This is a genomic window from Vibrio nigripulchritudo ATCC 27043 (assembly GCF_000222685.1).
GTDB classification, from domain to species: domain Bacteria; phylum Pseudomonadota; class Gammaproteobacteria; order Enterobacterales; family Vibrionaceae; genus Vibrio; species Vibrio nigripulchritudo.
Genome location: NZ_AFWJ01000135.1, coordinates 1 through 57671 on the forward strand (window position 1 = coordinate 1; position 57671 = coordinate 57671).

A 57671-nucleotide genomic window follows, 5' to 3' on the forward strand; every position below is an offset into this window, starting at 1 on the left:
GAGCATCTTCTTTTACACCTCGCTTTCCTTATCAGTGTTTTGATTTTGTATGCACTCCCTGGGAAAGCATTCTTCATTCAGGGAATGAAACACCTCAAAATCTTGTGGCCAGTGGTGTTGATCATGGCTATTTGGCATGGCTTCACACAAGAGTATCAATTGGGGGCAATGGTCACAATTCGAATGATATCCGCCGTTGCCCTTGCCAACCTTGTTACTATGACCACTCGCCTCGCCGATATGATGGATGTCGCCCATTTTGTGGCACAACCTCTAAGACGATTTGGGCTAAGTAGCAGAGCGCTGGAGCTTTCAATCGCTTTGGTGATTAGAATGACACCCGTTTTAATGTCTAAAGGACAAACACTTTCTCTCGCATGGCGAGCACGAACAACAAAACGTGCTGGCTGGCGAATTATTATCCCTTTTACTGTTATTGCACTGGACGATGCTGACCACGTAGCCGAGGCGCTAAAAGCGCGCGGCAGTACACACATTTTGGAGAAAAAATAAATGGAAAAGAACATTGCATACATTGCCTTGTTTGCAGCACTGATTGTCGGACTTGGCATCATCCCTCCTTTTACTTTAGGTTTCGGCGTGCCAATCACGGCGCAGAGCCTTGGCATTATGCTTTGTGGCACGATTTTAGGCGCTAAGCGAGGCACTCTGGCGGTGCTGTTGTTGCTTCTGCTGGTTGCTATCGGGCTCCCTGTATTGTCTGGTGGACGCGGCGGAATTGCGCTATTTGTAGGTGCTACAGGTGGGTTCCTTATTGGCTGGCCAGTCGCTGCCTTTGTTACCGGTCTTATTGTAGAAAAATGGCGCAGCGCAAACCTGACTTTGGTTGCGACAGTAGCAGCCATCGTCGGTGGTATTATCGTGATGTATATTTTTGGAATCGTTGGAATGTCTATCGTACTAAACAAGACATTGCTTGAAGCAAGTGCTCTGGTCACTGCCTTCATTCCTGGCGATATCGCCAAGGCAGTAGTCACGGGGTTGATTACCTCAGCGATTGCGAAAGCCAGACCAGCAAGCTTGCTGTCCCGTGCAGCCTAGTTAATCTGAATTCGAGATAATTTACTTTTTGCCGCGGGATCAAAACGACTGTGACAACTCTAATTTATAGCGACAACGTTTCTAACAACCATATCCTTTATTATGCGTTGGGAAGATTGCGCGGCAAAAGTAACGTGTTTTTTGTTAATGCCAATGAAATACTGGCTGGAGCTCTCGGCCAAAACGTTGATCTATTCGTGATGCCAGGTGGAGCCAGCCGCTACAAATCTGACAAACTCAATGGCGAAGGCTACCAACGCATTTCTGAATATGTTGCAAATGGAGGCAAATATTTAGGGATTTGCGGCGGTGCCTATCTGGCTTGTGAGTACACAGAATGGGCAAAAGGCACGCCATTTGAAATCATTACCCCCAATCAACTGGCTTTTTTCAGCGGAACTGCCAAAGGTCCTATCGAACAATTCGCACTGGCGGACAATTACAATGCCACCGAAGCTCGAATTGTTCAGCTCGAAACCGAGAATCAGGTATTTGAGTCTATGTATCTTGGAGGCTGCTTTTTTGAAGCGAACAATGAAACCAAAGGCAACTATGAAGTCGTCGCTCGTTTTTCAGAACTGCCAGATAAACCTGCAGGGATAGTTAAGGGTGAATTTGGCGACGGTAGATACGTTTTGTGTTCTACGCATCCAGAGTACGATGCTGAGGCCACACAACTGATGCAGTTTGATGTTATTGGTAACGACTACCAAGACTTTAACACTCTGAAAAACACAGATACCTTAACGCTGGAACTACTCAATACCTTGCTTTCTGGTGGATAACCAAATTCTCGTTCACAATCAGGGAAGACCAAATCAAGTTCAGCCCTCCCTGATACGCATCTCGCAATTCTATTTGCAGGACACTTTAGGCAAATAACCGTTACTAGGCTCGGTCACCAAAAGCGATAAAGCTAAATGCACTGTCTTTTGGTGTTCCACCAGTTCCTTCATCAGCATCACCTGTCAAAATCTTCGCTACATTCGATGTGATATCGTACGTAATTACAGCGTGAACAGACAGGTCCTTGTGTTCGTTGTGTAGCGTTGCGACGACTGCTGGCTGTTCGGCAAACGGATGCTTAAATGTGACAATATACTCACCGGTGTTGTCTTGAGTTACTGTAAAGCCTTCACCTGATACTTTCTCACCGTTTGCACTTACGATACCCGCAATATGTTGATGATTTTCAGCCATCTTTTTTATTCCTTTTTTCGTCGTATTTAGATTAAAGAGTGCGCAGCAAGATAAACACTCTCGATTTTTGAAAGACTGTACACCAAAGACTTAAAGCGCCTTTCAGTCACCTTTCTTACAAGGCCTTATAAAGGTAAATGAGAATTATTATCATTGCAACGTATTGCATATTAATTTTTAAAAGACATGATCGAGATATGGAATAGTTATCGAGTTCATTAGTGAATATTTGGCTCACGAAAAACTACGCAACATTTGAAATGTTTATTCCAAATAAAGTAACCTCGAAACAATTGGGAGATGAGCCTCTTTATTTATGGGATAAGCATGAAACCAGCAACGACACTTTCTGAGCTTCAAGAAGACATTCGAAAAGAATACGGCAACCTGAGTAAGCGGCTTCAGCAGGTGGGTCAGTACCTGTTAGATAACCCTGAAAATGTGGCATTTGATACGGTTGCGGTTATTGCCAGTAATGCTGATGTTCCCCCTTCTACCCTGATTCGTTTCGCTAATGCGTTAGGCTTTAATGGCTTCAACGACATGAAACAGCTGTATCGTCAGAACATGGTTGAAGAAACGAGCAACTATTCAGAGCGAGTTAAGCTGTTTAAAGCCATGTCTCCTGATGACTCACAAGCCAGCACGCCGATTTCTCAGCTCCACAATTTCGCCAACGCCAACGCACACGCGCTTGAGCAACTGGCAAATAAGATTGAAGAGAGCGACCTGAATAATGCTATCACCCTGCTTAAAAACGCTGAATGTCTGTATGTGATTGGTCTCCGCCGATCTTTTAGTATTGCATCGTACATGGTGTATGCGTTGCGCCATTTGGGTAAGCGAGTGGTACTGATCGACGGTTTGGGCGGAATGTATGATGAACAGCTTTCGATGGTAACAGGCAAAGATGCCGTTGTTTCCATTAGCTTCTCTCCTTATGCGGAAGAAACTCATAACTGGGTGAAAGCGGCGAGAGATAAAGGAGCAAAGCAGGTAACCCTGACCGACAGCCAGGTTAGCCCCATTGCGGAGCTGTCTGACGTAAATTTTGTGGTCAACGAAGCCAACGTTGGCGGGTTTAGAGGGCAGTCTGCTTCGCTTTGTCTGGCTCAGACCCTCGCCGTTTCACTGGCCAGTGAGTGACAATTTAGAGTTGATACTAAGCTTCACTTCAAAGCTAAAATAGGGTCATTGTGTCATCCGTAATCTGATTCATTCATATATCCTGCGACAAAAAAGAAAATAACAGTCACGATCAGTGGGAAGCCGTACCACCAATAGGTAAACCCAGACCATCCTTTTAGGTATCCAAAGATCACGATCAATGCGCTTACAAGGCATGTTAAAGGCGTTATGTACATTGCCAATGTGAGCACTTTGGGGTGTCCTGCACCAGTACCAAAAATAAAAAACATAATAGAGAATGGAGCCAACCCAAACTGAAATATGGATCCTAAAATCACCCATAAAAGAGACACTTAAACTCCTACTTACTGCGGTCAATAGATTGCGTAAGAGGATAATCTTCATAGAAGAAAATCTCAGTGAATCGGCAGAACAATGCGACGCAGAACTATTTATTTCTCATGCTAATAAAACAAAAAATGCTGACAAATATGTCAGCATTTCAAGTCTTTAGAATGTGCATTAGCTAATTTTAACTGGCTGACCCGTTCTTAGAGATTCCGTTGCGGCTTCAGCGATAACCAGCGCCATTTCACCATCGTACCCACCGCATAATGGAGCGGATTTTCTTTCGAGTACGTCAACAAAGTGTTGCCATTCAACCTGATAAGCTTTTTCGTACCTTTCAAGGAAAAAGAGCTGTGGTTTGGCTGCCTGAAAACCCGATTCATCCCACTGCTGAACCTGATTTTCCCGAACATTTTCTGCCGTCAAAACACCTTCGCTGCCATGCAGCTCGACGCGTTGGTCGTAGCTGTAGCCTGAACGTCGGCTATTAATGATGGTTGCCGTAGTGCCAGACGGAAAAGTTAATACGGTAACGGCGGTGTCGATGTCGCCCGCTTTACCTATATTTTCGTCGACCAGACAATGACCGTGCGCCATAACGGAAACCGGATCTTCCCCCAGAATAAAACGCGCCATATCGAAATCATGAATGGTCATATCGCGGAACATTCCTCCGGATACTTTCACGTATTCCACAGGCGGTGGCGCTGGGTCACGTGAGGTGATCACCAAGGTTTCTGCTTTGCCTATCGACCCCATGGCGTATCGCTGCTGTACTGCGGAGAAATTGGGATCGTAACGTCGGTTGAATCCGACAAGAAACGGAACCTGATGTTCAGCGACGGTCGCCAGACACTCTCTTACACGCTCCAAACTCAGGTCAATCGGCTTTTCACAGAATATGGCTTTGTTGGCTTTTGCAGCCAGCTCAATCAAGTTGGCGTGGGTATCGGTAGCAGAGCCAATGCATACACCGTGAATCCCCGGGTTGTTCATGGCTTCTTCAATCGACATGACTTCGCCGCCATATTTTTCTGCTAACATTTTCGCCCCCTCCAGATAGGGGTCAACCACAGCAGCGAGTTGCGTTTTTGGATTAGCAGCTATATTTGCGGCGTGAACCTGACCGATACGACCAGCGCCAAATAAAGCGATATTAAACATGTTCTTATTCCCTTTAGAATCGCTAACGATAAGATTCGGTATTTACCCATTGGTGATCTTCTTCCCAGCTAAACAACCACTTCCGTACTGGTCCAGCCATCACATTTAAGTAATAGCTGTTATAACCAGCAACCGTTGCCACTGGGTGATATCCTCTGGGTACCTGAACTACATCACCGTCATACACGGCCATGGATTCATCTAATGTTCTGTCATCGGTATATACCCTTTGAAAACAGAAACCTTGGGGCGGATTCAGTCGATGGTAGTAGGTCTCTTCCAGTTGGGTTTCATTGGGTGGATCATTCTGATCGTGCTTGTGGCTTGGATAGGAGCTGGTACATCCCTCATCGGTATACACTTCTACCACCAGCAGACTGTCGGCGGGCTCATCGTCCGGCAGAATATTATGTACCTGTCTCTGGTTTCTGCCTTTTCCGCGATGCTCTGCCCCTATCTCTTGTGGTGTGATCAATCGAGATGGATAACTCCCTTTTCCCGGCGCCCGGCATACCGCCAGCTCAACTTCCGTTGTCGCGGTTAAAGAGCACTTATCATTCAGCGTTAGGTAGACAGCGTAAGGTTTTGTCTTCTCAAAAGGCGACATCCTTTGCCCAATTTCACCCTGCAAGCTTCCATTTAGGTCTAGCGATGCTTTTCCTAAAACCAGAACAATACATAGTTCTTGCCCGTTGTCTGCAATCCATTCTAGATCTTCGCCTTCTTTCAGCTTGACCACATCAAACCCAATATAAGTCCAGCCTGCGGATTCAGGTGTAATGTGCTGAGTCCGTTTCGATTCGTCTCTAGGTTGCATTTTTGACAGCAAATCCAACATTTTCTGCCCCACACGATCTTTAGATGTTTAACCAATAGAAATGAAGATTTCACATAAAATTATAATGAAACAGTTAATTCAAAAAGCAAAATTAAAAAGTGTGATGACTGGCTAGAAAAGCATCAACTCACAGTCAGGTGCTCCTAACAAAACTTAAGGTAAGTTAAAAGGCGTCACGATATTAATGCGACTGGTGGTGTACGAGAAAGTCGGCATAAGACCATAGGGTGACAGCAGGTTTGAAAATGCCACTCTAGCGTCGTCATCGAGATTGTGATCGATAACCGCGTGCAGCTGTCTGGATCGCAGTAAATGCCGATTGTCATCATCCAGATCGTGACCAATAAAGGCTTGAATAGGTCGGTTCATTTCCTGAAAAGCATCCAGAATGGCTCGGTTTCCCCCACCAATGCTGTATACCGCGCTAATGTTCTCTTTCTTGCCGAGTACATCTTTCACCTGCTTTTTAGTACTGAGATTTAACCCATGCCCTTCACTAACCGTAGTGACTTCTATGTGAGGATGATGACTAAGAAATTGAGAAAAGCCTTCTGCGCGTGCTTCTTCGCCATGAAACAAGTGACTGCTCTGAACGAGAAGAATGCCGTTTGGATTGGAACCCAACCATTGAGTCATCAGGAAAGCGGCGGTTTCTCCAGCCGAAATATTATCAATCCCTATGTAATTCAACCTTTTGGAACCAGGTAAATCCGTCACCAATGTGACAGTAGGAATGCCATTATGGTGTAGCCGATTCACAGCCTCATTGATCTCGGGGTGATCAGGGGCTTTTAGCAATACCCCATGGCTGCCACGATCTTCCGCTTCGTGAATCACCTCAGACAGGGATTCAATATCGATATCCTGATAAAGAAAATACCGCAGCCGAATTCGAAACGGAGCCATTTGCACAGAGATGCGGTTCAGGCTTTCACGGACAAGATGACTGAACCGCGCAGGCGTGTACATGATGACGTCGATGTAAAAAGTCCGACCTTGCAGGGCGTCTAGCTTATATTGTTCTCGAAGCTCAGAGATGGCTTGCTCCACGCGTTGCCGTGTCTGGTCATGCACGCCATTTCTTCCATGTAACGCTCTGTCCACCGTCGCGGTACTGAACCCAGCCTGAGCCGCTATCTGCTTCACTGTGAATTTGCTCATCAGGGAGTTCTCCGCTTCATGATGGACTTTTGATGGACATTTGCCTCACCCAAAAGATTACAAATGATTAACATTTTTGTCACCAATTAAGGAGATTTCTATGGACAGACCAATCCCAACGTTTGCTGGCAAAGAACAATTGAATATCGACTCGTTTATTCACAGTTGCAAACCCAAAGGTAATCAAAATTACCCCAACGCCAAGCAGTGCTACAAAGGCATTATGATTTATGATGCGAAAACAATAACACCTGAGAAATGGCACATACTTAGAAGCGAATTTGCCGATATTTTTTTGAACGGCAGCGGCATTGTTGTGATTAAGAATTTTTTCGCCAAGACAGACATCATTGACCGAATGAACCGCATTTTCGACGACATTCTCGACTCAGAGCTTGGGTTTGGTGAAGGGGATCATTTCGCCCAAGCGGGCGCTATGTCAAATGGTCGAATTTGGAATGCGTTTCAGAAAAGTGCGGTTCTCGATCCTCAAAGCTTCATCGACTACTACAAAAACCCGCTACTCAAATTGGTCTCCGAAGCCTGGCTAGGGTCGAATTATCAGGTAACGGCTCAGGTCAACATAGTGCGACCGGGTGGTCGCGCGCAGCAATCGCACCGAGACTATCATCTGGGTTTTCAGCATGCTGATACGCTCAAGGACTATCCCGTTCACGCGCAGAAGATGTCTGCCATGCTGACTTTGCAAGGTGCTGTGGCTCATTCAGACATGCCACTGGAATCGGGACCAACTAAGCTGTTACCCTATTCCCAGCACTATCCGCTCGGATACGTTTCCTGCCGCGAAGAGAAGTTTCAGCGGTACTTTGAAGACAATTACGTTCAGTTACCTTTGCAAAAAGGAGATGCTGTATTTTTTAACCCAGCCATCATTCATGCCGCAGGGCAAAACGACACTGATGATGTGCACAGAAGCGCAAATCTACTTCAGATCTCTTCAGCGTTTGGAAAGCCGATGGAAACCGTCGATCTAGCAAAAATCTCAACCACACTCTTCGAATACTTAGCACAGCATTGGTCAGGTAACTCTCTGACCAAAGAGGAAAAGGACGCAATACTCACGGCATCCGCTGATGGATATTCATTTCCGACAAACCTTGATACAGATTCGCCGATTGGAGAACTTGCCCCGCAAACCATGAAACAACTTCTTCAAGAAGCGTTAGATCAAGGTTGGACAAAGGCAAGGTATCAGGAAGCGCTGAATAATCAGATAGAGAGACATCAGGCAGAAGCGGCTCCGTAATGTATCAAAACCCCAGAAATAATAGCGTTGGCTTCATAGTGAATAAAACGTATGATTTGCAAACACAATTTTTATTCACCACTTTTATGAACGCTCAACACCACAACCCACTGCAGGGAGCGTCCTGGATGCTCACTGCGGGCTTGGCTTTCGCTATTGTGAACAGCCTTGCTCAAGTCGCCAGTATCAATTTTGGCGTACCTTCGACTACTGTCGCTCTGATTCAGTACGGCATCGCATTGATTGTGATATTGCCTTACCTGCGAACACTAGGTATTCGCCAGTCACTCAGAACTGAGCATTTTGGCTGGCATGCCACCCGTGTTTTTCTGTCTGTTATCGGCATTCAACTCTGGCTTTGGGCGTTAGCCTACCCCGTGCCAATTTGGCAGGGCATTGCACTGCTGATGACCTCACCGCTGTTTGCCACTGTCGGTTCAGGTTTATTCCTGAAAGAAAAAGTCGGCGTCGCCCGTTGGTTTGCCACTCTCACTGGCTTTGCAGGTGCGATGATCATTCTTGAACCGTGGGCAGATGATTTCAGTTGGGCAACCTTACTGCCTGTGGGCGCGGCCTTCTTTTGGGCATGTTATTCACTTATGGTCAAAAAATTATCAGTAAACGATCCACCGTCTACCATGGTGGTTTATCTGCTGGTTCTGATTACCCCTTTTAATATTCTGTTGGCACTGCCTGATTTCACCATGCCTGAAAGCTTCAATATCTGGGGTGTGTTGTTTGCTGCGGGTCTGTTTACAGCACTTGCACAATGGGCAATCGTAAAGGCATATGCGGTGGCTGATGCCTCATTTGTTCAGCCTTTTGATCACGCTAAACTGCCGTTAAACGTTCTGGCGGGTTGGATGGTATTTGGTTGGGTACCTCCGGGCAGATTGTGGCTGGGTGCCGCTATCATCATTGCTTCCGTCGCTTTCATCACCCATTGGGAAAGCAAAAAATCCAAATAACCTGACTTTGGGTTAATTCCCCTCAGGACAAAAGAAATGCTAGCAAAAGCATCAATTGTGATGCTTTTGTGAGTTTTCTGTGAGCCATTCTCTTCATACACCTGCGTATAGTCGTACTAACCTGTTCCACTCGCGAATTGCAATCAATAACGACCTGCGAGGTTTTCGTATGAAAAACGCAACTAAAACGCTCATTTCTTTCGCCTTGTTAAGCCTGTCTCCTTCGCTGCTGGCAAGCTCTTATTACTATCATGAACGCGTGTATGAAGTAACGGTGACCAACCTGACCAAAGGTATCGCCTTTACTCCTGTTCTTGGTGCTACCCATTTACCCAGAAACCAACTTTTCCGCTTGGGAGAACCTGTCACAGACAACGTAGAACGTGTCGCCGAAGGGGGTGATATTGGACCTCTGAGAGCAGAGCTTGATGCATCAAGCCAATACTCAGCTACGGCGGCATCCGAAGGCTTACTGACTAACGGGCAAAGTGTCACTTTTGAAATCACGTCTCAGCGCCCGCATAGCCGTATCAGTTTGATTTCTATGCTGTTGCCGACCAACGACACCATGGTTTCACTGCGAGGAAAACGCCTGCCAAGATACATTGGCACATCAGTAACCTACCAAATGCACGCCTACGATGCAGGTACGGAAGCCAATGATGAATTGTGCGCCAATATCCCTGGTCCGCTTTGTGGCGGTCAGCCTTTCTCGGCAGATGCTGCAACGGATGAAGGCTACGTTTACCCTAGCCCGGGAATACATGGTGAAGGCGATCTTGCTCAGTCTGCTTACGACTGGCAGGGAGCTGTCGCCAAAGTAAGAATCAAACGTATTCAATAAGTTGAAGCTTGGCGGGGTATTTGCCCTGCCGTATTCTGATTCATGATTGTTCGCTCTGAGTGGGGAATTGGAGGAACCGTCAATCAACCCATAACAGAGGAACAACCCAATGAAAAAAACCATCGCAACGGGCGTGATTTCATGCCTGCTCTCTTATTCAGCTTTTGCCGCTGACAATGGTCTTATCACAGTAAAAAGTCTTCACAGTGTCGAGCAAACTGCTGAGAAATTAATCAATGTACTTGAAAGCAAAGGCATGACTGTTTTCACTCAGATCAAACACGACGAAGGAGCGAAAAAAGTCGGAATGGAATTGCGCCCTACCCGACTTGTTATTTTCGGGAACCCCAAGGTAGGTACACCACTAATGAAGTGCAGTCAGACCACTGCTATCGACCTACCACAAAAAATGCTGATTTGGCAGGACGCCTTTGGTGAAAACTGGCTTTCTTACAACAGCCCGGATTATCTCAATGAGCGACACGGTTTAGAAGGCTGCGCTAAAGTCATCGGAAAAGTGAAACAAGCACTGGGTAACTTTGCCAAGGCAGCCACACAGTGAAGCCACTAATCGACAGATAACAAACTAAGTCCGGAAACGTAGAATTTTATTGGCAGGCGTTTCCGGAATTACACAACAAATATCGGGCTATTTCCCTTCCCGAATCTCTTCAAACTTCTTAATTTGAGAGCCAAACCCTTCAAAAACTCTCTAATATGACTTTCAAAAAGAAAATTAGCCAATACTAATATTTTATACCTCTTATTTTTCAATAGTTTAAAAACGGCATATTGTTTGCTTAGTGAATTCAGATCTCACTGGATAGAGTCATTATAATGAAACCAATATTCCGATACTTTCTGTACTCATTTGTTCCATTTTCCCTACTCGCATGTGGTGGTGGCAGTAGTGATAGTCCTTCATCCTCCCCTTCTTCTGATTCAGGGTCCTCATACACGTTTAAAGACATTACGATCCCGAGTGGATTCACCTGGAAGAGCAGCGAAAGCAAAGAAATTACCTTTCGCGTTGTCAGTAACTTTTCTACGCAAAACGGTGTGGGCGTAAATGTAAACGGACGCCATATTCTCAAAATGTACAGCGTCTCGTCCTCAGGAGTAGACAGCCAACCCTTCTACACAGGTCGTACAGATCAGACAGGAAAGCTGACCAGAGAACTCCAGCTTTCTTCTAATTGGGAACAGATAAAAATTGTGGCTTCTGTCGATGGCACTACCTGCACCCAACAAGCTTCTATCAGCACCATGACGTCCGAAATGCTAATTGGGTGCGACGTTACAATTGGTTCCGACTAAGGAGAGCAAGATGAACTTACTATCAAAGATGATAAAGCTGCCACTTGCTCTGTATTTCATACTTAGCTTTCACGCATTAGCGGCTCCAACAGAAGAGCAGTCTGTCGACAATGGAGATGGCTCTACTACATTTACTCAGAAAATAGATGCCTCTAGTACATCGCCACACTATGTCGCGCCAAACGGTTATGGTTTTAATCTTTACAGTGGTAAAAATAGCGACTTTTCCTGGCAACACAGTATTACGCTTCCAGCAGGCGCTCAGGTCACTTCAGCGACTCTGATGATCCGCGCATACGACGTCGACTCAGAGCCATTTCATGGGGCAAATGGCGAATATGACGGAGTATCTGTCGACGGCGCTCAGCTCAACCCCGGTTTTCTTCAGGGCACTAATGGCACATGGTCAAATACAGAGTTTGATTTACCTCTTTCATCCCTAGATGACGGGGTCGTGGACGTAGACTTAGATATTGACATGGCAAACCTGTCTTGGCTTACCACAGTAAGCTACAGCCAGATGACTGTTACCTACATCATCATACCCAACGACCCTCCTTACACACCGACACTTAGCCGGAGTTCAGGTATTGCCGAAGGAGACGATTTGGTCGTTACGATTACCGGACCATCTCCCGCTGATCCAGATGGCGATTCTGTTACCTACAGCTACCGATGGTTTGTGGATGTCGGGCAAGGCTTCTATGTGGATGATGAGTTCGCCAGCAAATCCAATACAACGGGTGCAACCGTACCATCCAGTCAAACAGCCATTGGAGAACGATGGAAAGTTCAGGTTTTCGCCACCGATTCCAATGGCTTGATCAGTGAGATCGCAGAGATCAGCTGGCCAGAAATAGGAGATGCAGATGGAGACGGAGTGGGTGACGCTTCAGACTACGCCCCAAATGATCCTAACATCGCCTTTTATAGCCGAACACCCACCAGCGGTTGGTACACTCTGGCGTTTGAGGATCGTTGGCCAGCCGAAGGTGATTATGACTTAAATGACTTTGTGACACGCTATGCCTATGAGATCTACACGAATGCGGATAACGAAATGACACGCTTTGATTTCATCGGTCAGGCGGTGGCGAGAGGCGCAACCCGAGCAAACGCATTTGGCATTTCACTCAATGGTGTGGAACCCGGTCACGCATCGTCGATCACCAAAACGTACGAAGGGTCGGATTCTCTTATCAGCGCGGAAAGTGGGCATTCAGGTGAACTGGTTTTTGTGGTCTTCAGTAATCTGAGCGATACGCTACCAGCGAATGGCACCTATTCCTTCTATAACACCAATGCAGGTGACGACAGAGACGCTAAAGATTACCGCGTTTCGGTAGTACTAAACACGCCATTGGTAAGCTTTACCAGTCAGACTCTTAACCCATTCATTTACAACACCTACAACCGGAACAAAGAAGTCCATCTGGTCAATTACCCAAATACCGATTTGGCAGACACCAGCTTGTTTGGCACCGATTCTGATGATTCGGATATTAGCGCATCTCGGTATTACCAGACTTCGACAGGGCTTCCATGGGCGTTAGATGTTCAGTCGCAGTGGTCTCACCCACACGAAACGGTTGACGTTACCGAAGCTTATCCAGACATCCGATCTTGGGCGGAATCTGGCGGTGTCGATAAAATGGATTGGTATGACAATAAGTCTTCAGGCAAGTGCTGGAAGTGCCAGTAGTAAGTTAACCGTGCTGTAACCTGCCACACGTTCCCCTACGGATGCTGTTTGAACCGTAGGGGTTCGCTTTATTAGTGTTCACCGTTATTTCAGGCAATCGCTGCCAGAAGTCATCAGGCGCTTTAGCTCTCGATAATTGGTGAAATTTATGCCGCTTTCTTTGATGGCATCATTAAGCGAACCATCGGTCCAGACTCGAAATTCATCAAAGCGGAACTCCGCATCTCTGAACTGCTGTTTTGCACTCTCCGTTCGGTAAGCAGGGTGAATGGCGACATGGTGCAATGCAGGTTTTGCGTCTTTGAACATGTTCTGATATTGCGAACGACTTAAGTTTTCATCCATCAATCTGTCTGTTGGGTTGTAATACATCCAGAATACGTCAGCAGTGAAAAAGTCTTTCCATTGGAGCGTGGACGTTCGGCTACGCTGTTCTCTTTGAGTCATCCAGTGATGCTGAATCACAATCGGCATTTTGTAATGTTTCGCGATGCTTAAGGTGACGTCCCAGAAATCTTCTCGATACGCCCAGTAAAGCATGTGAAAATCCAGATGCGTAACCTCAAGCCCCATCTCTAGAGCTTTATCTATCTGCGCTTCGAGCTCTTTGCGCACCTCTTTAATATCAGCATACTCGGCAAGCTCCTCTCCAGTTGGCCACATATAACCTTTTTCGTTGTACAAGGAAGGAACTTCTTCCTTACTTAGTAGAGGTGTCCAGCTATTGGCTTCCTGCCATTCGTTGGTGAGGGTGAGATGCAGCCCGACAGGCACTTTGTTGTTGATCGCATAGCGCGCAGAAAAGTTAAAATTTGGTGTAGGCACCATAAGTGAGAAGGTCTGGACTATTTCTTTTTCATACATATCGAACACCGCATTATCCATGTCGGGATGCATACCTATATCATCAGCATTGATAACAAAGACAGTGTCATCTTTACTAAAACCAATGCATTGGCTGACTTTGCTTGAATCTGTACAACCAACAACAAAGATCAGAGCCAATACACACATCCATACCTTAGCCATTTATGCACCTGTTCGTTTTAACAACAGGGCGTAATATGACATATATGGAATAAGCAGAACTTGACTTATGTTTTGATTTTGCTGGTTTTTCAGTTGGCTCGAACAGAAAGTCCGAGCCGTAAAACATTACCAGTTGGAGTACTTAGAGAATTATTGCGAGGAAGTTTGATTCACGAAGATCAGCTCGTCGGTGTTGAAACCACGTTCTTTAGACATAGCAACGAACTTGTCCTTGATGGACTGGTCTACCTCTGGAGTACGGGAAAGTAGCCATAGATAGGAATTGTCCGGTCCGGAAACAAACGCATAGTCGTAGTTATTTTGTTCCAGTTCAAACACCACGTAAGAACCATAGAAAGGACCAAAGAAAGACACCTTCAGATAACCCTGATTATCGCCTTCAACAAAATACGCTTTACCTTCGGCTTGATCCCACTCCTGTTCCTCAATGGAGTAACCACGGTTGATGACTCGTATGCCACCATCATCTCGCCAGGAATATTCAGCCGTTACCTGCTCTAAACCTCGCTCAAACGAGTGGTCCAGCCGCGCTATTTCGTACCATTTCCCAAGGTATCTTTCACCTTCAAACCCTTGTACTGGCTTAACCTGATCTGGCATACCCAGACAACCTGACAACACAATTGAAGCAAGCAGCGCAGTTAACATTCGCATATCGGATCCTCAATAATTCTTTTGATTTTGCACGCTTTTACGTATGCAAGTACCCGTTGGTTCTGTCGGTTCTAAATTATTTCAGGAAGATCACTTCCCTCTGCGGACAGAGAACTCTATATCGAATTCCAGGTTAGCCTTTGCAGGAAGAATAACAACCCGAGTGCATATTGCTATGAATCGCTTGAGATTTCTATTGCGGTTTTAACAGAGTTTGCGATAAAGCAATTTTTATGGGCTAGCTTGTGCAGTTTTTGAACTTGTTCTGATGAAGGGATCTTGTCACCCGAAAACTGAACGTCTGGACAAAGGCAGACTTTGCTTACCCAGAGTTTTCCATTTTCGTTTTTGCTGAGAACACCTTGCGCTGTGTCCCGATATTGCTCGACGATGTACTTTCGCTTCGCGGCTATTGCCAGAAACGCCATCATATGACAGCTCGAAAGCGTTGCTATGTAGGCTTCTTCAGGATCTACCGCGGATTCATCAGATAGAGGAGGAGGCAGGATCTCGGGTGATGGAGAAGCAGGAATAGAAACTCCCCCATCAAATTCCCAGGTATGTACCCGACTGAACTGGCTGTCGGTAAAAGGTTGTTCAGGCAGCTTTTGCCAACGAACAGTTGCGCGGTGAGTCGTCATCCGTTACATCACGTTGGAAATTGGTGACGAGTATTCTAATCGTTTTCGTAAATAATGCATTCACCGTAACTTCGTTTCGCGCATTCATTTCGCTTTTCGTTTTGAACCTTGTCTTCAATGTTCATGATTTCCCACTCGTTATCGTCTGGATTTCGACCCCGGTCAACAAAAGTAATAAGGGGTTCATCGGAATCATCGCTTTCCCATATGGAGCCTTCATATTCAAAGTCATTATTAACTTTGGATTCGTCTTCGCAGTTCACACTGGTCGACGCATGAGAATTACGCTCACATGAATCGTAAAGAATAGAATTAGCTTGGGCGGTTGAAATAATTGAGATGGTGGCAGCAAGCAAAGATGTGCCTAAAAGAATTCGGTTCATTAATGTTTTGTTTATTAGTACAACTCAGGTCATTCATTTTATAAATAACCATTTTTTTATCAATGTTTTTTGAGTTTCTTGTCAGTTCGGTTCCAAACTTAACCTTAAGACAAAAGAAATGCTGGGATTTAAGGAACTATTGAGCGAGGTGATTTTAAAAGCGCGATGGTGTTTCGCGCTATCAATACGGCCATAAAGTTAACTTTGAGGCTGGTAATCTAGCACCACAATGTCTTCAAGGATCGGATGGAACTTGGCTTTTAGATCCTCATGCTCAGGATGTTCCAGATAGTTTTGACGACCCGCTTCATCAGCGAAGGTCATAAAAATACAATGCGTATATTGTTTGTTCTTTCCTTCCGGGCTGTCATTTTCTCCCCATTCAACCGCAGACACTCCGTCCACTTTTTGAGGTATTTCCACAAACAGCCCCAGCAAAGTCTGAATGTCGGATTCCTGTGCTGACGCTTTAAACTGAACCAGTAATAAATGCCTTATCATTTCCCTCTCCTTTATTTTATAAAATAAACATCATCATACGGGACGAATTAGAAACATGGTGTTTTCGCTAAGCTTTCTGCGATGTGTATTCCAGCCAGCCATTTTGCTATCTGGCAAGGTATCCCTTTGACTATCATTACTTTTAGGTGTCTATTTCTTAGCCTGAGACACAGAACAACGTCTGCTTATGCCTTTTGCACTAGAGTAAAATATAACCATAAAGGAGAGTAAACATGGAAAAAGTTGCGTTGGTCACAGGTGGTGCCAGTGGTATTGGGTTCGCCATTGCGAAATCACTGCGAGATAACGGAATACAGGTCGCGATAGCCGATCTCAATCAAGAGGATGGTGAAGCCGCTGCACAGCAGCTAAACGCTGAGTTTTTTCAGTGCGACTTATCGGTTCAGGAAAACAATCTTTCACTTGTCAAAGCGGTCGCCAATCACTTTGGACATATCGATATTCTGGTAAACAACGCTGGCTTTCAATACATATCCCCCATCGAGTCCTTTCCAGAAAACACGTTCAATACCATGCTTTCGGTTATGCTCACTTCCCCTTTTCTTCTCACCAAATACTGCTGGCCGTATATGAAGAAAAACAATTGGGGCAGAGTCATCAATATTGCTTCCATTCATGGAAAAATTGCCTCTCCTTATAAATCCGCTTATGTCACGGCAAAGCATGGGCTAATGGGATTGACCAAGTCTTCTGCTTTAGAAGGGGGAGAGTTCGGCATTACCGCTAATACCATTTGCCCTGCTTACGTTAAAACACCTCTGGTTGAAAAACAGATTGCTGATCAGGCGAGCAATCACAACATCGATCGCGATCAGGTGATTAAGGAAATCATGCTAAAAAAAGCGGCAATCAAGAAGATGATCGAACCTGAAGAAATTGGTGCCATGGTGAACTATCTGATCAGCGATGCCGGTCGTTCCATTACTGGCACAAGCTTATCGATAGATTTAGGCTGGACGGCGCAGTAAATCAGAGCGATTTTCCTAAGCAGATGGAGATTTCTCTGCCAACGTATTTCCCATAGGGTGGGATTTCCACGTATCCGTTTTTCAGATAAAAATTGACCGCCTGAGTATTGACGCGCCGAGTAGAAAGTATGGCGCGTTGATACCCTTTTCTTCGGGCAAAATCTTCCAGAGCAACTAGCAACGCGCTTCCGCTGCCCGGCTTAGCAGAGAACATTCGCTTTACTTCGCAAATGCCTTGCTGATGGAAACGAAAACTTCCACAAGCAACAGCCTCATCTTGGTCATACCCGACCAATGCCCCATCCCGCTGCGGAGAAAATTCCTCAGCCTGAAACGAGCTTTCCCCGCTATCCTGAGTTATCTGAGTAAGAGAACGGTTGAGCTGACTGATAAGCACCTGAAAATCTGAAGAGTCAGGTGAAGATGCTCTGAATTGAAGTGAACTCATAGGCTTTCTTTTTGAGCAGAAGCGCGAGCCTCAGCAAGAGAAACGCGATAGTGATATGCCAGACGCGCCCAATAAAGTGTGGCGAGGGGACCAGCAATCATGATGGTGTTGGTCATCACCCTTGCAAAATAATCCGCACCAATAGACTGAAAGTACAGAATAAGAGCTGTTGCACTCACGAAGATTATGGCAGGAGCCAACAAAAAGGTGGAAATTGCCAGCCACTTACTGCCATTGCATCGGAGCAATCCCAGCTTCTCAACTAAAACAATGACGGCAATATAATATAAACCAACAATAACGTTGGCGTACGCTGCATCCATGACTTTTCAATCCTTTGACTCACATGGTTTTCTGAACAAACCATAACAAAAGCGGCGCACTACATCCAATTTCGCACACCGCCTCCTAACACTGTTCACACTATTTTATAAAAACACTAAGTTATAGAGAATACCCGCACTTATTGCCATGGTCAGAATGACCGCGACAAATGACACTATCATGGTGTTTTTGAACATGGATTTAAGCAGGATAACCTCTGTCAGGCTGGCACCAGCACTCCCGATAATGAGTGCCATGACTGCACCTAACCCCATGCCTTTTGCTGCCAGTGCTGCGCTGAGAGGAATGACCGCTTCAGCCCGAATGTAGAGCGGGATGCCAATTACAGCCGCGACAGGTATCGCCAACGGATTATCTTCACTCGCAACAGAAGCGATGAACTCGGTAGGCATAAACCCGTAGATCACTGACCCTAATGCAATCCCCCCTATGAGGTAAGGCAACACCTTTTTAAAGTCACTCCAGGTACTGTTCCAGACTTTTAGCCACTTATTCTCGGGTTTGGATTTCGCACCACAAGAAGATGCCGGGCAGCCAGAGGATGCCGGAACCTCATACACTTCTGGTTTAATGTATTTCTCAAACCCTAGCTTCTCAAGCAGATACCCTGCAACAATCGATACGCTCATTGCCACAGTGAAATAGAGCATCGTCACTTTTAGCCCAAAGGTAACCGCAAACAGCCCGATAATAATCGGGTTAAGCAGCGGGCTTGCGAATAAAAAGACCATCATGGTCCCAAACCCTGCCTTTGCTCTTAGCAGACCTTTTTAAGAATGGAATGGTTGAACAAGAGCAAAATGGCGTAATTGCCCCCAAAAACGCAGCGATGATGTAACCACTGCCATTTTTGCTGCTCAAAATTCGCTGGATTTTCGAAGGTGGGATGTACATTTGTACTACGCCAACCAGATAGCTAATAAGCAAAAACAGCAACGTCAGCTCGACTGCTAAGAAGGCAAACATATTCAGCGTTTCTTGTAAGGCAAGAGAATCAATAGTCATTATTTTACTCACATCTATATTTCTAGAATATTCGAAATATAAGATCATCCATTGTATCGATCAAGATATTTCTAGTATTATCGAAATAAATTTTTTACGGGGTCTGAAATGGACATTGATATTGTTGCAAAATCACTAAAAGAACTTGGGCACCCCACGCGGCTGACTATTTACAAATCTGTGGTCAAAGCAGGATTTAAAGGTATTGCTGTAGGTGGCTTACAAGAAAAACTGAACATTCCCGGGTCAACGCTCTCGCACCATATTTCTGGGTTGGTTTCAGCCGGCCTGCTGACACAGCGGAGAGAAGGACGCACGCTGTTTTGCGTTGCTGAATACGAAAAACTGCAGTATGTGATTAGCTTTCTTTTAGATGAATGTTGCGCCGACGAAGAAGAGTCATGACCCTCATATATGCAACTCTTTACGCTAATAGGAGGTCCGTAATCTCTTCTTCGAGAATATTGTGCATTCCTCAACCATGAGACTTTAATCTAAACTATCCTAGGAAACATAAGACCACACAAAAATTATGGTGATAACATGCATCATTTCGTTTTGTTTTCCTTGTTTACGCTACTAGTAAACTTGTTCGTGGTTCTTTCCGTTCATGCCAGTAATACCGAAATGCCTATTCGGGTTTGCGGCAAACCTTGGGCGCCTTACTTTTATCTAGACCCTAATCCCTCTGTTGGTGAACGCCCCAAAGTTCAAGGGATAAATATCGAGCTGTTTAACGCCATCAACCAAGACACTGATCTGGATTTCTTGTCTGAAGTGATTCCATGGAAGCGTTGCCTTCATAACACAGAAAAGTTCAGTTCACTCAGAAAACATGAAGTTGCCACAGACGCCACCTATAACGCCAGTCGTGGTGAGAAATATCACTTCGTCGGTCCGATTTATTCGGCACCTATTGCTATCTTCTACTCGCGAAGAGCATTTCCAAACGGAGTGATCAACCCTGAAACCAAGAAAGCAGTGACCAAAGTGAAAGAGCTAAAACACTTTGAGATTTGTGGGATGGCAGGCTGGAACTATGAGATTTACACCAGTAAATATGGTATTCCTCAGGAGAACATTATCACCACCGTTCATGGTGGGCTGACAAGCGTAATGAAGATGCTGCAACAAGAGCGATGCCAGATTTTGGAAACTCAGGTATCCATAGTGGCAGGCAGTATCTCAACAGGAAAACTGTCACTTCCCAAAGACATCAGATGCCAGCGCCTGATTGAAAAGCCTGTCGATTTTTATCTGATGATCTCGCGCCAGTCTCCTCGTGCTAAAGAACTGGTTACGAAGATCAATGCGTCTTTAGTGAAGTTAAAAACCAATGGTGACCACCAGACGATTTTTGATACTTATATGAAATCCGTGATCGGAGATGACCCAAATTCTCTGCTCGATTGTCTGTGACCCAATCTCTTTTCATTAGATAGCCCGCAAGCTGTCAGCTTGCAGGCTTTTTCCAGACTAAGTACAAAACAAACACACCACCTAACGCCGCAGTTACGATACCCACCGGGAGTTCCTGTGGCGAAAGAATGGTTCGGCTAACAATATCACCCAGCGTCAGCATCACGGCTCCCCACAAGGCTACCAGTGGCAGCGCAAGCTTGTGAGTCATTCCTGAAAATGGGCGTACGAGATGAGGAACCATCAACCCGATAAAACCAACCACTCCAGTCAAGGCAACAATGGATGCGGTGCAAAACGCACAACATAAGAAGACTTCACTTCGAAGTCGATGCACATTAACACCAAGAGAATGCGTGGTTTGCTCACTCACCAGTAAAGTATCAAGCTCGCGATAGCGGAATAAGATCAGCACCACGACGCACAATACGCCGATCGCTGCAAAAATCAGATTCTCCCAACGAGCCAGTCCCAGCCCTCCCATGGTCCAGAACAAAATGGAACTGGCGGCGCGCTGATCACCCGAATAGATGAGAAAACTGGTCACTGCTCCAAACAGAAACGAGATCGCCAGACCACACAACACCAGGTTGTTATTGCCTCGCTTTTTCTGCATCGAGAATAAGATCAGCACTGCAGAGGCAGACACAATCCCCCCGGCAAAAGCTGCCAAAGGAAGCGACCACAACCCTAGCGCATCGCCTAGTTTAGTTATGACCAGTACAGCACCAGCAGACGCTCCGGAAGACAAACCAAACAAGAACGGATCGGCCAGATCATTTCGCGTCGTTGTCTGAAGCAGAGCACCGACCATTGCGAGCCCTGCACCGGCAATGATGGCGAGAAGAACTCTTGGAAGACGCAAGTCTATGAGGATCCGGCTGGTCATGCTCATCTCTTCTTCATTGAAAGCTCGTAGCCCTGCCAGTACTTCATCAAGTGACAGTGACACCGAACCGAATTTTAAGCTGAACACAAACGAAACAAGCATGGCGCTTCCTCCAAGCCACCATGCCATCTGGTATTTAGACAATTTCATTAAGCGTTACTTTGCCTTCACTTATTGAGGAAAGAACGCATTAGAGAGCTTTTCTATCGCTTCAATGTTGGCAGGACCAGGAGTGAGTTGCTCATATCGTAGCTTCACATAGCGCTCAGATTTAACAGCGTTGGTATGCTTCATTAGAGGATGTTGCTCCAGAAAGTCCTTTAGAGCATCGGCACCGTTGGCAGTCTGGTAGTCAAGTAGGATGATGACATCTGGGTTTTCTCTCGCCACATTTTCCCACGATGTTCTTGCCCAGCTCGTTTCCATGTTTTCGGTAATGTTGTGCCCACCCGCCTCATGGATCATTGCATTCGGCATGGCAAATTTGCCAGCAGTGAAAGGTTTGTCCTCGCCGGAGTCAAACAGGAAAACTTTTGGCGCGGGCTGACCCGAGCGATTTTTCTTTTCTGCAACCGCTTTGACTCTTGCCTTCCACTCTTTAACCAGAGCATTAGCCTTGTCCTGTCGGTCAAATATCACACCCAGTTTTTTAACGTCTCCATAAAGCAGTTCCATGCTGGCACCGTCTTTAAGTTTATGCGTGTGAATACAGCTTTCAGACAGTACTAACGTATCTACCCCATAAGGCTTTAAGCTTTGAGGCGTCACTTCACCGCCCACTTTCATGCCGTAGTTCCAACCAGCAAAGAAGAAATCGGGTTTTGCTGAAATCAGTGTTTCTAGCGAGGGATATTTAGGCGCAAGCTCGGGCGTTTCACCTAAGGTCTTTTTGAACGATGGTGACATCTTGTACCACCCGGTAATACCTGTTACGCCAATCATGCTTTCCTGAAGATCGAGTGCAAACGCCATTTCAGTCATGTTGATGTCATGAAACACGGCACGTGTAGGGCGTTTATCAATGGTAAGCGGGCTACCACAGTTATCGACAGTTACGGGGTATTGAGTATCTGCGGCATTGGCAACGGCAAAAGGGAATAAAAGAGTCAGTATTGCAGACCACTTCATTAGGCGGCTCCTATTGATGGAATATTGTAATTTGACGATGCGGCTTCAAAATGATGCACCGCACCTGCGATTTGAGGATGACTAAGCGTGACAACGCGCAGCCCAAAAACGGGGGTGATGTATTCGTTTTGCATCACTTGCTCTGGCGAGGCGTAAGCCACCATTTTTTGTTCTGACATTAAAAGGACTTTGTCGGCAAAAGGGGCGACTAAAGGCAAGTCATGTAACACAGCGATGGAGGCAACGCCTTTCAGTTTGATGAGCTCTAGCAGTTCAAGGCGAGCAAGTGGGTCTAAATGATTAGTGGGCTCATCGAGCAGCAACAGTTTGGGTTCTTGAGCGAATGCTCGCGCAATATTTGCCCGTTGTTGTTCGCCTCCTGAAAGCGAACCAATCAGTCGGTTGCCTTTCATTGATAAGCCTACGTCTTCCAAAGCTTGTTCAACCGCTCGCTCGTGTTCTTTATGGCTACAACAGAAAGTATGGGGAACACGTCCCAGCCACACATATTCACGAACGGTTAAACGAGGATCCGCGTGTTCATGTTGCGCCACAACCGCAACCATTTTCGCCTTTTGGTTTGGATCCAGCTGATTGGCATCTGTCCCATTAATTAACAGCCTGCCATTCACTGTTTTAAATTCTCCAGTAATGGCTTTGAGCAAACTGGATTTACCGCTTCCATTTGGACCGATCACAGCCACACATTCGCCCTGAGCTACAGAAAACGTCGCATCAGTGACAGCTCTCCAGCCTTGTGAACTGTTCGAACAAAGCTGCTGCGCGGAAACTATTGACGTAGGAAATCCCTTCATATGAAATCCATAAAACCAAAAAAAGATACGTTATAACATAACATTTTTAGAAATATAATTGTCAATAGTATTTTTAGCTCAGTCTGTGGAATACCACTTTTGATACGTTGCTATTTAGCTCCCTTTCTTCAGAGCATCATGAGCTCAAACGCTGTCGTGAAATTCTATAAACGGGTCAGAAGTCGCGCTGCTTCATTTTCTGTGTGTGTTTCTTTTTTTGCTTTACTCCATCTGTGACTCAGCGCGTGCGGAGCATCCGATGCTATCTCATCTTCTTTTTGTCGAATCGCATCAATTTGCGTACCCAGATCTTTTATCGGTGATCGAAAATCGACAACATATTCAATTCGTTTTTTAAGCGCACCGTATCGGCGCGCGACCTGTCGATGGGTATCTGCTTTTTCTGACAGACGCAGAAATGTCTGAAGATAAGCGAATAGAGCCGCAGAAGTCCCAATAACGGGTGATAGCCAGACTGGTTGAACATGACTGGCAAAAATCAATACCGAAGATGCCGTAGTCAGCAAGATCAGCACAACCCCTAACAATAAGTGATAGCGACCATAAGAAATCGCTGTATAGCTATGCGCCAACTGCGCACGCTTACAGCGAGCTCGCCATTTAACTAGCGTCGCTACCTGACCTTCACTCAGACTCTTTGCCATAAACACAACCTGAACATCTCATGTCCAGCATTCCCTGCCCAGCCACAGCATATTCAAGGCACTTTTCGCCCCCCGCGAAAGTTATCGTGCCTCTCCTTTTGCATATCAATTCATATCAGCCTTTAAAATATACTGTATATATATACAGTTTTCTACCGATATTTTTTGCACTGTTGCTTGCTTGTGAACACATTCGAATTGCGGCAGGTCAGCCCGAAACATAGTCGCAGTTTTGGATAAATGTGATAGGAATTGAGACAGGTAGGATAAAGCACTAATCCATCTAGAAGCACGTTACCCCGATGATTTAGGATGTGGCAAAACGATGCAGTTCGTCGCCTTCAAATCGATAATATTCTTTTTCTTTTATCAGAGAGGCGCCGATAGAGCGATAGTACTTTCCGGCAGAAGGGTTGGTGGTTTCGGCGGTCCAGTCCAGACGAACACACCCATTGTCAGAAGCGATTTTCGCTAAATACTTCATAATGCTAAGACCAACACCGCTTCCTCTTGACTGGGAAGAAACGAACAGATCTTTCATGTACATCTGACCTGCCAAAGTCGGTGCTGGGTACATCACGGTAAAAGTGGCAAAACCCAGAACTTGCGAGCCTTCATAAGCGGCAACGACTCTTACACCCGAGAAATCTGAAAACACCTGATTAACAAGATAGTTTTCAAGCTCATCGCAAGACGCAGCATTATCTGAAAAGTAGTAGCGTTCCAGCTCGGCAAATATTGGAACAAGTTCAGAACATTCAGCTTTGCCTACTAGCTTAATTTCCATGTTTCCCTCCCCCTTTCCATAGTCTCGGTCAGTTCACCTATAAACCATCACTTGGTGTAACTGCAAACTAATTCGCTAATAAACCTGACCAACAATTAAAATGATTTGCCATTTAACACTTGAGTATAACCTGCAATTGGTCGCGTCTATAACATACTAAATAAAGGAATGATGAGAATAAGAGGAAGATGACCTTACTTTCGTATTTCAGGATAGATGAGGTAAAAAAAGATCACCTACGTACCGCAACGTAGGTGAGGATGTGCTAAGTACCACAAATTAAGGTTGCATATACCATCCATCGGACGGATAAGGCATTTTCAGGGCGAATACTAGTAGACAAAAAAGTGATACTCAACCCCATGTACAGTCGATCATCCCATAAAAAATCAAAATACCGTACACTATCAAATTTACAGAATTCCAACATTGACATTCATTTGTAACCAATAACTAACTTGTTGAAAATATATCCGTTATTTACCTTATGGTTCGAAATAAAAACATTTCAGACACTGATAAGTGAGCATCAAGTTCCTCAACGCTAAACTGCGCTGTCGATACATCAAGACTACAGACAACAATATTTCTATTCCTGTAACCTGGCGGTATAGCCGTTCCCATTCAAAAGTGTTTAAATTGGCGTAGAGATAGGTAGTCACTCCAATGAATACCTTTACAAACAGAAACCTAGAACTGCAAAGGATTGCAAGGTCTCATCAGAGGATATTAATAAAATGAAAGTAATAAGTTTCAATATCAATGGTTTGCGTGCTCGCCTTCATCAACTTCAAGCTCTTATTGATAAGCACCAGCCAGATGTGATTGGTTTGCAGGAAATCAAAGTTCACGACGATGCTTTCCCGTTAGAAGATGTGGAAGCAATGGGCTACAAAGTTTACTTCCATGGACAGAAAGCCCACTACGGCGTGGCCATGTTATGTAAACAAGAGCCAATTGAAGTTAAAAAAGGCTTCCCAACCGATAACGAAGATCATCAAAAGCGCATGATTATGGCGACTTTCGAAGACGCCAATGGTGAGAAAGTCACGGTATTAAATGGTTACTTCCCTCAGGGTGACAATATCGCCCATGAAACAAAGTTTCCATACAAAGAGCAGTTCTACAAAGACTTAATGACCTACCTTAACGATCATCACACCAACGATGAGCAAATCATTGTGATGGGTGATATCAACATTAGCCCAGTCGATCTTGATATTGGCATTGGTGAACCAAACCGCAAGCGTTGGTTGAAAACGGGCAAATGTTCATTCCAGCCTATTGAACGTGAATGGTTGCAAACGCTTTTAGATTGGGGATTCGAAGACACGTTCCGCAATCTCCATCCAGAGGTGGATGACAAGTTCTCGTGGTTCGATTACCGCTCAAGAGGATTTGATGACAACCGTGGACTTCGTATTGACGTAGTTTTGGCAACACCTACTCTCGCAAGCAAATGTATTGAAGCGGATATCGACTACGAACTGCGTGGGATTGAAAAGCCATCTGATCACGCACCTATCTGGTCTGTATTTAAGTAATCATTCTCTACAACGAAAAAACCCCGCTATCTCTAGCGGGGTTTTGTTTTTTCTAACGCTTAGTGTTGTACTTCTTCTACAACCACTGGCTCTTTAGGCAGTGAGAAATGAAGCAGCAGGTATCCGAGAATCGCAGAGGTTGTCGACCCCATCAAAATACCCAGCCTTGAATAAGTATCGAACTCAGCACTTACATCGACAAACGCTAACCCGGAGATGAATATCGACATCGTAAAGCCGATACCACACAGAACCGACACCGCAAAGATGTGCACCATGTTGATTCCCTCTGGTAGCCTTGCTACACCAAGTTTTACTGCTGCCCAGCTAAAGCTGAAGATCCCCAGAGGTTTACCAACCAACAGACCTAGCGCAATACCTAGCGGAAGCATGTCCGTCAGACCTGAAAGTGAAACACCTTCCAGCGAGATGCCCGCATTCGCAAACGCAAAGATAGGCAGAATCAGGAACGCTACGTAAGAGTGTAATGAATGCTCCAGATGTTTCAGTGGAGATCTCTCACCTTCGTTGCCTTTGAGTGGGATAGCGAAGCCAATCACCACACCTGCAAGTGTTGCGTGAACACCAGATTTAAGTACCGCTACCCACAAGATAAATCCGACAATCAGATACCAACGAAGTTTGGTGATGTGCCTACTGTTCATAAAGAACAGTACAGCGGTGGCGACAAAGCCTATCAGCAGCGCGGTTGTTGATAGCTCACCTGTGTAGAACAGAGCGATGATAACAACAACACCCAAGTCGTCGATGATAGCCAGCGCAAGCAGGAAAACCTTCAGGCTAACTGGTACACGTTTACCAAGCAGCGCCATGATACCCAGTGCAAACGCAATATCGGTTGCCGCAGGAATTGCCCAACCTTGCATTGCTGTTGGGTCACCGCTATTGAAAGCAATGTAAACAAGTGCTGGTGCTAGCATACCGCCGACAGCGGCAATGGCTGGAAAGATGGCTGTTTCTTTCGATTTTAAAGCACCTTCGAGAAGTTCGCGTTTTACTTCTAGACCAATGAGAAGGAAGAACACAGCCATTAAGCCGTCATTGATCCAGTGAGAGACGGACATGCCCAAGATGTAGGTATGAAGACCAGCTTGGTACATTTCATTAAGTGGAGAGTTTGCTACAAACATTGCAATTGCTGCTGCAATTACCAAGATTATGCCACCCGCTGATTCCATCTTAAAAAAGTGTTTTATGACATCATTCATGATATCGCCCTTTTTTTATCTACTTTTGTTAATAGAATGCTAACAAACAATACGCCAAAGTTTATAATGTGACTTGGTCTTAGAAAAATCGCTTGTTCAGAGTCAAAACATCGGTATTTCCGAAGATAACCATGTTTTAACCAGAGTATTCCTTACTGTTATTCTTAAGCTGCCTGTTACGTCTTACCTAAGTGTAAACCTCTTCACAGTTTATAAGGCTAATCGTTGCAACTTATTCGCTATTTATAGCTACAAAAAAACCGCGCTACAAGAACACGGTTTTTTCTGAATCGAATTATGAGAGTGAATGCTTATTTTGAATCGTTAGGAACTGTAAATCCTATCCATTCAATAGCCGGTTAACTGCATCAGACCAATGGCATCATGGCTTCCCGTTGCCACTATTGGTCCTTCCCAGTATGGAATCGCAAAGGGTAGCCACTGCTCTGCTTTCATCACTCGTGTCGTCAGATTGATATTGTGCTCCGGTACATTAATAATCCACTGAAGGGGTAAAGTACGACCGTTGCGAAGGGTAGAATTACTTATTGGGATAATTTCTAATTCATCACCTTGCAACACCACAACATCACCTTTGCGGTTTGCTAATGTACCAAAAGTATAGGACGGCTGACGAATATGGCGATATTGGTTAACCATCAACGTTCTTCCGTCTTCCAGACGCAACGCAAATTGATCCCAGCCTTGCTGACCTTCCGCCAGCAGACCACTGCCCCACTCTTTGTTGAACCAGGCTTCGCCTTGTACCCGATAGGTCTTGCCCCCAAGAGTTAGTTCACCTTTCGTCCTGATAAAAGGTGCACCAATGCTATAAGATGCAACGGGCAATAAATCGTGTTTGATCTGGTAGCCCAGCTCGCCGTTGACCACATAGGGACCGATGGCTGTGCTATCCAGATTCAGTTCAAACTCATCCGTCGAGATATGTAAGCTACCCGGAAATGGTGAGCTACCTGTGGTTTTCCAACGCCAATTGTCTATCCACATACCAAAAGGCAGCTCCTGAACACCCGCCTGCCCTATACCACCACGAGCAACGCGCTGTTCTTTAATACTGGTTTGATTCGAGGTGATAACAGCGTGAGACAGGTACATCTGAGGGCTTTGCCAACCACTCATTTCACGTTCATCATTGGCGATTCGGAAAAAGCTCCACTGTATCCCGTAGTGCTCACCTTGCTCGTCTTGTACGTTGGCGAAAAAGTGCCACCATTCGTGTTGAAACTCTGGGTGTTCTTTAAAATCCTCGGGAATAGCAACAGGATCATCAGGCAAGACTGGTTCAAATACTGCGTCTTTGCTCCCTATCAGTACCGCATTCACTTCGTTGTGATGTTCCCCAGTTACGCCACCGTAAAATGAGTCATAGAAGATCCAGCCAATACCGCTCAGGGCAATGATAGAAAACAGAATAGGAAATATTTTAAGTTTGGTGGGGCGTGCCATTCTACAGAGCGTCCCTTAGAGATTTCATCGGTGTTTTGCGAACCATATTAAATACAGGCCAAGCTCCGGCAATCATCAGCGCACTGAACGACCAAGCGAATGTTGCCCCGTATTCCCAAGGAATAACCTCCAGCTGCATCGTCCAGCCAAAAGATTGCTTCAGAACAACGTCAATCATCAGATCTGCCAAAACCAACCCGAGAGGAATAGCGATTAGCGCAGAAAAAGCCCCCAACACAAGCAGCTGTAAGCCACCTAAAAGCACCAGCTCTTTCGCCGACAACCCAAAGCATCGGAGAAGCGCAAAGTGACGTTGTCGTGATATCTCACCCGCAAGGGTTGCGAAGAACAGCCCAAACACAGCGATGACTAAAGTGATATTGCCCAGTGTCCCAGCGATACCAAAGGTACGGTCAAACACTTTCAGAGCCTGATCGTGCACCTTATTGTTGTCGTAAACTCGTTCAGGAGAAAGCTTGAATTCTTGATTCAACTTTCTGAGTAAGATACTGGTTTCAGCCCCGTCTTCCATGATGATGCCCAACCCCACTTCACCCTGATTGACAAAATGAGTCAGCCAGTTTCGATGCGACAACATTACCTGATTGTATGGGTTCCCATAATCATAATAGACGCCCACTACCTGCCAGTTGCTTTCCAGAGGTGCAGGAAGCTGAATGTAATCACCTGCGCGAATGCCCAGTTTAATCGCCATCGATTCACTGACCATCACACCTTGGGAGTGGTGAAGATGGAACCAGTAATCTGGAATAGCTACTTTGATCGTCAAAGCGCCTTTCTCACCTGTAGAGTTTCCGGTACTGACGGCTTGAAGTGTCCCATCAATGTTATTGATGTCTTTCTCCCAGCGCCACCAGACCTCTTTGACCTCATCTTGGTCATCCAGCCAAGAACTCATTCGCTTAGCAATGCTGTTAGTTGGCATCACATAAACGTCGGCAGCCAAGCGTTGGGTTAACCATTTGTCGGTTGTTTCTCGAAAACTCCCAACCATGGTTTCCACACCGATATTGGTGGCGAGCGCCAGCATAAATGCCATTGCCGCAACGCCTCGGTAACTCATACTGGCAGCGCAATCAGCAAAGAACCAGCGAGCTTTCACCCAGGTCAGTGAGAAAGATAGAATATTAAAGATTTTCCACACCACCCATGGCATGAATAAGCCAACACTGATCAGAAGCAATGCAATCAAGGCAAAGCCCGATTCCTGAGTTTGGTTAGCCTGATGAACGGCAACTGCTGCAATCAAAAACACGCACGCAAGCATCGCCTGAAACGTAAACTCTTTGCCTGCAAAGCGAACAATCGACAATTTGGCACTCAGACGTGCAGGTTGAGTGCGAAGAAGGCGGAATAATGGGAAACTACAGGCCAGAAGAGTCCCCATAATGGCGACAAGAAGGCTCTTCTTGCTCCATTCCCAGCTCCACTGAATATCTAGCCCCACATTGGCGTTGTAAAGGTCTTCTAAACTTGCGGAAACCGTTGGCATTAGTTGGTTAGCCAGGAACAAGCCAAACACGTTCCCACAAAGCCACGCTATCAAGATCCAGAAAATCAGCTCGTATACCAAAGCCAAGGTAAGTTGCCACATCGAAACCCCGGTTTGGCGCAATACGCCGACAAGGGGCTGACGCTGAACAAAAGAAAGCGTCATTGCCTGATAGAAAATGAACAACCCTACAAAGAAGGAAAGCATTCCCAACGCAGTTAAATTGGTATGGAACGCAAGTGTCAGTGAATCCAGTTCGGCTCGGGTATTCTGTGAGAACTTCATACCATTAGGAAGCAGCTCTTTGAGCTTCTCCACTTTTTCTGGTGGCATTTTTCCGCACGCGATAAGATCAAACCCTGTACGGCGACTGAGCATTCGAATCAAAGCGATATCTGCGACAACTCGGGTACCAGAAAGCAAGTTTTGCTCATCAACCAAAAGTGGTCCCAGCAGACTTCCGTCTTCCAAAGGAATGTAATCGCCATCTTTCCAATTCAGATGAGATGCCAGATCGGAGCTGACCATGATCGGATATGGCGGCTCTTTCAGCTTAAGGGTATTGATATCGCGAAGAGATGCGCCTTGCTGCAGTTCCAGCATGGCGACAGGGTCCAAACCGGTAATAGTCAGTTCTAAACCAGTTTGGGTGGAAATTCGATAAGCATCGAACGGCATGCATTGGTGAAACCCTTCACGCCGCAGTTGAACATAAAAACCCTGAGGGATCTTGCTGGCGGTTTGGACAGGTCGAATACGATAAGGTAAAGGGTTTGAAAACAGTTTTTCGCCTGCGCTGTAGCTCTGTTTAGCATGGTGGTTAATGGCTAGAACGCCAACCAGAAGAGAAACCCCGAGAGTCAGACCAAGCCAGACTAAAATAATCTGAAGCGGGTGACGCTTGTAATGACCGAGTAGTGCTTTAACTACGGGCCATAACATGCAGTTGTCCTCCCTGAAGACGAATGCAGCCTTCCATATGCTGCGCCACTTTTTCACTGTGGGTTACCAGCAGCAAGGTGCAATCCAGCTGTTTGGTCAGGGTGGTAAGCAATCGCATCACGGCTTCGGCATTACGTTCGTCCAGACTGCCCGTTGGTTCATCCGCGAGGAGCAGTTTCGGCTCCATATACAAAGCGCGTGCAATGGCGGCACGTTGCTGCTGTCCACCGGATACTTCTTCAGGGTAGCGACCCAATAAAGGCATTAGGTCAAGAGCCGACAAAATCTGACGCCATAGTCCTCTGTCTTCAGGAAGACCTTTGAGCTGACGACAAAAGCGGATATTGTCTGCGACATTCAGGGTAGGAAGTAAGTTGAACTGCTGAAAGATGTGTCCGATGTTATTTCTACGATACGCTGTGCGCTTATATTCTGGCTGAGTGTGCATACCAAATTTGGCGAACCAAATCTCGCCAGAGTCGACCTGATCGATACCTGCAATGAGATTGAGTAAAGTGCTTTTTCCGGAGCCGCTTTCCCCCATTAGGGCTAGCTGTTCACCTTGCTCCAACGTTAATTCAGCCCCTTGCAGTACGGGATGAAATTCACCACCATCTACGTACCCTTTACATAGGTCTGAAAGATTTAACATTCACTTACTCAACAGGCTTAGTTAGAAATTAGGTAAGAGAATCTACACTAAAACCCTGTGACTAGGAAGCATTTTGACGCAGGGATCACACTATATGCACTTCGTTACATTATCAGAGCGATATTCGTTCAATTTCCGACCAAATTACGTATCCACTTCTTGCTTTTTATACGGTATGAAGATCCGAACCATTTGATGAGCTCTTCAAGCAAAAACAAAGCGAATATGAACTCGGGTTTCCAGCCCAATACGATCGCACAAAATGCCGTTACCGGAATACCTATGACCCATTGAGCTATCAGATCCTGATAAAGGCAAAAGTTCACATCCCCACCCGCCCGCAAGATACCGACAATGGCCATCATTGGGAAAGATCGCAAGACAATGCCCACGCATAAAATCAAGATGAATTTCTCGCTTAACGCCCGAGTTTCTTCGGTTAACGCGGTAAATGCATCCAAGATATACATTTGAGCGACAAAAAGCACCGTCGCAGTGATTATGCCGAGAACAATATTGATGGCTACCAAACCAATCGCCCGGTAGTAAACCGACTCGTAATCTTTGGCACCCAATTGGTTGCCAATGAGCACTGCGGATGCATTTGATACTCCAATCAACAAGCAGAGTGACATAGATTCTACTGGTGTCATAACGGACAACGCCGCCAACCCCTGTACTCCGGCTTGCCCTAATATTGCATGGTAAGCAAATAAACCTCCCGCCCATGCAAGAAAGTTAAAGGTCGTTGGCAATGACAGTTTTAAAAACCGGGTAACGGTATCCATATTCCAAACCTTTGCCATCTCTTTAAAACCAAACGACAAAAGGTGTTTTTTCCAATACAGGTAACCAAACAGGCAGGTGACTTCAATACAGCTACTGATAAGCGTTGCAATTGCAGCACCTTTGATTCCGAGCGCCGGAGCGCCGAGGTTACCGAAAATCAAAACCCAGTTAAAAAAGACATTCGAGAGAATTCCGATACCGCTAAAGAATGTACTTAGCCCGGGCTTTTGAATCGATCTTAATCCCACCGCCATACTGGCAACGCAGGCAACACCAAACATGCTGAATGCGGTAAGAATGATGTAGTCTTTTCCAAGATCAACGACCTCTGGGGAATCGGTCGCAATTGCCATTATCTCGGATGGAAAGAAGACAAACCCAAACACCGTTAACGCTGCCACCAGCATCGAAATCATCCAGGTTAATGCAGTACTTTCTTTTACACCCTGATGATTAGCCGCTCCCCAATATTGGGCGATAAGCATGGCACCACCAGTAGTGATGCCCACTAGCATGATGGTAGTGACGAACATGGCACGAGAGGCGATTCCAACTGCGGCAATTTCAGCTTCACCGAGTTGTCCCAACATCAAAACATCCACCATGCCCCGGCTAGAAAACATCATGCTTTGCAATGTGATCGGTAAGGCAATCGCGAACAGTTTGCGAACAAAGTCTCCTCGAGTATGCTGAAATGCAAGATGTGCGGTTGATGTCATACGTCCCTCTGAGCATCCGGTAAGAAATATGGGGTGAGAGCGGATAAATGGCGATAATTTCATCCGAACTGTCAATCTATATGAATAACATTAATAAGTATATGGATTATATGGAAAAAACTCGTGTGTTAGTGCTAGGTGCTTCTGGGTATGTCGGATCACAGCTTATTCCACAGCTTTTAGAGCAAGAATATGAAGTCATTGCGGTCGCGCGTCAGATCGACTATCTGAGGCAGAGAGTCGCACCTCATCCCGACCTGACCATAGAATTTCTCGATCTATCGGATAAGCAAACGACGCTGAACGCCGTAAAAAATGTCGATATAGCGTTTTTCTTAGTACACGGAATGGCTCAAGGTTACGACTTCCTGGACTATGAACTGTCTCTGGCGATTAATTTTCGTGAAGCTTTGGATAACAGCGATATAAAGCATGTGATTTACCTGAGTTCGCTGCAACCGCAAACAGGAGATTCCAGACATTTAAAAGCCAGAAGAGAAACAGGAGAAACGCTGAGGCTTTCGAAGGTTCCCGTAACAGAATTGCGAGCTGGCGTTATCATAGGTGCCGGAAGCGCAGCTTTCGAAATAATGCGTGATTTCATCTACAACTTACCCGTCATTATTGCCCCTAAGTGGATAGACTCCAAAGCAAACCCTATCGCTCTGGAGAACTTAAATCACTACTTACTGGAACTCGCAAAGACCTCTCCTACGCAGCATCAAATGTACGAAGCTGGCGGTCCTGATATCGTCAGTTACCGCCAGCAATTCGAAATCATCAGCGCAATTACCGGGGAAAAGCGCCAGATCTACTCTACTGCTCTGCTCACACCTGCCATTGCCGGATATTGGCTAGGGTTAGTCACTTCAGTGCCTTCCAGCGTTGGTCGGGCGTTATTGGCAGGGCTCACCCACGATTTTATTGCTGACAATCACGAGATACGAAGCCAGATCCCTCAGTCGTTAATTTCTTTTGAAGATGCAGTAGCAAATGCCATCGCCAGCGAAGGGAAATACTTACGAAGTAATGTCTGGGGTTTTGACCCCGCCGCCCTAAAGCGGTGGCAGCCCGGTTTTGGTTACTACCCTAAGCAGACAGGCGCTAAAATCCGATCAAATGCTCAGGCAAATGAAATATGGACATATGTAAAACAAATTGGAAGTGCTGAGCATGGCTATTTTTTCGCAACAGGTTTGTGGCGATTAAGAGAGTGGCTGGATGTACTTTTTGGCGGCGGTCTGCCAGTCAGACAACATCCAAGTGACGGCACATTGAAGGAAGGCGATTTCATTGATTCCTGGAAAGTTATTAAGCATCGGGAAAATGAATTTGTTTCTCTACTGTTTGGAATGAAAGGTCCCGGGCTTGGGCGATTGGAATTCACTTTGAGAGATCATGGAGAGCACAGAGAACTTGAAGTAAAAGCCTGGTGGCATCCAAAAGGCTTCTTGGGATTACTCTACTGGTTTGCCATGATGCCCGCCCATCTTTTTGTATTCAAAGGGATGGTGAAAGCCATTGCAAAACTGGCTGAAAAGAACTCAAACTAAAAGAGAGCCGCTTGGCTCTCTTTCCAGTTTTGATAGATTTAACTATCCACCGCATAACCAATTGGTATTTCCGCCAGCTGCGGTCCGTGGTTATTTGGGAAAATCAGGTACTCACCGTGGTATTTCACTTTGGATTTGTAATCCGTCACCTTGTGGACCAAAAAACCTTTCTCTGTCGCCAGCTTAACAAACTCGGCGTGATTTCCACGAACATACCAGCTCATAGGCTTGACGAGGTTTTCTCCATCAAAGCAGTCATCACATTGATACGAACAAAGCAGGAATGAACTGTCACCTTCGGTAAACACCTGAATCTTTTCGCGTGCATCGTATTCTGTGCACACCGCCCAGCCTTTTTCTTCCATAAAATCGATGAATGCTTCGATTTCACTATCTAGAATGGCTTTTGGCTCTTGGTCAACAGGTGCGAGTTCACTGTAAAGCGTCGATATCTGACGAAACAAAGTAGGCAGATCTAATTGAGTCCCTTTGCTTCTTCCCGATTTTTGCCACTTTATAAGATCACCACTCGCCAAGCGGTGAAATCTTTGCCCTTTGATGGATTTGGTTATCCAGCGCAATAAAAAGTTAGTGTTGCTGACAGGCGCATTGGTTAATCGCCCATTTACATGCTCCTGACCCATTTCATCAAGTGCAGCATTTACCAGTTTTTGAATTTCAATATGATACGCAGACATTACGCTTTTCTTCCTAACGTCCAATAGAACAGCGCGGATAATACCGCACACAAGAACATCATCATAATCATTGGGATTTCACTGTCGGATGGCATCATTGCAACAGCAGCACCCATAATGGAAGCAATACCAAACCTTAGCGTACCTGCCAATGAAGAAGCAGTCCCAGCCATAGTGGGGTAACCACTGAGTAATAACGCCATGCTATTGCTACCAATGGTGGAAATGGTGCCAACAAACAGCATGACAAAAGGCACGATGCCCCAAAGCCCCAAATCAAATAGCCAGCCGACAAACAAACCAATACCCGCTATAAGCTGAATGGCTAGCCCAAACTTAAGCATCCAGTGAGAGCCCATTTTCCTGACAATCCGACCATTTAGTGCGGTCATAGCTATCATACAGATGATGTTCAGACCAAATAAGTAACCAAATTGATCAGGCGATACATGATAAAGGTCGATGTAAACGAAAGAGCCTGCTGTTAAAAAAACAAACATGCCAGAAAAAGAAAAAGCGCTAGAAAAATTAAGCCCAAGCGCAACCGGGTTCTTAAATAGCTTGGCGTAATTTCGCAGGCTCGTTCTGAAGTTCAAAGGTTGCCTGTTTTCAGGTGCCAGAGTCTCAGGGATTTTCCAAAGTACAGCCGCAATGACAATCGCCGAAAATATAGCCAGTGTCCAGAAAATGGAGCGCCAACCAAACCACACGGCTAAGTGCCCGCCAATCATTGGAGCAACCAGAGGAGCCAAGGTGACAACCAGGGTGATAAACGACATGGTGCGCGCAAAATCTTCACGGTCAAACATGTCACGAACCACTGCCTGAATGACAACTGCGGCTCCCGCCCCTGCAAAACCTTGAGCTACCCGCACTGTCATTAGCGCATCAATTCCGTTGGTCGAAGCCGATACAATGGCAGCAAGACCAAACAGAGTCACACCAATTAATAAAACTGGTCTGCGACCATAACTGTCGGCTAATGGACCATGTAACAATTGACCTGAGGCAAAGCCAAGGGTATAGGCAGTTAAAGTCATTTGTACTTCGCCAGCAGTCACTCCTAGATCTTTTGCGATCGTAGGCATTGCTGGCAAATACATATCAATGGCTAGAGGTGTCAGTGCACCAATAGCGCCTAAAATAATAAACAGCAACAATCCGAGTTGCGGTGTCGTTTGAGACGGCATAACTCTCCTAATTAGAGAAAGTAGAATAGGCTAAAAACAGTTTTATCAGCCCAAAGCTGCACGCGTCAGTACTCAGAGGCAGCGATGCATAAAGACTGCTTTTCTACCAAACGGAATCTATTTCTTCTTGAGTCAGATAGCGGTATTCACCGGGCTCCAGATCTTCATCCAGATAAATGTCACCGATGCGCTCACGATGTAAGGCTTCCACTTTGTTTCCCAGTGCGGCAAACATACGTTTCACCTGATGGTATTTACCTTCATGAATGGTTAACAACACTTCATTGTCGTCAATAATCTCAAGGTGAGCAGGAAGTGTGGGTTCTTTTTCATTCCTCAGTTCAATACCCTGTTTGAACTGCTCAACATACTCCTGTTTAACTGGATCAGCAAGCCAGACACGGTAGGTTTTCTCACACTTGTGTTTAGGAGATGTAATGCGATGAGACCACTTTCCATCGTCGGTTATCAAAACCAATCCTGTAGTGTCTACATCCAGGCGACCAGCGAAATGAAGGTTTTCCATTTTTACTTCGTCTAGCAGAACAAAGGCAGTGTGGTTAAAACCGTCCTCATGTGAGCAAACAAAACCATCAGGCTTAAAAAGCATAATGTAGCGTGGACCTTGCATCGCAATGGGACGATCCTGCCATTCTACATCGCACTCTTTGGTCACTTTAAATGCACCACTCTTTTGCATTACACCGTTAACGGTTACATCACCGCTTTTGATGATTTTGGTGGCTTCTTTACGTGTTGCTCCCAGAGCATCACAGAGAAATTTGTCTAAACGCATGGATACCTCAATTTTACTAAGTCGGGTATTATACCCAGCAAACAAAAATAAGTGACGATTTTCATTATTACATGTACACCCTTCGCCCCTATCAAGCAGATTCCGTAAAAGCGGTCGTTCATTACTTTCGCAAAAACAGCTCCCCAGCCGTTATCGTGCTGCCCACAGGTGCTGGTAAAAGTTTGGTTATCGCCGAACTCGCCAGGCTTGCGAAGGGGCGAGTACTGGTACTTGCGCATGTAAAAGAGCTGGTAGAGCAAAACCACGCCAAATATGAAGGATACGGTTTGCAAGGCTCGGTTTACTCGGCGGGTCTAGGGCGAAAAGAAACTGACCAACAGGTGGTGTTTGCTTCTGTTCAGTCCGTCGTTCGTAATCTGGATGCTTTTGCCAATCAGTTTTCTCTTCTTGTGATTGACGAATGCCACCGCGTACCAGATAACACAAACAGCAGTTACCGCAAAGTGATCAGCCATGTTCAGTCCATCAATCCGGGGATCAAGGTACTTGGGCTTACCGCAACACCATATCGCTTGGGTATGGGCTGGATTTACCAATACCACACTCGCGGCTTAGTCCGAAGTGAGGAGCCCCGATTTTTCCGTGACTGTATATTCGAACTCCCTATTCGTTACTTGTTAGATGAAGGCTTTCTCACCCCAGCCAAAATGGTTGATGCTCCGGTTCTAAGCTACGACTTCTCGCAGTTAAAACCTGCATCCACCGGGCGCTACAAAGAGTCCGAAATGGACATGGTGATTGAGCAATCCAAACGAGCCACTCCTCAAATTGTTCAGCAAATCATTCATCACGCCGAGCAGCGACATGGAGTGATGATATTTGCCGCTACCGTTCGGCACGCTCAGGAGATTTTAAGCTTACTCCCAGAAGACCAGTCTTCGATTGTGATTGGCGATACTGAAACCAAAGAGCGCGACAGCATCATTCAGGCATTTAAAAATCGTGACATCAAGTTTCTGGTTAATGTATCAGTTCTGACGACGGGTTTTGATGCACCTCACGTCGATTTAATTGCAATTTTGCGCCCAACTGAATCCGTCAGCCTTTATCAGCAAATTGTCGGTCGAGGGCTTCGCCTATCCGAGGGCAAGACTGAGTGTCTGGTATTGGATTACGCAGGGAACAGTTACGATCTCTATCAGCCAGAAATTGGTAACCCTAAACCAGATTCAGAAAGTGAGATTATCACTATTCCCTGCCCTTCATGCGGCTTCAATAATAGCTTTTGGGGCAAACTCGACTCTGCAGGTTTCCTTATTGAACATTACGGCAGAAAGTGTCAGGGCTACTTTGAGGAAGAAGACGGAACTCGCGAACATTGCGATTACCGTTTTCGCGCAAAATACTGCCCTGAATGCGGTGCAGACAATGACATTGCAGCACGCATTTGCCATGAGTGCGACGCCACACTCGTTGATCCAGATAAAAAGCTAAAAGAGGCGCTGAACCTTAAAGATGCTTTAGTCTTCGAATGCACGGATATGCAGTTATCTGTGCACAAGGATGACAAAGGCAAGTCACAACTAAAGGTAACCTATTTCGGCGACAACAATGCGCAAGTTCATCAGTTTTGGTCATTAACAACGAAAAAGCAGAAAGAAACGTTCCACAAAGCCTTTGTCCGACCGCACCTTGCCGATAAGCATCGCCCGTTCGAAGAAAGCTCTCCCACAAAGGTGGTCAACCACCAGCATCGATTTCGCCTTCCTCAGTTTGTGATTGCTCGTAAATCTGGGCGATTCTGGAAAATGCGAGATAAGATCTTTGCCGACGAGCTGACTCAATAATCGTTAACTCTTTTCAAACGAGCACTTACCGCTCACCGAGTACTTCAAACTCATCGTAAACTAGGCGAGCGTTGCCATCGCTTTGGATTTTCCAATGCTCGCGATGAACCAGCCCATATGCCTTGTTCATCTGCCATTTGGAAGTCAGAATGTAACCATCCTCTCCCTCCGATTGCCACCTTACGTCTGAATACTCTACCTTAGAGAACCCTTGTTGAATCAGGTTCGTCCAAAACGCTTCTATCTCTTGGATTCCTTTGAAAGTACCAAATGGTTTTGCAACCATCTCTGTTCCCTCTGCATACTGAGCAGCACAACCTTTCGCATTGCCATCATTAAACGCCTGCTGCCAGGCCGCTATACCTGCTTTACACGCTTCAAGTACATTTTGAGACATATTTCTATTCCATTTATTCGAATGAGTGAATAACAAGAAATTTACCGATATGATTAACAAAGAAAAACAAACTATTAATAAATCACTGTTTAATTAAATGGAACAATTATGGATAGATTTCGTCAAATGACCCTTTTCAAGACTATCGTCGAATCCGGATCAATAACCAAAGCTGCAGAAAGGCTTGATCTATCTAAATCTGTTCTGAGCCAGCACCTCAAACAACTTGAGTCCGAACTCAAAACAATTTTATTGAAGCGAACTACTAGGAAACAATCACTCACTCAGGCGGGAGAAAGTTTCTATCAGCACTGTTGCCAGATGGATACCATCGCCAACCTAGCTTGGGAAGAAGTACATAAGCAGCAAACCGAACCGAGTGGGAAAATAACGATTACCGCACCTCATGCCTTAATGGATAGCATTGTGATACCTGCACTCTCAAACGCGTTCAGTGGCTATCCCGCAGTATCGCTCAACTTGATAGGTAGCGATGAACAACTCGATTTAATGACCCACAACATCGATTTGGCAATACGTGTTGGGCAGTCTCGGGACAGTAGTTATCGACAAAAAAAGATTGGGGAAATTCGTGACGTGCTTTGCAAGGGATTGGTCAAAAACGTTTCGCTAAAAAATGCCCCTTATGTGGCGAATCACTGGCAGGGTAAGAACATATCACACATACTAACCAGTGACTCTGATGGTGAAAAAATCAAATTGGCATTCATCGCATCACATCATACAAATAACCTACATCAGACAGCTTCTTTAATTGCAAGTGGAATGGGAGTTGGTCTGGTTCCAGACGTAATAATGAAAAGCCGCACAGATTTAATTCCGGTCATGGAAGGCTATACATTGAAATCCAGTCCGGTGTTCGCATTACATCCTTTTCAAACCTCTGTACCTTTATCTGTATCCATGGCAATTGATGTTGTTACCGCACAGCTGAACCACACCCATTGATGCAAACCCATTGCTACACTCAAGCATAATTTTGTAATAAACAGTTAATTTTATAAACAATTGAGCTAATCCGTAAGGACGGATTCATATTGCGTATGTAGAATGTGCGCCTTTCTTCTAACCAGTTTCAGCATTCTGAATTGATTGCCTTTCTTGTTTAACTGGTTTGATTGAACGGCAACGAAATACTATGCAAACTTACCGCAGGTTCGCTTTTTCATAGGCGTCCTGCGATTATGATTGAAGTATCTTTTTTGCCCGCATAACTTGCGGGCTTTTTTTATTGATGATGGTTTCTAACCTAGAGGATACCTTGAGCACATTCTTCCAGCTATTCAGAAAACTCTCGAGTATCGCTGCTATTGCAATAGCATTTGCCTATGTTTACGGAAAAATACCTGAGGAGCAGGAAATGCTCGCCTTGAATGCTTTTATCGTACTGGCTGTGATTGCTTATAAACGCAAACGCGTTGTTTCTTCATAATAACCTAGCAGTAGTGACTTTTTTGCTACTGCTTCCCACTTTTCCTCAATTCCCCTGCTGAAATTCGCATTTCAGAGACCTTAAGAACAAGTTCACTTTCCATTCATTTTGACATGTTTATACTCGATGGAAGTTAATGCTTTTAAGGTAAGTCTATGTTTCGACATCCTATCGCTGTCTTTACCGCAACCTTTCTCGCTGCTGGGATAGGTTATGTGTATGCTTTTCAAGATGTCTCTCCTCAATCTGTCGTGATTGATGTGCCCCACAAGGGAACTCGTATCGAAATCGATGAAGATCAGGACGATGTCTATGAGGCCGTTCAGGAAGGACGAATTCAGCCTTTTTCTGCACTCTACAAAGCAGTAGCAGAGCAGCTTAATGGTCGCGTAATTCGCGTAGAACTTGATGAAGATGACGACCAATGGATTTATGAGCTAAGGTTGGTTCATGACGAAAATGTCATCAAAGTAGAATACGATGCGAGCACGCTTGAATTGATGCAAATTAAAGGCAGAAACCTAAATCAAGTTATTAAGAAACACGCACAATAAGAAGAACACATGAAAGTATTAGTTGTGGAAGATGAGCCTCGCCTGGGCGAGCAAATCATTGAAACTTTAGAACAGGCTGGATGGGTTCCTGAACTTTCGGTAGAAGGCATTGATGCTCTTTATCGCGCCACTTCTGAAGAATGGGACATGATCGTTCTGGATCTTGGCTTACCCAAAATTGACGGTTTGACAGTGTTAAAAGGCATTCGCGACGAGAACATTAATACTCCCGTGATTATTCTGAGTGCCCGAGATACTCTGTCTCAACGTGTAGAAGGGTTAAACGCCGGAGCAGACGACTATCTCACGAAACCATTCGAGATGGTTGAGCTCATTGCCCGAATTCGTGCTCAATTGCGTCGAGCCTCCGGCAATGCCTCTCCTGTTATGCAGGTCGGCGACCTTAGCTTAGATACGAGAACATCGAAGGTCTTGTGGCAAGGGCAAGTCGTCAGCCTGACTGCTCTTGAATACAAAGTCGTCGCGTATTTCATGCACAATGCCGACAAGGTCATCTCGCGTACTGAGCTCGTTGAGCATATCTACAAACAAGATTTTGATCGAGATTCAAACACCATCGAAGTCTTTATCGGACGTATTCGCAAAAAAATCGCTCCTGACGTCATCAAGACTGTTCGAGGTCTTGGATATCAACTGAATGCTAATTAAACCTTCCTTTATTCGTAGCCTAAGCCTGAGAAACCGCTTACTATCCGCTGCGGTAATCTGGCTAGGGCTGATGATATTCGCCGCTGGTCTTTTGATCCCAAACTTAATCAAAGATTACCTTAAAGAAGACATTCGCCAACAATTGAGTTTGTCTTTGGATGAGCTCACCGCAAACATTGATGTGGATGTTCATGGCAGAATGGTGATGCCATTTCGATTGTCAGACCCAAGGTTCAACCGCCCCTACAGTGGGTTGTATTGGATGGCGGCGACTGAGAATCAAGTCATGCGCTCACGCTCTCTTTGGGATCAGCTTATTACATTTAAGCGCTTTAAAGGGGCGAGAGGCGCCAACGGCGAAAAGCTTATTTATATTCAGAGAAACATATATCTTCCTGATTTTTCTTCTCCAATCACTATCACCGTCGGACTAGACGAACAGCCACTTGAAGACACGTTACACGCATTGATGGGTCAGGTATGGTTGGTACTTACTATGCTGTTTGTTGGTATTCTGGTGTTAATTGGACTGCAGGTTTCGTGGTCGCTCAGACCTCTTGGGAAAATGCAGAAGGAGCTCCATAAGCTCCGTTCTGGTGAGCAAAGCGCTCTTGAAAACCATTACCCTAAGGAAATCCAACCCCTCACGTCAGATCTGAACGCCCTGCTCTTCCATTATCAAGAGCTATTGCAGCGAGCGAGAAACCACGCAGGAAACCTTTCCCATGCGCTGAAAACCCCAATTTCCGTTCTTAAAAATGAAGCGACACTGCTTGATCCGGAAACACGAGCCAAGCTGGAACCGTCGGTACAAAACCTGCAACAACAAATCGATTACCACTTAGGTCGGGCTCGCATGGCAGGATCTATGCACATTCTCGCAGTTAGCTGTCAACCAAGCGAACAAGTCGATGCGATATCGATCGCGTTTGATAAAGTATTTGCAGACAGAGATATCCTGCTTATCAATGAACTTGAGGCTGACCTAAAAGTCGCGGTTGAATCGACAGACATGGACGAAATGCTTGGCAATCTGCTAGAAAATGGCTACAAGTGGGCAAACTCCCAAATCCGAGTCTATAGCGAAACCGTCTCTGACAAACAAGTCGCTTTGGTAGTTGAAGATGATGGTCCCGGTATTCCTAACGAAATGAAAGAGCACGTTTTAAAGCGTGGAGTAAGGCTGGATGAAGAAACACCGGGTTCAGGTCTTGGTCTTAATATTGTGAAAGAAATGGCACACAGCTACCGAGGGGGACTTGTTCTTGAAGATAGCTCTTCAGGTGGTACCAAAGCCAAGCTGATTATTAATCTATGTAATAGCCAGAGTAAACGTTAGTTCATAGGCACGCGTCACCCAAGCAGTTTACAACGAGCAGATTTGGTGCGTAACAATAAGTATGATCTGAAAGCCCTTGGACATTTCCAAGGGCTTTTTACTTTAACGGGTTATGAGGCTGGCGGTATTAAATTGCATGGCTCTTGGCTGAATGACCAGAGCATAACCGTCTGAGTAATAATCTTGCTGGTCATTGAGAATACTTGGATCAGCGACTTTTAATGGCGTAGATTCCCACTGCTGGCTGGTTGCGATAGCATCACCAAGCCGATCTCGCTCTTCATCAACATTGGGATCTACTTTATGAAGTACGGTTACGATGCCTTTGTAGTGAGAGACTTTTAGACCTGCGTCATAGCTTATTGCTCCTACCCAAACTGGTTGTCCTGCCTGTGATGAATGCCCTGCATACCACCAACGGACATGGCTTCGATTGAGCAAATCTCCTTTTTGTTGGTACGCAAACCATTGAGGTTCATTATTCCAATACAAATCGGATATGGGAGGTGTTTGATTCTTCAACAAATCAACATATTCTGTTAGGCGGAATTTGTCTCGGCTGAATGTTTGATTTTCAATCCATCCAAGTTCTTTCATGAGTTCATTGGGGGATTCGCCAACGTAAATTAAGTTCACTGCCTGAGCACTGTAGACTTTGGACAGCCCAGGAAATGCCTGAAAATGCTTACCCAACCAGTTTTTTTGATCATATTTCGATACCTGAGCAGACTTCGCTGGCAAGTTTTGAATGAAGAAATGATGATAGTTAATCGACAACATGCCTATCACGCCAACGAAAGCCATACGAATTGTGGTTTTCTTCAATCCTGCGTTTTTAAGCCAATATATCCCAAGCACAACGGAAGCGAATAAGAACCCAAGTAATACCTTATGTTCAGCCACAAATACTTTAGCATCGTTCAGCCAGTTGAATGTCTCTAGCCCTGCTGCAATCAGATAGCCCCAAGCAACAAATTGACCAACGCCAAGTAAGATGCCAATTGAATCGTAGATGGCGAACTTTCTCCACTTGTAACCGTGGCTGCCTGCGATAAAAGGAACGACCCAAGATATTGGTCCTAGTAAACGGGCAAGAGTGATAACCCACACTCCCCTATTTCTCATAAGAATCCGGGCACGGGCGAACACCCTCCGTAATTTAGGGAATTTTCTGATAAGTTTTTTCTGAATAGGGTTCCCCCAATACCTTCCCAATCCAAAGCTAAGATGATCACCAACGATTGCGCCTGCAATTACAGCTATAACCCCTAATGTAGTGCCCTGCTGTAACAAATAGCCAGCGGCGAGAAGAAAGGGCTCCCCCATGACAATTAGGTTTGGTCCGATCAGCGCATCCAAGAATGCGCCACCGAACAGCATTAAAATATCCATTAGCTAGTGTAATGTCCGAATTTGTATTCCATTTCCTGATTTCGCATCTCTCCGAAGAAGAAACGGCGAAGATTCGCTTTCAGATACAGCGCCCCTGTCGAAACAAAGCCATCTTGATCCAGTCGGCGGGGATCGAATTCGAATGTCATTGGTAAGAATCGAAAACGCCAGGTCTGGCTAGCGCGTTTTACGTAGTCACAGTCTTCGCATAAGGTGATCTCCTCGTCGAAGCCTTTCAGATCGTCGTGGGCGCGCTTGGTGGAGAAGATGCAAGCACCGACTGCGGTTGGAAAGAAAAACTGTGTGGTGAATAATCCAGCATTAAATAATGCGTATCCTGCTTTGTGTGCCACTGGTAAACCTTTGGAGCCCATGTAGACACCTGCGACTTCAAGCTTGGTCTCTTCCAGTTTCTCCATCGCATTTTGCAGGAATGAAGGTCTCAGGCGAACATCAGCATCTAAAAACAACAAGCGATTGTGAGTTGCCAGCGATGCTCCGGTATTTCGTCCCAAACTGACGCCACGCTCCCCCATATTGTGGGTCTTCAGAGCCGGCAAAGAGTCTTTGAATGTCTCGGCGATTTCCAAAGTCGCGTCGTCACTGTTTGAGTCAACGACCACTACTTCAAAATTGCGATAAGTTTGTGCACTTAGATCTTTTAGTAAGTTTGAAATTCGTTTTTCTTCATTCAATGTAATGACAATAACGCTGATTGGTTTCATAAGATTTCCCTCTGTCTTTTAGATTGCAGAGTGAAATTAACAAGGCTGTCATTAACTATTTGTGATAGTAAAGTTCACATTCGGTTCATTGTTCTGTAAACGTGAATTCAATGATTCTCTGAAGTGCTTTGTTTATGAATGAATTATCTTGCTCAAGAATGGGGAGAATGTTAGTATCCGCGCTCGCTGTTCGTTGTCATTGTTTTGACAACTGAGCAAAGCATCATCAACTAGGTCGCTATGTTGATGGTGAAGTTTTAATTTTACTATTTGAGAGTAAATAATATGAAATTCGAAGCAGTAGTACGTACTGAACAAGGTAAGGGTGCGAGCCGCCGCCTACGTCACGCTGGTCAATTCCCAGCAATCGTTTACGGTGGTGAAGCAGCACCTGTTTCTATCGCTCTAAACCACGACGATGTTATCAACCAAATGGACAAGCCTGAGTTCTACGAGACAATCACTCTAGTGATTGACGGTGCAGAAGTTAAGGTTAAGCCACAAGACGTACAACGTCACGCGTTCAAGCCAAAAGTTGAGCACATGGACTTCATCCGCATCTAATTCCTTACCAGGGAATTAATCGGATAGATCCTACCTTTTGCATATATAAGACTCTCGGACTTACCAACCGAAAGCTCTAAAAATTAGAAACCCCAGTTGCTACCAACAACTGGGGTTTCACCTTTTTATAGGTTTATCTTATTTTGCCGGGCAAGCAACTTCTTCCCAGAACCAGTTAGTTTGAGTTGGTGTTTCCCAAACGCCTGGGTCATTTTTCGCAACAAAGCATTTGCCGTTGTGAGTCACTTTCGCGCCAGCACCGACGTCTGTTTTACCTGCTTCCCAAACGATGAAGCCGTTTGGATCTGGGTTTGGACCTGGACCAGGACCTGGATCAGGTGTAGGAACCGGATCTAATTTGTCTACTACTCTCACCTCAGGCCAAGTTTGATGAGACAGGTAGAAGTTAGTCACACATTTCTCGTAATCACCTGGAACCAATGCAGAGTAAGCCGTTTGGTAGCCTACTAGCTTACACTCGTAAGATACGCCTTCTGGGCGGTCAGCGTGGTAAGAGAAATCCGCTTCCCAGTTAGTGTAAAGTACATCAGTTGCACCATTCAGGTTCAGACTGCCGTACGGTGTTTGCTGCCAACAAGTATTTTTCTCGTCCGCTTCAACAGGGATGTTGTAGTGAGCAGCAAGCCCTTCCCAGTATTTGATTCGGTTAACTGGCTGACCTTTATTTTTGTTCTGTTCGCCACACTCAATACCGCCATTGATGATGTTGATTGTGGTACCGAATCCATAGCCAATCCCCGCGTCAATTTCGCGTTGAGAAGGCTTCCAGGTACGGTCAATAACATGCAGCATTGCTGGCTTAGGTGCTTGTGGTGTTAGGTAGAACCAAATTGCAGATGCTAGGTTCAACCAGGTATCTGCAACCAATGCTGGGTTGTTCAAAAGTACGGTAGCGTCGCCGTCGTACATCACTTCAGAGAATGGACCATAGTTGAAGTGGTAAGACAATTGTTTAGCACCACGACCGAAGTACCCCTGGTTAGGCGCACAAGGCCAGCGACGGTTTTGCCAGTCGTTCTGGCCACAACCTGTCGTGTATCCAGGTTGTCCTTCAGACCAACCCATTTCACGCACGTGAACTAGAGCTTGTTGCCACTCTTCAAGAGCTAGCGGGTTATCCCAAATATTGTCTTTTGCGATATGTCCGCCCGTTTCCTGAGCGAAGTGTGCAAAGGCTGTGATAATGGATTTTTTACAGATCGCATCTGCATCACGACCATCCGTGTAATCGCCACAGAACGCTGGGAACTTACCGATTGCACGCAAGAATTTGGTGTAGCTGTATTCTGGTGCCGCCATTTGAGTGAGGAAATCCCACTCAGCTCTTGGGAAAACTTTTTCCACACGTTTAACGTTGGCAGGGTTGCTTGCTAACCCTTCGTCAATAGCTTCAACCACAGTATTTGGTCGAGTTTCCAATGCCTTTGCCCAGATTGCGTACATAGGATCCGCTGTTTTAGCTTGCTCCGCAGCCTGCAAATCCGCTCTGGACACAATGTACCCGTTTGGATTCTGAGGATCTGGTTGTACATTCATAGCAAACGCACTGGTTGCCATTGTGCAGCCAATTAACGTTGATATAAGTGTTCTCTTCAACATTTCATCAATTCCTTGTTCTTGTAAATCAGATACTTAAATCTCGCATCTGTAAAAACATCTGTTCTCGCTCCAACCAGCAAGAAACAGAATCAAGTGACAAGATCACCAGAACAACCTGCAACCCAGCAGATAAAACTGTTCTGAGAAATCCAATCGCAGAAACTATAGTTAATGCAACTAGTATTACTGTGCTAAGAAGAACAATTTTCTACAGGTAAATGTTATTTATGAAGTATTTGCGAGTGACTGCTAGAAAACGTATGTTCCTAGCAACTAGGATTGCTTTTTTTCTGGATTAAAATCGGTAGAAAAGTGCTTATTTGAGGGCTTATCGTACTGTAAAAAAGTGGCGTGAGGTCAACTATATAAAGGGAAAAGCAATTAAAACAGATCTTGCTGTGGGCTATTTTCTTCTGCTTCTGACTGAAGCTCTTCCTTCCTTTGCTTTGACATTTTCCGGCGATAACGTTGTCGGCATAGTTTAATAACATGAAGTTGCTGAGCTGGCGTCATGGTTAACCATTCAAAGCGCTCTTGACGGTTGCGCATGCACCCGTGGCAATACCCACGTTCATCTGTGGTACACACCCGCACACAAGGACTGGGCACGGAAAAAAATTCGAGCTGTTCCATTCTCCCTCCTATTAGATGCGTTAAAGCGGTTATAGATTAAGCATAACACTTTACTAACAATACAGCATACTTAGCCAGAATCGACTATTTCTGACTGCTTAACCAGATTGAGAATATGAACCTATTCGACTGTTCTATTAATGCTGATTATCTCATTCGTTTTATTCAGATTTTATGACTTCGTACTGACAAGTTAGCTCACTTGTTGTTTATACTGCATCGGTTAAACAAACATTTCTTGGAGCTTAGAATGAAAATGCAACTCGCTCTTATCGCTTTACCTGTTCTTTTGGCAGCTTGTACCAGCAATGGAGATGCAACAGTGGTTACCAATGAAGATTTACAACATCATCACTGGATTCTGGCTCAGGTCGATGGAAAGGAATACGTGAAACCTGAACACGGCAAACACCCAAGCATTGAAGTGGGTGAAAACATGACAGTAAATGGCTTTGCTGGCTGTAACGGTTACTTTGGTCAAGGTGAATTAAAAGACGGGAAGTTCCGTGTTGTGGATATGGGAATGACCATGATGATGTGCCCGGACGATATGATGAATACGGAGCAAGTGATCTCTAGCACATTGAACGACTGGAGTGACATTACGCTAACCAAAGACACACTTGTTTTAGAAGGTAATGATCACCAGGTGACCTTCAAACTTCGTGATTGGGTAAACTGATTCCTTAGTAATATCGAAGGCCCAATACCATTAAAGTCCCGACTCAAAAAGTCGGGGCTTTTAAATTACACGCTGTATTCAAATATTACTGCCATTGTGCGCGCAGTGTTTTGGCTGCAGATACCATGTTCTTCAAAGATGCTTCGGTTTCTGCCCAGTTTCGGGTTTTCAGTCCACAGTCTGGGTTTACCCACAAACGTTTAGCTGGGATCTTAGCGGCGGCTTTCTCTAGCAAACTGACAATCCACTCTTCCGACGGAATGTTTGGCGAGTGAATGTCGTAAACACCTGGACCAATTTCATTCGGGTAGTTAAATTCTTCAAACGCTCTCAGTAACTCCATATTCGAACGAGATGTTTCGATGGTGATTACGTCGGCATCCAACGCTGCGACAGATTCAATGATTTCATTAAACTCGCTATAACACATGTGAGTGTGAATCTGAGTCTCTGGTTTCGCACTTGCCGCTGAGATTTTAAACGCATCAACCGCCCAGTTTAGGTACTCTTCATGATCGCGTTTCTTAAGCGGCAGACCTTCACGAATCGCTGGCTCATCGATTTGAATGATGTTGATACCTGCGTCTTGGAGATCACTCACTTCATCCCGAAGCGCAAATGCCAACTGCTGTGCAATTTCCTTACGAGTGATGTCTTCACGCGGGAATGTCCAGCAAAGAATAGTCACAGGTCCCGTTAGCATGCCTTTCATCTGCTTTGAAGTCAGAGACTGCGCGTACGTTGACCAACCTACTGTCATAGGTTCTTCACGCTCAATATCGGCAACCACAACAGCAGGTTTCACACAACGAGAACCGTAGCTTTGAACCCAGCCAAATTTGGTCGTTTGGAAACCTGCCAAATGTTCCGCAAAGTATTCAACCATGTCGTTACGCTCTGCTTCACCGTGCACCAACACGTCCAGATCCAACGCTTCCTGACGATCTACGGCATCTTGGATATGACCTTTTAGTGCTTCGTTGTAATCCGACTCCGATAGCTTACCTGTACGATAGGCACTACGAATTGTGCGAATTTCGCTGGTTTGCGGGAAAGAACCAATGGTTGTTGTTGGCAACAAAGGTAAGCCCAATACTTCGTCTTGATGGTGAGCCCGCTCTTCGTACGGCGCACTGCGCTCTGTAAGCGAAGCTGTAATTGAGTTTACTCGCGCTTTGACCGCAGGCTTGTTCACGTGTGTCGCTGTTTTACGTGCCACAATAGGTTTGCTGTACTCTTTGCACTCAGAAATCGCTTCGTTGTCTCCATTTAGCGCTGCACCCAGAAGGCTGACTTCATCCAGCTTTTGTTTTGCAAAAGCAAACCAGCTCTTCACTTCTTCTGAAAGCTCGGTTTCTAATTCCAAATCGATCGGGCTATGAAGCAGTGAACAGGACGAACCAATCCAGAGGTTTTCACCCAGTTTCTCTTTCACTGGTTTTAGTTTCTCTAGCCATGCATTTACATCAGCACGCCAGACGTTGCGACCATTGACGACACCCGCCGACAAAACCCAACCTTCAGGCAGTTTGTTCACAGCCGTTTCCAACTGTTCTGGAGCCGCAGAAAGATCCACATGAAGACCATTAACAGGCAGTGTAGTGACATAGTCTAAGTGCTCGCCTACCGAGTCGAAGTAGGTTGTCAGAAGCAGTTTTACATCGCTTTGAATGACCTGATAAGCCAGTTTGAAGGAGTCCAACCAGGCTTTGTCCAGCTCCAGACCAAGAATAGGTTCGTCTATCTGCACCCATTCGACACCAAGTTTAGACAGCTTCGCTAAAATTGCCTGATAAGCGGTAAGAAGACGTGGGAGAAGAGTAAGACGGTCGAACCCTTCTTCCACTTCTTTACCAAGGTATAGGTAACTAACTGGGCCAAGGAGCACAGGTTTCACATCGTGCCCCGCTTGAAGCGCTTCGTTCACTTCCTCGAAAAGCTGAGGCCAGCTCAATTCAAAGGAATCGTTACTGCTGAATTCAGGCACAATGTAGTGGTAGTTTGTATTGAACCACTTTGTCATGTCTGATGCCGCTGCACCGCATCCACAACTCGACTGAGACTGACCACGACCTACACGGAATAACGTATCCAGATCAGGAAAGCCTTTGTTGTGACGTTCTGGTACATGACCCAATAGCAGGCTAGTGGTTAACACATGATCATACCAAGCAAAGTCACCCGCTGTTACATAGCTTAGCCCACTGTTTGACTGATCGTTCCAATGACGTTGTCTTAATTCACTACCGACTTCTTTCAGTACTTCCTGAGAAATCTCACCTCGCCAGTACTTTTCCTGTGCAAATTTTAGTTCTCGTTTTTTACCAACACGTGGGTAGCCGAGGATATGAGTCTTTGTAATCGCCATAGTTGTTATTCCTTATACATAAACTTTAAGAAGTCTGGATGGCTAAAATATCTCTCGAAACACTTAGTTGAGCAAATTCCATTTATTCAACTTGTTTATTATTTTTTTTCATGTTTGAATCAGATTTAGACGTCTAGACGTTTACATAACTCAGAAAAACTCGTATTTTTATGAGTAAATGTCATAGCGAACATGGATTGGTGAGAAAAGCTCATGATAGAACTCAAACATTTAAGAACATTAACGTCGTTGCGAGATACAGGTTCTTTGACCGCAACTGCGACCGCGCTCCACCTGACTCAATCGGCTTTATCACATCAGATAAAAGATCTGGAATCCCGCATTGGTGGTCAGCTTTTCTTACGCAAAACCCGTCCAGTGAAATTCACTTCGGAAGGCGAGATTCTGTTGAAAGTGGCAGACGAAATATTGCCAAGGCTGGCAATGGCGGAAAGTGAACTGGCCAGTTTAAAAGAAGATGTGAATGGAAGATTGCACATGGCAATCGAATGCCATTCATGCTTCCAATGGCTAATGCCAGCACTAAAAGAATATCAACTGGCATGGCCAAGCGTGACTTTAGATTTTTCGTCCGGCTTCGGTTTTGAACCTTTACCTGCTCTGCTGAGTGGCGAACTTGATTTGGTCATCACCTCAGACATTCAACCTAAGTCTGAAGTCCATTACGAACCTCTGTTTGATTTTGAGATGAGATTAGTTACTTCGACCACCCACCCCTTAGCCGAGCTAGAAAGTATTGAGCCTCACCACTTAGAGGATCAAACCATCATCACTTATCCGGTACAAAAGCAAAGGCTGGATATTGTTAAGCACTTCCTGCAACCCGCTGGTGTGGAACCCGCCAAATGGAAGCAGTGCGACAACACGTTAATGCTGGTGCAAATGGTCTCTGCCGGGCTGGGCGTTGCGGCATTGCCCAACTGGGCAGTAATTGAATTCTCTCGTCAGGGGTTGATTACCAGTAAGCCTCTTTCGAATGGGCTTTGGCGTCGGCTGTTTGCGGCAACCCGCAGCAATGAAAGCAAAAAAAGATACCTACAAGCTTTCTTCAACACCGCCCGTCAGCAATGCAGAAGCCATCTTGAGGGAATTAAGCTGGCGTAAACGCAGGGGTTTAAACCCTATTTACCTTTCGTAAGACTTAAACTGATTGGTAAGAGGATCGTATTGGTAACCCTCTACATCCAGCTTGCCAATCAAACTTTCTACGTCCATTTCGTAAGTTGTGACTAGCTCTTCAAACGAGTCGCACTCCAAGCGGAGCTTTTCGTTCACAATACCCAGCAAAATGATGCTATCTAAATTGGTAATGTTACTTAAGTCCATGGCACTTTCTCCATTTCGCTTTCCCGTAATTAAGATTAGCGCTTAGTGAGAAATGTGCCATTAGGAGCGGATTGTAATTGACAGGAAACTGTCTTAAATCAAAGACTGGAATCCATATTGTGACGCAATCAAGCAGCAGATAGTGACGCCCAACTGCACCTTAGTCGGAGACTGAGCAAAGATGATATGCCAGCACCACACCAGTATCGCAGTTATCAGCATGGCAAAGCCCGCTAAAATATGAGTCGTAAAATGCTCTATGGCTTCAGGTGATAACTGATAAGCCTGCAGCAACGACACTAAGGCAAACAGCATTCCACTTGTTACACCAACGACAGGTAGAATGCGATGGAAAGCCTGCAACCTTGAACGAGAAACCACTAGCAGAAGTTGTGCAAAAGCTGCTCCAAGTAAAATACCGGAGATTGCAACGCTAACGCCTCCCCACACGGTGAAGCTTTTCATGATGAGATGTACAAGTGCTCCCAAACCTGCGATTCCAGCAACATTCAGCACCAGAAATGACCCTGTATTACGCGTTTTACCCGTCTGAACTTTTGAATAGAAGGCAACCAGCAATCCAGCTGTAACCAGACCTAACAGGCTTAACGTCGAGGTGGCGATCCATAAGGCGATAAAAGCGGGAAGAAGCTTATGTAAACGGCCTCTTTGACCGGGGCATATATCCCCTTTCTGCAAAACAAGGGTGATAACAAGTTGTGCTCCAAGAGTCATTGGGAGCAGTTGAGCAAGAAGGTAATCCAACATTTCTTCAGTGATTCTGTTCTATTTTTGTGGCACGGATAATAGCAGATTCAAATCGCTAGATCGCCGTTTTCTAACAGGGAATACTTTTCAAGTATTCAGAACTAAGGTTATTTAGCCAAGAACTTAAGAACTTTGGCTTTAGAAACCACACCCAGGCATTCCCCTTTATCTCCGGCGATTACCCATGGAAGCGGCACACCTTTATTGACCAGACCGGGAACATCTTTTAGCAACGTGGCATGGCTCAGAACGGTAAATTGCGTCTTCATAACCTGACTCAGCTTGCGTTTCAGAATTTGGGAATCTCGTTGAGTTTCCAGCTTAGTGCCGAATGTTGGGGTCATATGCAGGTTGTACACCTCTCGGTCAACAATTCCGACACAGTGCTGGCTGTCTGTCACAACCAGAACATCCAGATCGGTTCTCATGAAAATCTCGTGGACTTCCTTCATCGCTGTACTGGGTTCCAGAAACGGTGACATCTGTTCATGCAGACTGAGTATCCCCGCCCCTTGCTTGGGTAACGTGTAAGCCCTGAGCTCATTTCTCTTATTCAAATAGTGACGTGCACGCTCAATCTCAGTAATCGGGACAGGTTTAGAGAAGTAATACCCCTGAATGTAATCGACCCCTAACCCGGTTAGCACTTCGATTTCCTGAATTGTCTCGACGCCCTCTGCAATCACAGTTACCCCGAGTGTATGAGACAGATCCACCAGCATCTTCACAATAAAATATTTGTGGCTACCGATTTCAATATTAAAAATAAACTCTCGGTCGATTTTCAGGTAATCAAAGTGTCCATTACTCAAGTAGGTAAACGAAGAATATCCCGTACCAAAGTCATCAATCGCAACCTGTACCCCTTTCTGGCGCAACGCTTTTAATGCTTCAATCTGGCTGTCTTCGCTGTCGAAATAAGCACTCTCAGTCAGCTCTATCGTCACCAGTTTGGGATTCACGCCTGACTCTTCAACCATATTCAGTGCATTCGTTAAAACCTGCTGAGCGCTCATTCTGGTGTTCAGAGAACGATTGATGGTGATACCAACATGTTTACCAAAATGCTGATGGATTTTACTTAAATATTTTAATGACTTAGAACCTATGATCTTATCTAACGCAGCCACCAGATTCAGATCTTCGGCAATATTGATCATTTCCTGTGGTGTGTAGCGAAGCCCTTCGGAACTGGGAAAGCGGCACAAAGCTTCAAACTTCACGACCTGCCATGTCTCGGTGGAAACAATTGGCTGAAAGTGGACATCGATGTTTTCGTCTTTAATGAAGTTGGTCAGAATTTCTTCCAGTTTCTTACGCCTGACCGTTTCTTCATGCATGGTGCGATCAAAGAAACTGATATTGTTGCCTTTCTTGCTGGAGTGCTGCTCCAACATGGCTTGTGTTGCGTGGGTGACCAGCATTTTGGGATTTGACGTATCGTAGCCCAGTACTGATACCCCTACTTTGCCTCTGGCGACAAGCTGGAACAGGTGTTCATTACCGAACTGGCGAATAGCCGCCATAAAGCGGCGAATTTCGGTGTGAATGGCTCGAACTCGATTACCAGAATTCGGGCACTTAAGTGCGCAGACAAAAAGATTGTCACCCTTGTATCCGCAAAGGTAGTGGTCATCGACCTGTGCAACAGCATTAGAAAAGGCAACACGTTGATCGAGGGTGGACGCTTCATCAAAGTCCGGAGCGACAGCCAGTACAATAATGGTGTGAGAAGATGAATAATGACGAACCAGACTTGCAAGTTTTATCCCAAACTCGTTCTCGTTGGGCAACTGAGTAAGTAACTCTATCCCGCCGTATTCCGTATCTGCAATCCGGTATAAGTGATTAGACAGGTCCACGGTAAAGCCGACAAAATAAGTCTTCCCGTTTGCCATTTCGATTTTTTGAATGGTCAGATCTTGCGGCTCGGTGTCTCCATTCGCTCGCTTAGAAGTATGGTGCCACTCCAGTGCCCTTCCCGATGAACCTGTCGCCAGATTTCCTCAAAAAATGTATCACTGTGTTTTCCTGCATTAAACAGATTCGTCTTTCTACCCAGCAGTTCACTCAGTTCGTATCCAGAGCGATCGATAAAGTAAGGGTTGCAAGCCAGAATTCGGGTATCGCTGTCGGTGATAACAATGCCATGGTGTCGATTTTCAAAAACAGCCTGAAAAATCTGCCCCATTTCGTACATTGAAGAAAGATAAAACAGGGGTCGAATATGCCCATAAAGTTCGTCCCCTTTCGCGTGACTGACTTCGATCTCGCAATAAATGATGAAACCTTTTGAGGGAGTGAGCACACTGAAAAGGGAACGTTTGGAGTTGCATTCGTGAGTGGACTGAAGTGCGTTTACTAATTTCTTTCTGTCCTTAGCCGACATGATATCCAACAGACCAGAAATGGTTCTCACGTTTAGCCTGGAGTTGATCATTTCGACCAAATAGGTGTCGATAAACTGAAATTCATCGCTCTTTGCATTCCACCGCCACTGAGCAGGTTTGTACCCCGGTTTACCTTCTTCTTCACCGTAAGAAATGCTCATGGCTTTCAACATTGAAATCAGCGATGTATCCATTTGGCGCAACTCCTTACATTGCAACTATACGAATCATAAATACATTCAAGCAAACCGTATGAATATGTCGCGTGACTGGATCAGCATTTGTTTGAAAAAGCAGGTTTTAACCCAAAAAAAGTCCCGAGGTGTGAAGCTGGTCGCTTTTCCCTAGAGCGCACCAATTCGACGAAATTTTGAAAGGCATCTTTTCTCTCTCAAACTTGAAACAACTTCAATCTCTCCTAGCCTTATCTTTAGAACTAAAAATAAGTAGTTAACACCTCTGAACCGTAATTCAATCAAAATAGATACAATGAGACACTGGAAATGGAACGTTTCGCTTTAGCTCAGTTCGCTTTTCTTCATGATTCGATTTGGAAACCAAAATTCCGAATGCATCTGCCCATGACTGTTTTATTTTCATTCATCTTTTCTTTTTACTGTCAGGCTTCAGATAAGAACCAGCAATTCACAATCGGGTTAGCCACCTGGGGAGGTTATGAAAGCAGCGTCGCAGGATTTAAAGATGGCATCGCAGAATTTGGGCTGGTAGAAGGTAAAAACCTTACACTGATCACTGGCGATCCGGGAACGCGAGAAGAACAAAAACAAAACAGTACTCTGAAGCTAAAAGAAGCTCGCCCCGATCTGGTATTTTCCGTCACCACAACAGGGACTACACTGGTAAAAAAACTGTTGCCTGCCAGCACACCTATCGTTTTTTCAGTGGTCACCTACCCTGCCGATTCTGGTTTGATTGAGTCCTTTGAATATTCAGGAAATAATCTGGTTGGAACCAGTAATTATGTCTCCAACAAGCACTATGTGACGCTGCTGAAAAAGCTTCTGCCCAATACCCGGAGAATCGCCATATTTCACCGAGATGGCGAGCCTAACTCTAAGATTCAGGCAGCGAACATGCTCCGCCTTCTTAAGCGAGAAAACATAGAAGCCAATATCATTTCTGTAGAAAGTA

General features: G+C 45.3%; 60 protein-coding genes and 1 pseudogene (1 of these 61 running past the window's edge). 25 read left to right on the forward strand and 36 right to left on the reverse strand.

What is annotated here, in order from left to right:
* From RH89_RS12585 to RH89_RS12595, 3 genes are all read left to right on the forward strand, one after another.
* Nucleotides 1-513 (forward strand): CbiQ family ECF transporter T component (locus tag RH89_RS12585; RefSeq protein ID WP_004402286.1); only part of this gene is annotated, 513 nt, incomplete at its 5' end.
* A complete protein-coding gene (locus tag RH89_RS12590) occupies nt 514-1062 on the forward strand; it encodes a biotin transporter BioY (RefSeq protein WP_004402287.1) in 549 nt (182 codons plus the stop codon).
* 50 nt (nt 1063-1112) lie between these two features.
* Nucleotides 1113-1847: a BPL-N domain-containing protein gene (locus RH89_RS12595; protein WP_086027438.1), complete on the forward strand. Its 735-nt coding sequence runs from the start codon at nt 1113-1115 to the stop codon at nt 1845-1847.
* 103 nt (nt 1848-1950) lie between these two features.
* Here RH89_RS12595 and RH89_RS12600 read toward each other — a convergent pair whose 3' ends face one another.
* The gene (locus tag RH89_RS12600; RefSeq protein ID WP_004402289.1) at nt 1951-2262 is read right to left on the reverse strand and encodes a hypothetical protein; all 312 of its coding nucleotides are present in this window, start codon (nt 2260-2262) and stop codon (nt 1951-1953) included.
* 327 nt (nt 2263-2589) lie between these two features.
* On the opposite strand from RH89_RS12600, the gene RH89_RS12605 reads away from it, so the two are divergent.
* Nucleotides 2590-3408: a MurR/RpiR family transcriptional regulator gene (locus RH89_RS12605; RefSeq protein ID WP_004402290.1), complete on the forward strand. Its 819-nt coding sequence runs from the start codon at nt 2590-2592 to the stop codon at nt 3406-3408.
* A 53-nt stretch (nt 3409-3461) separates the two neighbouring features.
* Here the strand turns inward: RH89_RS12605 and RH89_RS12610 are convergent, their stop codons facing one another.
* The 4 genes from RH89_RS12610 to RH89_RS12625 form a co-directional block, all read right to left on the reverse strand.
* Complete coding sequence (locus RH89_RS12610) at nt 3462-3743, reverse strand: hypothetical protein (RefSeq protein WP_004402291.1); 282 nt, start codon at nt 3741-3743, stop codon at nt 3462-3464.
* 169 nt (nt 3744-3912) lie between these two features.
* On the reverse strand, nt 3913-4902 hold the full coding sequence (gene iolG, locus RH89_RS12615; RefSeq protein WP_004402292.1) for an inositol 2-dehydrogenase: 990 nt from the start codon (nt 4900-4902) through the stop codon (nt 3913-3915).
* A gap of 22 nt (nt 4903-4924) precedes the next feature.
* Entirely contained in the window at nt 4925-5740 is an 816-nt protein-coding gene (iolB, locus tag RH89_RS12620) for a 5-deoxy-glucuronate isomerase (RefSeq protein ID WP_038145780.1), read from the reverse strand.
* A 153-nt stretch (nt 5741-5893) separates the two neighbouring features.
* Complete coding sequence (locus RH89_RS12625; protein ID WP_004402294.1) at nt 5894-6901, reverse strand: LacI family DNA-binding transcriptional regulator; 1008 nt, start codon at nt 6899-6901, stop codon at nt 5894-5896.
* Between the two features lie 100 nt (nt 6902-7001).
* On the opposite strand from RH89_RS12625, the gene RH89_RS12630 reads away from it, so the two are divergent.
* From RH89_RS12630 to RH89_RS12655, 6 genes are all read left to right on the forward strand, one after another.
* Nucleotides 7002-8168, forward strand: coding sequence for a phytanoyl-CoA dioxygenase family protein (locus RH89_RS12630; RefSeq protein WP_004402295.1), 1167 nt, complete (start codon nt 7002-7004; stop codon nt 8166-8168).
* 86 nt (nt 8169-8254) lie between these two features.
* Nucleotides 8255-9136 carry a DMT family transporter gene (locus RH89_RS12635; RefSeq protein WP_022551061.1) on the forward strand — a complete coding sequence of 294 codons (882 nt, stop codon included), beginning with the start codon at nt 8255-8257 and terminating at the stop codon, nt 9134-9136.
* A 169-nt stretch (nt 9137-9305) separates the two neighbouring features.
* Entirely contained in the window at nt 9306-9980 is a 675-nt protein-coding gene (locus RH89_RS12640) for a spondin domain-containing protein (protein ID WP_004402297.1), read from the forward strand.
* 109 nt (nt 9981-10089) lie between these two features.
* A complete protein-coding gene (locus tag RH89_RS12645) occupies nt 10090-10542 on the forward strand; it encodes a DUF302 domain-containing protein (protein ID WP_004402298.1) in 453 nt (150 codons plus the stop codon).
* A 275-nt stretch (nt 10543-10817) separates the two neighbouring features.
* The gene (locus tag RH89_RS12650) at nt 10818-11297 is read left to right on the forward strand and encodes a hypothetical protein (RefSeq protein ID WP_004402299.1); all 480 of its coding nucleotides are present in this window, start codon (nt 10818-10820) and stop codon (nt 11295-11297) included.
* Between the two features lie 10 nt (nt 11298-11307).
* Nucleotides 11308-12999, forward strand: coding sequence for an LruC domain-containing protein (locus RH89_RS12655; protein ID WP_004402300.1), 1692 nt, complete (start codon nt 11308-11310; stop codon nt 12997-12999).
* Between the two features lie 84 nt (nt 13000-13083).
* On the opposite strand, the gene RH89_RS28690 is transcribed toward RH89_RS12655, so the two are convergent.
* From RH89_RS28690 to RH89_RS12680, 5 genes are all read right to left on the reverse strand, one after another.
* The gene (locus RH89_RS28690) at nt 13084-14028 is read right to left on the reverse strand and encodes a polysaccharide deacetylase family protein (protein WP_050811525.1); all 945 of its coding nucleotides are present in this window, start codon (nt 14026-14028) and stop codon (nt 13084-13086) included.
* A 150-nt stretch (nt 14029-14178) separates the two neighbouring features.
* Entirely contained in the window at nt 14179-14703 is a 525-nt protein-coding gene (locus RH89_RS12665; RefSeq protein ID WP_004402302.1) for a lipocalin family protein, read from the reverse strand.
* Between the two features lie 173 nt (nt 14704-14876).
* Entirely contained in the window at nt 14877-15344 is a 468-nt protein-coding gene (locus RH89_RS12670; RefSeq protein ID WP_004402303.1) for an OsmC family protein, read from the reverse strand.
* Between the two features lie 35 nt (nt 15345-15379).
* Nucleotides 15380-15727 (reverse strand): hypothetical protein, encoded by a 348-nt coding sequence (locus RH89_RS12675; RefSeq protein WP_004402304.1) that lies wholly within the window; start codon nt 15725-15727, stop codon nt 15380-15382.
* A 198-nt stretch (nt 15728-15925) separates the two neighbouring features.
* Nucleotides 15926-16228 (reverse strand): Dabb family protein, encoded by a 303-nt coding sequence (locus RH89_RS12680; protein ID WP_004402305.1) that lies wholly within the window; start codon nt 16226-16228, stop codon nt 15926-15928.
* Nucleotides 16229-16461: 233 nt separating this feature from the next.
* Between RH89_RS12680 and RH89_RS12685 the strand changes: the two genes are divergently transcribed.
* A complete protein-coding gene (locus tag RH89_RS12685) occupies nt 16462-17217 on the forward strand; it encodes a 3-hydroxybutyrate dehydrogenase (RefSeq protein ID WP_004402306.1) in 756 nt (251 codons plus the stop codon).
* A 1-nt stretch (nt 17218) separates the two neighbouring features.
* Here the strand turns inward: RH89_RS12685 and RH89_RS12690 are convergent, their stop codons facing one another.
* The 3 genes and pseudogenes from RH89_RS12690 to RH89_RS12700 all read right to left on the reverse strand — a co-directional run bounded on the left by RH89_RS12690 (nt 17219) and on the right by RH89_RS12700 (nt 19015).
* Nucleotides 17219-17665 carry a GNAT family N-acetyltransferase gene (locus RH89_RS12690; RefSeq protein WP_004402307.1) on the reverse strand — a complete coding sequence of 149 codons (447 nt, stop codon included), beginning with the start codon at nt 17663-17665 and terminating at the stop codon, nt 17219-17221.
* Nucleotides 17662-17988 carry a hypothetical protein gene (locus tag RH89_RS12695; protein ID WP_004402308.1) on the reverse strand — a complete coding sequence of 109 codons (327 nt, stop codon included), beginning with the start codon at nt 17986-17988 and terminating at the stop codon, nt 17662-17664. The genes RH89_RS12690 and RH89_RS12695 overlap by 4 nt, the downstream gene beginning before the upstream one ends.
* 105 nt (nt 17989-18093) lie before the next feature.
* Nucleotides 18094-19015: pseudogene (locus RH89_RS12700) on the reverse strand (permease).
* Nucleotides 19016-19123: 108 nt separating this feature from the next.
* Here RH89_RS12700 and RH89_RS12705 point away from each other — a divergent pair.
* Together RH89_RS12705 and RH89_RS12710 are read left to right on the forward strand one after the other, a co-directional pair.
* A complete protein-coding gene (locus tag RH89_RS12705) occupies nt 19124-19420 on the forward strand; it encodes an ArsR/SmtB family transcription factor (protein ID WP_004402309.1) in 297 nt (98 codons plus the stop codon).
* A gap of 138 nt (nt 19421-19558) precedes the next feature.
* On the forward strand, nt 19559-20434 hold the full coding sequence (locus RH89_RS12710; RefSeq protein ID WP_004402310.1) for a substrate-binding periplasmic protein: 876 nt from the start codon (nt 19559-19561) through the stop codon (nt 20432-20434).
* A 34-nt stretch (nt 20435-20468) separates the two neighbouring features.
* Here the strand turns inward: RH89_RS12710 and RH89_RS12715 are convergent, their stop codons facing one another.
* From RH89_RS12715 to RH89_RS12735, 5 genes are all read right to left on the reverse strand, one after another.
* Entirely contained in the window at nt 20469-21425 is a 957-nt protein-coding gene (locus RH89_RS12715) for a FecCD family ABC transporter permease (RefSeq protein WP_038145798.1), read from the reverse strand.
* Between the two features lie 69 nt (nt 21426-21494).
* The gene (locus RH89_RS12720; protein ID WP_004402312.1) at nt 21495-22451 is read right to left on the reverse strand and encodes an ABC transporter substrate-binding protein; all 957 of its coding nucleotides are present in this window, start codon (nt 22449-22451) and stop codon (nt 21495-21497) included.
* Nucleotides 22451-23266 carry an ABC transporter ATP-binding protein gene (locus RH89_RS12725; RefSeq protein ID WP_004402313.1) on the reverse strand — a complete coding sequence of 272 codons (816 nt, stop codon included), beginning with the start codon at nt 23264-23266 and terminating at the stop codon, nt 22451-22453. The genes RH89_RS12720 and RH89_RS12725 overlap by 1 nt, the downstream gene beginning before the upstream one ends.
* 164 nt (nt 23267-23430) lie before the next feature.
* A complete protein-coding gene (locus RH89_RS12730; RefSeq protein WP_004402314.1) occupies nt 23431-23931 on the reverse strand; it encodes an SLATT domain-containing protein in 501 nt (166 codons plus the stop codon).
* A gap of 307 nt (nt 23932-24238) precedes the next feature.
* Entirely contained in the window at nt 24239-24718 is a 480-nt protein-coding gene (locus tag RH89_RS12735; RefSeq protein ID WP_004402315.1) for a GNAT family N-acetyltransferase, read from the reverse strand.
* Between the two features lie 737 nt (nt 24719-25455).
* On the opposite strand from RH89_RS12735, the gene xthA reads away from it, so the two are divergent.
* A complete protein-coding gene (xthA, locus tag RH89_RS12740) occupies nt 25456-26262 on the forward strand; it encodes an exodeoxyribonuclease III (protein ID WP_004402316.1) in 807 nt (268 codons plus the stop codon).
* 59 nt (nt 26263-26321) lie between these two features.
* Here xthA and nhaA read toward each other — a convergent pair whose 3' ends face one another.
* From nhaA to RH89_RS12765, 5 genes are all read right to left on the reverse strand, one after another.
* Nucleotides 26322-27491: a Na+/H+ antiporter NhaA gene (nhaA, locus tag RH89_RS12745; RefSeq protein ID WP_004402317.1), complete on the reverse strand. Its 1170-nt coding sequence runs from the start codon at nt 27489-27491 to the stop codon at nt 26322-26324.
* 348 nt (nt 27492-27839) lie between these two features.
* A complete protein-coding gene (locus RH89_RS12750; protein WP_004402318.1) occupies nt 27840-28958 on the reverse strand; it encodes a lipocalin-like domain-containing protein in 1119 nt (372 codons plus the stop codon).
* A 1-nt stretch (nt 28959) separates the two neighbouring features.
* The gene (locus RH89_RS12755) at nt 28960-31413 is read right to left on the reverse strand and encodes an ABC transporter permease (protein ID WP_004402319.1); all 2454 of its coding nucleotides are present in this window, start codon (nt 31411-31413) and stop codon (nt 28960-28962) included.
* Nucleotides 31394-32065 carry an ABC transporter ATP-binding protein gene (locus RH89_RS12760; protein WP_004402320.1) on the reverse strand — a complete coding sequence of 224 codons (672 nt, stop codon included), beginning with the start codon at nt 32063-32065 and terminating at the stop codon, nt 31394-31396. Before RH89_RS12760 ends, RH89_RS12755 begins: the two co-directional genes overlap by 20 nt.
* A gap of 128 nt (nt 32066-32193) precedes the next feature.
* Nucleotides 32194-33573 carry an MATE family efflux transporter gene (locus RH89_RS12765; RefSeq protein WP_004402321.1) on the reverse strand — a complete coding sequence of 460 codons (1380 nt, stop codon included), beginning with the start codon at nt 33571-33573 and terminating at the stop codon, nt 32194-32196.
* Nucleotides 33574-33674: 101 nt separating this feature from the next.
* Here RH89_RS12765 and RH89_RS12770 point away from each other — a divergent pair, with 101 nt between their 5' ends.
* The gene (locus RH89_RS12770) at nt 33675-35126 is read left to right on the forward strand and encodes a DUF2867 domain-containing protein (RefSeq protein WP_050811529.1); all 1452 of its coding nucleotides are present in this window, start codon (nt 33675-33677) and stop codon (nt 35124-35126) included.
* Nucleotides 35127-35164: 38 nt separating this feature from the next.
* Here RH89_RS12770 and RH89_RS12775 read toward each other — a convergent pair whose 3' ends face one another.
* The 3 genes from RH89_RS12775 to rsuA all read right to left on the reverse strand — a co-directional run bounded on the left by RH89_RS12775 (nt 35165) and on the right by rsuA (nt 37810).
* Nucleotides 35165-35824 carry a DUF2913 family protein gene (locus RH89_RS12775; protein WP_004402323.1) on the reverse strand — a complete coding sequence of 220 codons (660 nt, stop codon included), beginning with the start codon at nt 35822-35824 and terminating at the stop codon, nt 35165-35167.
* Nucleotides 35824-37014: a Bcr/CflA family multidrug efflux MFS transporter gene (locus RH89_RS12780; RefSeq protein ID WP_004402324.1), complete on the reverse strand. Its 1191-nt coding sequence runs from the start codon at nt 37012-37014 to the stop codon at nt 35824-35826. The genes RH89_RS12775 and RH89_RS12780 overlap by 1 nt, the downstream gene beginning before the upstream one ends.
* 103 nt (nt 37015-37117) lie before the next feature.
* Nucleotides 37118-37810, reverse strand: coding sequence for a 16S rRNA pseudouridine(516) synthase RsuA (rsuA, locus tag RH89_RS12785; protein WP_004402325.1), 693 nt, complete (start codon nt 37808-37810; stop codon nt 37118-37120).
* A 71-nt stretch (nt 37811-37881) separates the two neighbouring features.
* Here rsuA and radD point away from each other — a divergent pair, with 71 nt between their 5' ends.
* The gene (gene radD, locus RH89_RS12790) at nt 37882-39618 is read left to right on the forward strand and encodes a DNA repair helicase RadD (protein WP_004402326.1); all 1737 of its coding nucleotides are present in this window, start codon (nt 37882-37884) and stop codon (nt 39616-39618) included.
* Between the two features lie 25 nt (nt 39619-39643).
* Here radD and RH89_RS12795 read toward each other — a convergent pair whose 3' ends face one another.
* Nucleotides 39644-40015, reverse strand: a complete 372-nt coding sequence (locus RH89_RS12795; RefSeq protein WP_004402327.1) for a Cif family virulence factor — start codon at nt 40013-40015, stop codon at nt 39644-39646.
* A 108-nt stretch (nt 40016-40123) separates the two neighbouring features.
* Between RH89_RS12795 and RH89_RS12800 the strand changes: the two genes are divergently transcribed.
* From RH89_RS12800 to RH89_RS12820, 5 genes are all read left to right on the forward strand, one after another.
* Nucleotides 40124-40984, forward strand: coding sequence for a LysR family transcriptional regulator (locus RH89_RS12800; RefSeq protein WP_038145784.1), 861 nt, complete (start codon nt 40124-40126; stop codon nt 40982-40984).
* A gap of 286 nt (nt 40985-41270) precedes the next feature.
* Complete coding sequence (locus tag RH89_RS12805) at nt 41271-41468, forward strand: hypothetical protein (RefSeq protein ID WP_004402329.1); 198 nt, start codon at nt 41271-41273, stop codon at nt 41466-41468.
* Between the two features lie 155 nt (nt 41469-41623).
* Nucleotides 41624-42022: a PepSY domain-containing protein gene (locus tag RH89_RS12810; RefSeq protein ID WP_004402330.1), complete on the forward strand. Its 399-nt coding sequence runs from the start codon at nt 41624-41626 to the stop codon at nt 42020-42022.
* A gap of 9 nt (nt 42023-42031) precedes the next feature.
* Nucleotides 42032-42691 (forward strand): response regulator transcription factor, encoded by a 660-nt coding sequence (locus RH89_RS12815; protein ID WP_004402331.1) that lies wholly within the window; start codon nt 42032-42034, stop codon nt 42689-42691.
* Entirely contained in the window at nt 42681-44030 is a 1350-nt protein-coding gene (locus tag RH89_RS12820) for an ATP-binding protein (RefSeq protein ID WP_004402332.1), read from the forward strand. Before RH89_RS12815 ends, RH89_RS12820 begins: the two co-directional genes overlap by 11 nt.
* Nucleotides 44031-44132: 102 nt before the next feature.
* Here RH89_RS12820 and RH89_RS12825 read toward each other — a convergent pair whose 3' ends face one another.
* The gene (locus tag RH89_RS12825) at nt 44133-45422 is read right to left on the reverse strand and encodes an LssY C-terminal domain-containing protein (RefSeq protein ID WP_004402333.1); all 1290 of its coding nucleotides are present in this window, start codon (nt 45420-45422) and stop codon (nt 44133-44135) included.
* Complete coding sequence (locus RH89_RS12830) at nt 45422-46147, reverse strand: glycosyltransferase family 2 protein (protein ID WP_004402334.1); 726 nt, start codon at nt 46145-46147, stop codon at nt 45422-45424. The genes RH89_RS12825 and RH89_RS12830 overlap by 1 nt, the downstream gene beginning before the upstream one ends.
* 285 nt (nt 46148-46432) lie before the next feature.
* Between RH89_RS12830 and rplY the strand changes: the two genes are divergently transcribed.
* Nucleotides 46433-46711, forward strand: a complete 279-nt coding sequence (gene rplY, locus RH89_RS12835) for a 50S ribosomal protein L25 (RefSeq protein ID WP_004402335.1) — start codon at nt 46433-46435, stop codon at nt 46709-46711.
* 138 nt (nt 46712-46849) lie between these two features.
* Here the strand turns inward: rplY and RH89_RS12840 are convergent, their stop codons facing one another.
* Both RH89_RS12840 and RH89_RS12845 read right to left on the reverse strand, forming a co-directional pair.
* Nucleotides 46850-48331 (reverse strand): chitinase, encoded by a 1482-nt coding sequence (locus RH89_RS12840; RefSeq protein WP_004402336.1) that lies wholly within the window; start codon nt 48329-48331, stop codon nt 46850-46852.
* Between the two features lie 381 nt (nt 48332-48712).
* On the reverse strand, nt 48713-48964 hold the full coding sequence (locus RH89_RS12845; RefSeq protein ID WP_004402338.1) for a DUF1289 domain-containing protein: 252 nt from the start codon (nt 48962-48964) through the stop codon (nt 48713-48715).
* A gap of 238 nt (nt 48965-49202) precedes the next feature.
* On the opposite strand from RH89_RS12845, the gene RH89_RS12850 reads away from it, so the two are divergent.
* The gene (locus RH89_RS12850; RefSeq protein ID WP_038145791.1) at nt 49203-49646 is read left to right on the forward strand and encodes an META domain-containing protein; all 444 of its coding nucleotides are present in this window, start codon (nt 49203-49205) and stop codon (nt 49644-49646) included.
* 85 nt (nt 49647-49731) lie between these two features.
* Here RH89_RS12850 and metE read toward each other — a convergent pair whose 3' ends face one another.
* A complete protein-coding gene (gene metE, locus RH89_RS12855; protein ID WP_004402344.1) occupies nt 49732-52014 on the reverse strand; it encodes a 5-methyltetrahydropteroyltriglutamate--homocysteine S-methyltransferase in 2283 nt (760 codons plus the stop codon).
* Between the two features lie 213 nt (nt 52015-52227).
* Between metE and RH89_RS12860 the strand changes: the two genes are divergently transcribed.
* Nucleotides 52228-53139, forward strand: coding sequence for a LysR substrate-binding domain-containing protein (locus RH89_RS12860; RefSeq protein WP_004402345.1), 912 nt, complete (start codon nt 52228-52230; stop codon nt 53137-53139).
* Nucleotides 53140-53160: 21 nt separating this feature from the next.
* Here RH89_RS12860 and RH89_RS12865 read toward each other — a convergent pair whose 3' ends face one another.
* From RH89_RS12865 to RH89_RS28695, 4 genes are all read right to left on the reverse strand, one after another.
* Complete coding sequence (locus tag RH89_RS12865) at nt 53161-53361, reverse strand: DUF4250 domain-containing protein (protein WP_004402346.1); 201 nt, start codon at nt 53359-53361, stop codon at nt 53161-53163.
* Nucleotides 53362-53454: 93 nt separating this feature from the next.
* Nucleotides 53455-54129: a hypothetical protein gene (locus RH89_RS12870; protein ID WP_004402347.1), complete on the reverse strand. Its 675-nt coding sequence runs from the start codon at nt 54127-54129 to the stop codon at nt 53455-53457.
* A gap of 107 nt (nt 54130-54236) precedes the next feature.
* Entirely contained in the window at nt 54237-56027 is a 1791-nt protein-coding gene (locus RH89_RS12875; protein WP_050811526.1) for an EAL domain-containing protein, read from the reverse strand.
* Nucleotides 56028-56044: 17 nt separating this feature from the next.
* Nucleotides 56045-56713: a PAS domain-containing protein gene (locus RH89_RS28695; protein ID WP_050811527.1), complete on the reverse strand. Its 669-nt coding sequence runs from the start codon at nt 56711-56713 to the stop codon at nt 56045-56047.
* 309 nt (nt 56714-57022) lie between these two features.
* Between RH89_RS28695 and RH89_RS12885 the strand changes: the two genes are divergently transcribed.
* The coding region annotated (locus RH89_RS12885) for an ABC transporter substrate binding protein (protein WP_004402348.1) crosses the window boundary (this coding region is incomplete at its 3' end): on the forward strand, nt 57023-57671 show 649 of its 700 nt. Its footprint extends 51 nt past the window's final position.

Coding starts and splice junctions, on each gene's coding strand:
- RH89_RS12830 (WP_004402334.1), bottom strand. CDS start 46,147: ATGAAACCAATCAGCGTTATTGTCATTACATTGAATGAAGAAAAACGA.
- RH89_RS12800 (WP_038145784.1), top strand. CDS start 40,124: ATGGATAGATTTCGTCAAATGACCCTTTTCAAGACTATCGTCGAATCC.
- RH89_RS12815 (WP_004402331.1), top strand. CDS start 42,032: ATGAAAGTATTAGTTGTGGAAGATGAGCCTCGCCTGGGCGAGCAAATC.
- radD (WP_004402326.1), top strand. CDS start 37,882: ATGTACACCCTTCGCCCCTATCAAGCAGATTCCGTAAAAGCGGTCGTT.
- rplY (WP_004402335.1), top strand. CDS start 46,433: ATGAAATTCGAAGCAGTAGTACGTACTGAACAAGGTAAGGGTGCGAGC.
- RH89_RS12755 (WP_004402319.1), bottom strand. CDS start 31,413: ATGTTATGGCCCGTAGTTAAAGCACTACTCGGTCATTACAAGCGTCAC.
- rsuA (WP_004402325.1), bottom strand. CDS start 37,810: ATGCGTTTAGACAAATTTCTCTGTGATGCTCTGGGAGCAACACGTAAA.
- RH89_RS12805 (WP_004402329.1), top strand. CDS start 41,271: ATGATGGTTTCTAACCTAGAGGATACCTTGAGCACATTCTTCCAGCTA.
- RH89_RS12710 (WP_004402310.1), top strand. CDS start 19,559: ATGCATCATTTCGTTTTGTTTTCCTTGTTTACGCTACTAGTAAACTTG.
- RH89_RS12685 (WP_004402306.1), top strand. CDS start 16,462: ATGGAAAAAGTTGCGTTGGTCACAGGTGGTGCCAGTGGTATTGGGTTC.
- RH89_RS12795 (WP_004402327.1), bottom strand. CDS start 40,015: ATGTCTCAAAATGTACTTGAAGCGTGTAAAGCAGGTATAGCGGCCTGG.
- RH89_RS12675 (WP_004402304.1), bottom strand. CDS start 15,727: ATGAACCGAATTCTTTTAGGCACATCTTTGCTTGCTGCCACCATCTCA.
- RH89_RS12645 (WP_004402298.1), top strand. CDS start 10,090: ATGAAAAAAACCATCGCAACGGGCGTGATTTCATGCCTGCTCTCTTAT.
- RH89_RS12635 (WP_022551061.1), top strand. CDS start 8,255: ATGAACGCTCAACACCACAACCCACTGCAGGGAGCGTCCTGGATGCTC.
- RH89_RS12845 (WP_004402338.1), bottom strand. CDS start 48,964: ATGGAACAGCTCGAATTTTTTTCCGTGCCCAGTCCTTGTGTGCGGGTG.
- RH89_RS12705 (WP_004402309.1), top strand. CDS start 19,124: ATGGACATTGATATTGTTGCAAAATCACTAAAAGAACTTGGGCACCCC.
- RH89_RS12630 (WP_004402295.1), top strand. CDS start 7,002: ATGGACAGACCAATCCCAACGTTTGCTGGCAAAGAACAATTGAATATC.
- nhaA (WP_004402317.1), bottom strand. CDS start 27,491: ATGAATGATGTCATAAAACACTTTTTTAAGATGGAATCAGCGGGTGGC.
- RH89_RS12820 (WP_004402332.1), top strand. CDS start 42,681: ATGCTAATTAAACCTTCCTTTATTCGTAGCCTAAGCCTGAGAAACCGC.
- RH89_RS12775 (WP_004402323.1), bottom strand. CDS start 35,824: ATGTCTGCGTATCATATTGAAATTCAAAAACTGGTAAATGCTGCACTT.
- RH89_RS12605 (WP_004402290.1), top strand. CDS start 2,590: ATGAAACCAGCAACGACACTTTCTGAGCTTCAAGAAGACATTCGAAAA.
- RH89_RS12730 (WP_004402314.1), bottom strand. CDS start 23,931: ATGGCAAAGAGTCTGAGTGAAGGTCAGGTAGCGACGCTAGTTAAATGG.
- RH89_RS12870 (WP_004402347.1), bottom strand. CDS start 54,129: ATGTTGGATTACCTTCTTGCTCAACTGCTCCCAATGACTCTTGGAGCA.
- RH89_RS12695 (WP_004402308.1), bottom strand. CDS start 17,988: ATGGATGCAGCGTACGCCAACGTTATTGTTGGTTTATATTATATTGCC.
- RH89_RS12680 (WP_004402305.1), bottom strand. CDS start 16,228: ATGATAAGGCATTTATTACTGGTTCAGTTTAAAGCGTCAGCACAGGAA.
- RH89_RS12825 (WP_004402333.1), bottom strand. CDS start 45,422: ATGGATATTTTAATGCTGTTCGGTGGCGCATTCTTGGATGCGCTGATC.
- RH89_RS28690 (WP_050811525.1), bottom strand. CDS start 14,028: ATGGCTAAGGTATGGATGTGTGTATTGGCTCTGATCTTTGTTGTTGGT.
- RH89_RS12725 (WP_004402313.1), bottom strand. CDS start 23,266: ATGAAGGGATTTCCTACGTCAATAGTTTCCGCGCAGCAGCTTTGTTCG.
- RH89_RS12720 (WP_004402312.1), bottom strand. CDS start 22,451: ATGAAGTGGTCTGCAATACTGACTCTTTTATTCCCTTTTGCCGTTGCC.
- RH89_RS12750 (WP_004402318.1), bottom strand. CDS start 28,958: ATGGCACGCCCCACCAAACTTAAAATATTTCCTATTCTGTTTTCTATC.
- RH89_RS12670 (WP_004402303.1), bottom strand. CDS start 15,344: ATGACGACTCACCGCGCAACTGTTCGTTGGCAAAAGCTGCCTGAACAA.
- RH89_RS12780 (WP_004402324.1), bottom strand. CDS start 37,014: ATGCCGTCTCAAACGACACCGCAACTCGGATTGTTGCTGTTTATTATT.
- iolB (WP_038145780.1), bottom strand. CDS start 5,740: ATGTTGGATTTGCTGTCAAAAATGCAACCTAGAGACGAATCGAAACGG.
- RH89_RS12760 (WP_004402320.1), bottom strand. CDS start 32,065: ATGTTAAATCTTTCAGACCTATGTAAAGGGTACGTAGATGGTGGTGAA.
- RH89_RS12875 (WP_050811526.1), bottom strand. CDS start 56,027: ATGGCAAACGGGAAGACTTATTTTGTCGGCTTTACCGTGGACCTGTCT.
- RH89_RS12765 (WP_004402321.1), bottom strand. CDS start 33,573: ATGACATCAACCGCACATCTTGCATTTCAGCATACTCGAGGAGACTTT.
- RH89_RS12735 (WP_004402315.1), bottom strand. CDS start 24,718: ATGGAAATTAAGCTAGTAGGCAAAGCTGAATGTTCTGAACTTGTTCCA.
- RH89_RS28695 (WP_050811527.1), bottom strand. CDS start 56,713: ATGGATACATCGCTGATTTCAATGTTGAAAGCCATGAGCATTTCTTAC.
- RH89_RS12865 (WP_004402346.1), bottom strand. CDS start 53,361: ATGGACTTAAGTAACATTACCAATTTAGATAGCATCATTTTGCTGGGT.
- RH89_RS12590 (WP_004402287.1), top strand. CDS start 514: ATGGAAAAGAACATTGCATACATTGCCTTGTTTGCAGCACTGATTGTC.
- RH89_RS12715 (WP_038145798.1), bottom strand. CDS start 21,425: ATGCTTGTTTCGTTTGTGTTCAGCTTAAAATTCGGTTCGGTGTCACTG.
- metE (WP_004402344.1), bottom strand. CDS start 52,014: ATGGCGATTACAAAGACTCATATCCTCGGCTACCCACGTGTTGGTAAA.
- RH89_RS12770 (WP_050811529.1), top strand. CDS start 33,675: ATGGATTATATGGAAAAAACTCGTGTGTTAGTGCTAGGTGCTTCTGGG.
- RH89_RS12690 (WP_004402307.1), bottom strand. CDS start 17,665: ATGAGTTCACTTCAATTCAGAGCATCTTCACCTGACTCTTCAGATTTT.
- xthA (WP_004402316.1), top strand. CDS start 25,456: ATGAAAGTAATAAGTTTCAATATCAATGGTTTGCGTGCTCGCCTTCAT.
- RH89_RS12810 (WP_004402330.1), top strand. CDS start 41,624: ATGTTTCGACATCCTATCGCTGTCTTTACCGCAACCTTTCTCGCTGCT.
- RH89_RS12640 (WP_004402297.1), top strand. CDS start 9,306: ATGAAAAACGCAACTAAAACGCTCATTTCTTTCGCCTTGTTAAGCCTG.
- RH89_RS12665 (WP_004402302.1), bottom strand. CDS start 14,703: ATGCGAATGTTAACTGCGCTGCTTGCTTCAATTGTGTTGTCAGGTTGT.
- RH89_RS12655 (WP_004402300.1), top strand. CDS start 11,308: ATGAACTTACTATCAAAGATGATAAAGCTGCCACTTGCTCTGTATTTC.
- RH89_RS12860 (WP_004402345.1), top strand. CDS start 52,228: ATGATAGAACTCAAACATTTAAGAACATTAACGTCGTTGCGAGATACA.
- RH89_RS12840 (WP_004402336.1), bottom strand. CDS start 48,331: ATGTTGAAGAGAACACTTATATCAACGTTAATTGGCTGCACAATGGCA.
- RH89_RS12650 (WP_004402299.1), top strand. CDS start 10,818: ATGAAACCAATATTCCGATACTTTCTGTACTCATTTGTTCCATTTTCC.
- iolG (WP_004402292.1), bottom strand. CDS start 4,902: ATGTTTAATATCGCTTTATTTGGCGCTGGTCGTATCGGTCAGGTTCAC.
- RH89_RS12600 (WP_004402289.1), bottom strand. CDS start 2,262: ATGGCTGAAAATCATCAACATATTGCGGGTATCGTAAGTGCAAACGGT.
- RH89_RS12625 (WP_004402294.1), bottom strand. CDS start 6,901: ATGAGCAAATTCACAGTGAAGCAGATAGCGGCTCAGGCTGGGTTCAGT.